Annotated in this window: 42 protein-coding genes (1 of these 42 only partly in view); 21 read left to right on the top strand and 21 right to left on the bottom strand. The window is 60.7% G+C overall.

The window, feature by feature from the left end; genetic code table 11:
• Positions 1-262: 262 nt before the first annotated feature.
• Both FAA97_RS12420 and FAA97_RS12415 read left to right on the top strand, forming a co-directional pair.
• Positions 263-1,318, top strand: a complete 1,056-nt coding sequence (locus tag FAA97_RS12420) for a YjgN family protein (RefSeq protein WP_136598833.1) — start codon at positions 263-265, stop codon at positions 1,316-1,318.
• Positions 1,308-2,372, top strand: a complete 1,065-nt coding sequence (locus FAA97_RS12415; RefSeq protein WP_136598832.1) for a M48 family metallopeptidase — start codon at positions 1,308-1,310, stop codon at positions 2,370-2,372. Before FAA97_RS12420 ends, FAA97_RS12415 begins: the two co-directional genes overlap by 11 nt.
• Before the next feature lie 95 nt (positions 2,373-2,467).
• Here FAA97_RS12415 and FAA97_RS12410 read toward each other — a convergent pair whose 3' ends face one another.
• Positions 2,468-2,875: a hypothetical protein gene (locus tag FAA97_RS12410; protein WP_136598831.1), complete on the bottom strand. Its 408-nt coding sequence runs from the start codon at positions 2,873-2,875 to the stop codon at positions 2,468-2,470.
• A 166-nt stretch (positions 2,876-3,041) separates the two neighbouring features.
• Positions 3,042-4,040 carry a Fe(3+) ABC transporter substrate-binding protein gene (locus FAA97_RS12405; RefSeq protein WP_246041443.1) on the bottom strand — a complete coding sequence of 333 codons (999 nt, stop codon included), beginning with the start codon at positions 4,038-4,040 and terminating at the stop codon, positions 3,042-3,044.
• A 218-nt stretch (positions 4,041-4,258) separates the two neighbouring features.
• On the opposite strand from FAA97_RS12405, the gene rirA reads away from it, so the two are divergent.
• Positions 4,259-4,738 (top strand): iron-responsive transcriptional regulator RirA, encoded by a 480-nt coding sequence (rirA, locus tag FAA97_RS12400; RefSeq protein ID WP_136598829.1) that lies wholly within the window; start codon positions 4,259-4,261, stop codon positions 4,736-4,738.
• Positions 4,739-4,875: 137 nt separating this feature from the next.
• Positions 4,876-5,421: a gluconokinase gene (locus FAA97_RS12395; protein ID WP_281281336.1), complete on the top strand. Its 546-nt coding sequence runs from the start codon at positions 4,876-4,878 to the stop codon at positions 5,419-5,421.
• Between the two features lie 3 nt (positions 5,422-5,424).
• Here the strand turns inward: FAA97_RS12395 and FAA97_RS12390 are convergent, their stop codons facing one another.
• Positions 5,425-6,264, bottom strand: a complete 840-nt coding sequence (locus FAA97_RS12390) for an SDR family oxidoreductase (protein ID WP_136598878.1) — start codon at positions 6,262-6,264, stop codon at positions 5,425-5,427.
• Positions 6,265-6,435: 171 nt separating this feature from the next.
• On the opposite strand from FAA97_RS12390, the gene FAA97_RS12385 reads away from it, so the two are divergent.
• Entirely contained in the window at positions 6,436-6,801 is a 366-nt protein-coding gene (locus tag FAA97_RS12385; RefSeq protein ID WP_136598828.1) for a winged helix-turn-helix transcriptional regulator, read from the top strand.
• Positions 6,802-6,876: 75 nt separating this feature from the next.
• Here FAA97_RS12385 and aguB read toward each other — a convergent pair whose 3' ends face one another.
• The 4 genes from aguB to FAA97_RS12365 form a co-directional block, all read right to left on the bottom strand.
• Positions 6,877-7,746: an N-carbamoylputrescine amidase gene (aguB, locus tag FAA97_RS12380; RefSeq protein ID WP_136598827.1), complete on the bottom strand. Its 870-nt coding sequence runs from the start codon at positions 7,744-7,746 to the stop codon at positions 6,877-6,879.
• Between the two features lie 11 nt (positions 7,747-7,757).
• Complete coding sequence (locus FAA97_RS12375; RefSeq protein ID WP_136598826.1) at positions 7,758-9,056, bottom strand: NAD(P)/FAD-dependent oxidoreductase; 1,299 nt, start codon at positions 9,054-9,056, stop codon at positions 7,758-7,760.
• Between the two features lie 10 nt (positions 9,057-9,066).
• Entirely contained in the window at positions 9,067-10,425 is a 1,359-nt protein-coding gene (locus tag FAA97_RS12370; RefSeq protein WP_136598825.1) for a glutamine synthetase family protein, read from the bottom strand.
• 302 nt (positions 10,426-10,727) lie between these two features.
• A complete protein-coding gene (locus FAA97_RS12365; RefSeq protein WP_136598824.1) occupies positions 10,728-11,981 on the bottom strand; it encodes an NAD(P)/FAD-dependent oxidoreductase in 1,254 nt (417 codons plus the stop codon).
• A 168-nt stretch (positions 11,982-12,149) separates the two neighbouring features.
• On the opposite strand from FAA97_RS12365, the gene FAA97_RS12360 reads away from it, so the two are divergent.
• Positions 12,150-12,512, top strand: a complete 363-nt coding sequence (locus FAA97_RS12360; protein WP_136598823.1) for a YbaN family protein — start codon at positions 12,150-12,152, stop codon at positions 12,510-12,512.
• Here FAA97_RS12360 and FAA97_RS12355 read toward each other — a convergent pair.
• Positions 12,487-15,309, bottom strand: a complete 2,823-nt coding sequence (locus FAA97_RS12355) for an EAL domain-containing protein (RefSeq protein ID WP_136598822.1) — start codon at positions 15,307-15,309, stop codon at positions 12,487-12,489. The genes FAA97_RS12360 and FAA97_RS12355 overlap by 26 nt on opposite strands.
• 40 nt (positions 15,310-15,349) lie before the next feature.
• Positions 15,350-16,342 carry a FecR domain-containing protein gene (locus FAA97_RS12350; RefSeq protein WP_136598821.1) on the bottom strand — a complete coding sequence of 331 codons (993 nt, stop codon included), beginning with the start codon at positions 16,340-16,342 and terminating at the stop codon, positions 15,350-15,352.
• A 349-nt stretch (positions 16,343-16,691) separates the two neighbouring features.
• Here FAA97_RS12350 and FAA97_RS12345 point away from each other — a divergent pair, with 349 nt between their 5' ends.
• Positions 16,692-18,872, top strand: a complete 2,181-nt coding sequence (locus FAA97_RS12345; protein WP_136598820.1) for a putative bifunctional diguanylate cyclase/phosphodiesterase — start codon at positions 16,692-16,694, stop codon at positions 18,870-18,872.
• A gap of 147 nt (positions 18,873-19,019) precedes the next feature.
• On the top strand, positions 19,020-20,804 hold the full coding sequence (locus FAA97_RS12340) for an SLC13 family permease (RefSeq protein WP_136598819.1): 1,785 nt from the start codon (positions 19,020-19,022) through the stop codon (positions 20,802-20,804).
• Between the two features lie 27 nt (positions 20,805-20,831).
• Here the strand turns inward: FAA97_RS12340 and FAA97_RS12335 are convergent, their stop codons facing one another.
• From FAA97_RS12335 to FAA97_RS12320, 4 genes are read right to left on the bottom strand one after another with little or no spacing between them, the layout of a single operon-like run.
• Complete coding sequence (locus FAA97_RS12335; RefSeq protein ID WP_136598818.1) at positions 20,832-21,971, bottom strand: hybrid sensor histidine kinase/response regulator; 1,140 nt, start codon at positions 21,969-21,971, stop codon at positions 20,832-20,834.
• Entirely contained in the window at positions 21,968-22,540 is a 573-nt protein-coding gene (locus FAA97_RS12330) for a chemotaxis protein CheB (RefSeq protein WP_136598817.1), read from the bottom strand. Before FAA97_RS12330 ends, FAA97_RS12335 begins: the two co-directional genes overlap by 4 nt.
• Positions 22,537-23,370 (bottom strand): CheR family methyltransferase, encoded by an 834-nt coding sequence (locus FAA97_RS12325; RefSeq protein WP_136598816.1) that lies wholly within the window; start codon positions 23,368-23,370, stop codon positions 22,537-22,539. Before FAA97_RS12325 ends, FAA97_RS12330 begins: the two co-directional genes overlap by 4 nt.
• Positions 23,367-26,813, bottom strand: coding sequence for a response regulator (locus FAA97_RS12320; protein ID WP_136598815.1), 3,447 nt, complete (start codon positions 26,811-26,813; stop codon positions 23,367-23,369). The genes FAA97_RS12325 and FAA97_RS12320 overlap by 4 nt, the downstream gene beginning before the upstream one ends.
• 365 nt (positions 26,814-27,178) lie before the next feature.
• On the opposite strand from FAA97_RS12320, the gene FAA97_RS12315 reads away from it, so the two are divergent.
• Positions 27,179-28,690 carry a dihydrolipoyl dehydrogenase family protein gene (locus FAA97_RS12315; protein ID WP_136598814.1) on the top strand — a complete coding sequence of 504 codons (1,512 nt, stop codon included), beginning with the start codon at positions 27,179-27,181 and terminating at the stop codon, positions 28,688-28,690.
• The gene (locus tag FAA97_RS12310; RefSeq protein ID WP_136598813.1) at positions 28,687-29,304 is read left to right on the top strand and encodes a CDP-alcohol phosphatidyltransferase family protein; all 618 of its coding nucleotides are present in this window, start codon (positions 28,687-28,689) and stop codon (positions 29,302-29,304) included. The genes FAA97_RS12315 and FAA97_RS12310 overlap by 4 nt, the downstream gene beginning before the upstream one ends.
• Positions 29,305-29,321: 17 nt before the next feature.
• Here the strand turns inward: FAA97_RS12310 and FAA97_RS12305 are convergent, their stop codons facing one another.
• The gene (locus tag FAA97_RS12305) at positions 29,322-29,930 is read right to left on the bottom strand and encodes an RNA polymerase sigma factor (protein ID WP_136598812.1); all 609 of its coding nucleotides are present in this window, start codon (positions 29,928-29,930) and stop codon (positions 29,322-29,324) included.
• A gap of 154 nt (positions 29,931-30,084) precedes the next feature.
• On the opposite strand from FAA97_RS12305, the gene FAA97_RS12300 reads away from it, so the two are divergent.
• The 6 genes from FAA97_RS12300 to FAA97_RS12275 all read left to right on the top strand — a co-directional run bounded on the left by FAA97_RS12300 (position 30,085) and on the right by FAA97_RS12275 (position 35,956).
• On the top strand, positions 30,085-30,870 hold the full coding sequence (locus FAA97_RS12300; protein WP_136598811.1) for a TVP38/TMEM64 family protein: 786 nt from the start codon (positions 30,085-30,087) through the stop codon (positions 30,868-30,870).
• A 31-nt stretch (positions 30,871-30,901) separates the two neighbouring features.
• On the top strand, positions 30,902-31,147 hold the full coding sequence (locus FAA97_RS12295; protein ID WP_281281335.1) for a zf-HC2 domain-containing protein: 246 nt from the start codon (positions 30,902-30,904) through the stop codon (positions 31,145-31,147).
• Positions 31,148-31,234: 87 nt separating this feature from the next.
• Positions 31,235-32,464 (top strand): ABC transporter substrate-binding protein, encoded by a 1,230-nt coding sequence (locus FAA97_RS12290; RefSeq protein WP_136598809.1) that lies wholly within the window; start codon positions 31,235-31,237, stop codon positions 32,462-32,464.
• Between the two features lie 42 nt (positions 32,465-32,506).
• Positions 32,507-34,192, top strand: coding sequence for an ABC transporter permease (locus FAA97_RS12285; protein WP_206110014.1), 1,686 nt, complete (start codon positions 32,507-32,509; stop codon positions 34,190-34,192).
• A 2-nt stretch (positions 34,193-34,194) separates the two neighbouring features.
• The gene (locus FAA97_RS12280; protein ID WP_136598876.1) at positions 34,195-34,857 is read left to right on the top strand and encodes an ATP-binding cassette domain-containing protein; all 663 of its coding nucleotides are present in this window, start codon (positions 34,195-34,197) and stop codon (positions 34,855-34,857) included.
• Positions 34,850-35,956 carry an FAD-dependent oxidoreductase gene (locus tag FAA97_RS12275; RefSeq protein ID WP_136598808.1) on the top strand — a complete coding sequence of 369 codons (1,107 nt, stop codon included), beginning with the start codon at positions 34,850-34,852 and terminating at the stop codon, positions 35,954-35,956. Before FAA97_RS12280 ends, FAA97_RS12275 begins: the two co-directional genes overlap by 8 nt.
• A 2-nt stretch (positions 35,957-35,958) precedes the next feature.
• On the opposite strand, the gene zigA is transcribed toward FAA97_RS12275, so the two are convergent.
• The 7 genes from zigA to FAA97_RS12240 form a co-directional block, all read right to left on the bottom strand.
• On the bottom strand, positions 35,959-37,161 hold the full coding sequence (gene zigA, locus FAA97_RS12270; protein ID WP_136598807.1) for a zinc metallochaperone GTPase ZigA: 1,203 nt from the start codon (positions 37,159-37,161) through the stop codon (positions 35,959-35,961).
• 83 nt (positions 37,162-37,244) lie between these two features.
• Entirely contained in the window at positions 37,245-38,480 is a 1,236-nt protein-coding gene (aztD, locus tag FAA97_RS12265; RefSeq protein ID WP_136598806.1) for a zinc metallochaperone AztD, read from the bottom strand.
• Positions 38,481-38,719: 239 nt separating this feature from the next.
• Complete coding sequence (locus tag FAA97_RS12260; RefSeq protein WP_136598805.1) at positions 38,720-39,334, bottom strand: ABC transporter ATP-binding protein; 615 nt, start codon at positions 39,332-39,334, stop codon at positions 38,720-38,722.
• Entirely contained in the window at positions 39,327-40,136 is an 810-nt protein-coding gene (locus FAA97_RS12255; protein ID WP_136598804.1) for an ATP-binding cassette domain-containing protein, read from the bottom strand. Before FAA97_RS12255 ends, FAA97_RS12260 begins: the two co-directional genes overlap by 8 nt.
• Positions 40,136-40,999 (bottom strand): ABC transporter permease, encoded by an 864-nt coding sequence (locus FAA97_RS12250; protein WP_136598803.1) that lies wholly within the window; start codon positions 40,997-40,999, stop codon positions 40,136-40,138. The genes FAA97_RS12255 and FAA97_RS12250 overlap by 1 nt, the downstream gene beginning before the upstream one ends.
• Positions 40,996-42,000: an ABC transporter permease gene (locus tag FAA97_RS12245; protein WP_246041425.1), complete on the bottom strand. Its 1,005-nt coding sequence runs from the start codon at positions 41,998-42,000 to the stop codon at positions 40,996-40,998. The genes FAA97_RS12250 and FAA97_RS12245 overlap by 4 nt, the downstream gene beginning before the upstream one ends.
• Positions 41,993-43,570 (bottom strand): ABC transporter substrate-binding protein, encoded by a 1,578-nt coding sequence (locus FAA97_RS12240; protein WP_136598802.1) that lies wholly within the window; start codon positions 43,568-43,570, stop codon positions 41,993-41,995. Before FAA97_RS12240 ends, FAA97_RS12245 begins: the two co-directional genes overlap by 8 nt.
• 111 nt (positions 43,571-43,681) lie before the next feature.
• Here FAA97_RS12240 and nikR point away from each other — a divergent pair, with 111 nt between their 5' ends.
• From nikR to secD, 5 genes are all read left to right on the top strand, one after another.
• Positions 43,682-44,095, top strand: a complete 414-nt coding sequence (nikR, locus tag FAA97_RS12235; RefSeq protein WP_136598801.1) for a nickel-responsive transcriptional regulator NikR — start codon at positions 43,682-43,684, stop codon at positions 44,093-44,095.
• A gap of 137 nt (positions 44,096-44,232) precedes the next feature.
• Positions 44,233-44,736 (top strand): YciE/YciF ferroxidase family protein, encoded by a 504-nt coding sequence (locus FAA97_RS12230; RefSeq protein WP_136598800.1) that lies wholly within the window; start codon positions 44,233-44,235, stop codon positions 44,734-44,736.
• An 88-nt stretch (positions 44,737-44,824) separates the two neighbouring features.
• Positions 44,825-46,969, top strand: coding sequence for a catalase (gene katE / locus FAA97_RS12225; protein WP_136598799.1), 2,145 nt, complete (start codon positions 44,825-44,827; stop codon positions 46,967-46,969).
• Positions 46,970-47,146: 177 nt separating this feature from the next.
• Positions 47,147-47,551, top strand: coding sequence for a hypothetical protein (locus FAA97_RS12220; protein ID WP_136598798.1), 405 nt, complete (start codon positions 47,147-47,149; stop codon positions 47,549-47,551).
• 84 nt (positions 47,552-47,635) lie between these two features.
• Positions 47,636-49,444, top strand: the 5' portion of a protein-coding gene (gene secD, locus FAA97_RS12215) for a protein translocase subunit SecD (RefSeq protein WP_136598797.1). 708 nt of this gene lie beyond the right edge of the window; only the first 1,809 of its 2,517 coding nucleotides appear in the window; it begins with the start codon at positions 47,636-47,638; its stop codon lies beyond the right edge, outside the window.

Here is a 49,444-nt window from a genome sequence, read left to right as displayed (position 1 = left end):
AGGCGTCGGGCGGGCATCAAGGATGGCGCCGAATTCGTCGTGTCGACGATGAAGTGATGGAAATCAGGCAATCGAAAGCGATGACCTGGGGCGGCGGCGTTGCTGCCGCCGCAGTCTTTGACCTTAATAATTTATAAATTTGCGATGGATGGCGTGTCAGACGTCACTTGAGATTGTTCCATCTGCATGATGATAGGATGCGGACGTCGTGATCGGGGGAGCGATGACGTCGCGTATAGTGATCAGATGAGAGGTTCTTTTCATGCAGCCAGCTGCAACAACGTCAACCGCGATCCTCAATCGCGGTGAATTCCGAGGCAATGCCAAGGAGTATTTCGGCATCTGGATCGTCAACATACTCCTGACGATCGTGACAGTCGGTATCTATTCTGCCTGGGCAAAGGTTCGTCGCAACCGCTACTTCTACGGCAACACCTTTTTCGACGGCCATTCGTTTGACTATCATGCCAAGGGTCTGCAGATCCTGATCGGTCGCGGTATCGTCATCGGCTATCTCGCCTTCTACAACATTGCGCTGCAGTTCTATCCGATTGCCGGCATCATTCTGGCTTTGCTGATGTTTGCCGCCCTGCCTTGGATCGTGATGCGCAGCCTGCGCTTCAATGCCCGCGTCACCAGCTATCGCAACATTCGCTTCGATTTCGTCGGCAAGGTCGGCGGCGCGTTCTTTGCCATTATCGTTGGCAGCCTTGTTGCCACCCTGTCGCTCGGACTGCTTGCACCCTTCGCCAGCCGCTGGCTTTATCGCTACATCCTCAACAACATCCGCTACGGCGACCGTGCGCTGGAAAGCGATCCGAAGGTCGGCGCACTCTACCGCGTCTGGATCCCGGCGTTTGTTCTTGTGCTGATCGGCGTTGCCATTGCAGGTTTGGTCGGGCTTGCGAGCTTCTCCTCCGTCATGGACGGAAGTATGGATCAGGTTCAGATCGTCATGGCGATCTACGGCGTGATGATCCCGTTCTTCGTCTTCTTCGCGATCGGTGGCATCTTCTACCGCGTCGGCGTACGCAACGTCGTCCTGAATGCAACCGTGTTCGACGGTCGTCATCGTCTGTTCTCCGACATGGGCCGTCTCCGCTATTTCTGGATCATCCTGTCGAACTTCCTTGTCTCGATGATTACCTTCGGTCTGATGCGGCCCTGGGCTGCCGTTCGCGAGCAGCGCTACGTGGTGGAGCATACGGGAATTCTGGTCGATGGAGAGTTCTCCGATGTGGTAGCGTCGATCGAGAAATCCGGCTCGGCCATCACGGCAGAGTATCTTGATCTCGAAGGATTTGATTTTGGCTTCTGACGAAAAGCATATCGCGCTTGGACGCTGGCACCCTCCGGGTGCAAGCAAAAGCGTACCGGCCCTGCTTCTGGCTGAGGGCAAAACGCTCTACGTCAAGCTCGAAGGAGAGGTCGCGGATCCGGTAACGGTCGGCGATCTCGCGCGTTTGGAAATCTCCGACCGCATTGGGCGTGTGCCAAGGCGCATCACCTTTCCGGATGGTTCGATGTTCGAAACGGCGGACAATGAAGCCCTTGACGGCTGGATCGGGCGCCATCGCCGCACCGGCGTCGTCCATAAGCTTGAAGCCTTTCACCCCAGATTGATCGCCTTCGTGATTGCGACCTTTCTGCTGGCAGGCGGGATCTACCGCTATGCCCTGCCGGCCCTCGTCGAGGTTGCCGTCCTGGTCACCCCGCCTGCTGCCACCGAAATGATGGCGGCCGGGGCGCTGAACACGCTCGACAAGGCGGTGTTCAAGGACACGAAACTGCCTGAGGCGCGTCAGAAGGAAATTCTCGCCGCCTTCCATCAGGTGGCGGATTTCTCCTCCCGCGGGCGAGCCGGCTACACGCTGAACTTCCGCGGCGGCGGCGTCATCGGCCCCAATGCCTTTGCGCTTCCGGACGGCAATCTGGTGATCACAGATGAGCTGATCGAGATGGCCGGTACCGACATGGATATGATCATCGGCGTGCTTGCGCACGAGATCGGCCATGTCGAGGAGGAGCATTCGCTCAGGCAGGTCTACCGCGCCGCCGGCATGGCCGGCCTCATCATGCTGATTGCAGGCGATATCGGAACGGCTGCCGAAGACGTGCTCACCGGCGGTGCTGCCCTGATGACCATGTCGCATTCGCGCAGCGCCGAGAATGAGGCGGACCGCATCTCCGTCGAGCTCATGGCCAAGGCCGGTCGCGATCCGCGTGCCGTCGGGCGCTTCTTTGAAAAACTGGAGCAGGAGCTCGGGCTCGACGGTGATGAAGCATCGCTGCTTTCAACCCATCCGCCAACGGCTGAGCGTCGCGAAGCCATTGAAGCGAGAGCCCGCGAACTTGGCTTCCCGCCGAAGTGATGGCGAGGTCTATTCGCCACAGGGCTGAGGAATAGCGAAGAGGCGATGCCCATCCAGGTCATCGCCTCCTTAGCATCAACCATTCTGTTGCGCTGTCACGTCCCGGTCTTTGCGCCTGTCCAGCGATAGCCGTTGTCAGCGTTCTCCGTATCTTCGCCCAGGCTGCCGTCGTGCCAGCTGCCTTCGAAGGCCCAGAAATCGCCGGTGAACTGCAGCACAAGCGCGCCGCTGCCATATGCATCGTTCCAGGTGCAGCGCAGGATTGGCGCGGTGAAGGCGCAATCGCTCAACGTGCCCTGCATTTCGCTTCCCATGTCTTCAAACAGATAGCTGCCGCTGATGGCGCCATCCGGTTTCACCGTGAAAGAGGTGGTGCCATGCGTGTTGCTGCCTCCCGACCAGATGAACCCCTGATACGTGCCGGTCAGGCCGGGATTGGCCAGGGCTTGCAAGGGCAGGAACAGACCGGTTGACACGATAAGTCCGAGGAAAAGGAGCCGCACGTTTAATCTCCGTCGTTGACGCGCCCGCACGCTATCATCGGCTTGCCCGCGGTCAACGGCAGTGAGGCCCCGGTGATGCCGGGGTTTGGCATCGGTCACAGACCGGCGGAAAACAAAAAGGGGCAGCCGAAGCTGCCCCTTGTCGCGTGCTTTTGAGAGGACCGTTTTACTGTGTCGGACCGTCATTGAGGCCGACCTTGTCGACCAGTTCCGACGCCGTCTTCCGATTGGCAGCAATATCGGCAAGCGCCAGGGTGTCTGCCTTGATCGTGCCAAAGCCGGCGACGGTTTCGGAAACCTTGGCATTCGGGCCGACGGGATATTCATAGACCTGCTCGGCATAGATCGTCTGCGCTTCATCCGAGGCCAGGAATTCCATCAGCTTGACGGCATTGTCCTTGTTCGGAGCGTTCTTGGCGAGCGCCATGCCCGAGATATTCACATGCGTGCCACGATCGCCGGAATTCGGGAACAGCACCTTGACGGCGCCGGCCCATTCCTTCTCTTCCGGCTCCTTCTCGTTGGTCATCATCAGACCGAGATAGTAGGTGTTGGCGAGACCCAGATCGCATTCGCCGGAGAAGATGGCCTTTGCCTGGGCGCGGTCGTTGCCGTCGGGCTTCTTCACCAGGTTCTGCTTGAGACCGGCAAGCCAGGTTTCCGTGTATTCGGCGCCGTGATGGGCAACCATCGAGGCGAAGAGGCCGATATTGTAGGAGTGCTGGGCGTCGCGCATGCAGATGCGGCCCTTCCACTTGGGGTCGGCGAGTTCTTCATAGGTGATCGCATCTTCCGACACGCGTTCCTTGGAGGCGTAGATAACGCGACCGCGCGTGGTGAGGCCGAACCAGTTGCCTTCGGGATCGCGAAACTGCGCCGGGATCTGGCCGTTGATGTCGGCATCATCAAGCGCCTGCGTCACGCCACCGTCCTTGGCTTCCATGAGGCGGGCGATGTCGATGGTCAGGATGACGTCGGCCGGCGAGTTGGCGCCCTCTGCGGAGATGCGCTCGACCAGCCCCTTGTCGAGGAATAGCACATTGGTCTTGATGCCGGTGTCCTTGGTGAAGGCGTCCATCAGCGGCTGGATGAGCTCCGGCTGGCGGTAGGAATAGATGTTCACTTCGCCGTCGGCGAGCGCCGCGCCGGAGGACAAGGCAAGCATCGAAACCGCCGACAAAGCGCAGAACGTGAGATGATGGTTTTTCATGGCAAGGGCCTCCCCGTTAGAATGTGTTGACGTGCTTATTCGGTAATTGCGATAACTTGTCAACCTTACTCATGTTTGATCACGGATAAGTCAGATGTGAACTTGAGTATTTTGGAATTGTTCAAAACTGCAAAAGCCGCTATATAAGCGTCAAGAAAACAGAGGAATCGTGCATGCGTTTGACAAAACAGACAAATTACGCCGTGCGCATGCTGATGTACTGCGCTGCCAATCAGGACCAGTTGAGCCGTATTCCGGAAATCGCCAAGGCCTATGGCGTCTCCGAACTCTTCCTGTTCAAGATTTTGCAGCCGCTCAACAAGGCCGGTCTGGTCGAAACCGTGCGTGGCCGCAACGGCGGTGTGCGCCTCGGCCGGGCAGCGGACAAGATCACACTGTTCGACGTCGTGCGTGTGACCGAAGACAGCTTCGCCATGGCGGAATGCTTCGAGGACGACGGCGAGGTCGATTGCCCGCTGATCGACAGCTGTGGTCTCAATGCGGCGCTGCGCAAGGCATTGAACGCCTTCTTCGAGGTGCTGTCGCAATACACGATCGACGATCTGGTCAAGGCGCGCCCGCAGATCAACTTCCTGCTGGGGATCGGCGATCTGGAGCCGCGCCCGATGCGGGCTCAGGCGCCCGCTGCCTGACCAGCCGCAGTTTTGCAGTTTTTGAGACCCGCCGCGAGGCGGGTTTTCTTTTGGCCGCAAGCGCCGATGTGCAATTGCATTCCTGAAGTGGCTGGCTATGGTCCGAAACCCTGATTGCCGACAAGGAGGATCGTGCCCTGGTAAGTGTTCAAAATGCAGCGCCTCTGGCGATTATCGTGATGGGCGTCAGCGGTTGCGGCAAATCCTCCGTGGGGGCTGCCCTCGCTGCATCGCTCGGTCTGCCCTTCATTGAAGGTGACGTGCTGCATCCTCAGTCGAATGTCGACAAGATGGCAAAGGGCACGCCGCTCACCGATGAGGATCGTTGGCCGTGGCTGACGCTGATCGGCGAGACCATGGCCGAGGCGCTGGCCAGGGGCGACGGCATTGTCGTGTCCTGTTCGGCGCTGAAGAAAATCTACCGCGACCATATGCGCGCTGCGACGGGTGGACGCCTCGTCTTCGTCTATCTCGACGGCAGTCGTGACTTGCTGAATGCCCGCATGGGTGCCCGCACGGGCCATTTCATGCCGCTCGGCCTGCTCGACAGCCAGCTCGCGACATTGGAAGTGCCGACCGGCGAACCCGGCGTGATCACGGTCTCGATCGACCAGGATATTGATGCCATTGCGGCCGAGGCCCTTGCGGGTCTCGGCCGGATGCTCTCTCGGGGCGAGGGCTAAGTCTCAGGCCTTCAGCGCTGCCGCATAATCCGAGGCATAGGTCGCGACCGAACGCTGCGCCTTGCCTGTCAGCGTTTGAACGTCCGGCGTGACGGCAGCCGTCCAGCCTTCGCGGACCGGATGGAAGATCGAGGCAAGGAAACCGGCATAATCAGCGGGAACACCGACGCCGGTCAGGATGCCGATGAAGGCTTCATCGCTGATGGCGTTGTAGGTCACCGGCTTGCCGATGACGCCGGAGAGGATGGTGGCGGCCTCCGCATAGCCCAGCGCTTCAGGGCCCGTCAGGTTGAAAGCCTTGCCGTCGAACTGGGTCGAGGTCAGGGCTGCGGCAGCGCTTTCGGCAATGTCGCGCGCGTCGATGAAGCTCGACTTGCCGTCACCTGCCGGAAGCGCGATCTGGCCATGGTCGAGGCCGGCCTTCCAGAATGTGTGGAAGTTGTCGGAAAACCAGTTCGGCCGCAGGATAACGTAGGGAATGCCGGACTTTTCGATCTGGATCTCGATCTGGCGATAGGGAATGCTGTCATCGGCATCGACGCCGAACACGCTCTGGAAGACGATCTTGACCTTGCGCGCAATTGCGGCCTCGACCACGGGCAGGAGCAGGTCCTTTACCGCCACACTGCCGCCGGGCAGCATGATGTAAGCGCGGTCAACGCCGTCGAAGAGATTGGCAAGGCCCGACGGATCGGCGAAATCGAAGGCAACGCCTTCTGCGCCGTCAACGGATTTGCCGGAGCGGGTTGCCGCCTTGACCGTCTCGCCCTTGGCGATCAGCGTCTTGACGAGATGGCTGCCCACATTGCCGGTGGCGCCCAATACGAGGATCTTGTTCGACATCTTGCCGTCCTTCAATTCGATGAGGTCAAGTTTCATTTGGAAACCTGATTACGAAATGATATATACGCGCTCATGGAAATCTGAAAAGAAGGCACTTTCAAGTCACATGGTTTCGCCGAGGAAACCGGCTTGTGCCCCAAGAAAACCGGCTTGTGCCAAGGAGCTGATGCAATGCAGTTTGCCTATGACGTCTATCAGGAGAATTGCCCGACCCGGCTGGTGCTCGACCGTCTGGGCGACAAATGGGCGCTGCTGATCCTCGACCGGCTCGACGGTGAGCCGGTGCGTTTCAACCATCTGCGACGCGATATCACCGGGATTTCCCAGAAGGTGCTGTCGCAGACGCTGAAGAAGCTGGAACGTGACGGGCTGATTTCCCGCACGGTCTTCCCCACAGTGCCAGTCACAGTGGAATATGCGCTGACGCCGCTCGGGCGCACGCTGACCGAAACGGTGAACCTGCTGACCCATTGGGCGGAAGTGCACATGGACACCGTGATTGCCGCCCAGCAGGCCTATGATGCGCGCAGCGTTTAGGGCATTTCCAGCCGAAGCTGGATCGCTTCGGCGTCGGACAATGCGTTAAAATAAGATCGCTGGGACGGAGCGCTGTCAGCCCTCATAGCCCATCAGCGGACCATAAAGTTCCGGGCGCCGGTCGCGAAACAGGCCCCAGCTTGCCCGCTGGCGCGCAATGCCGTCGAGGTCGAAGGCGGCGGTCAGTACGGTTTCCGTTTCGCGGTCTGCCGTCTCGACCATTGCGCCGGTCTGGTCGCAGATAAAGGACGAGCCGTAGAAGGTGAGCGACGTGCCCTTGCGACCCTCTTCGGTGCCGATCCGGTTGGAGGCAATCACCGGCATCAGGTTGGCGGCTGCATGGCCCTGCATGACGCGCTGCCAATGGGCGGCGCTGTCGATTGTCGGATCCTGCGGCTCCGAGCCGATGGCGGTCGGATAAAAGAGCAGTTCCGCCCCCTGCAGCGCCATGGCGCGGGCGGCCTCAGGGAACCACTGGTCCCAGCAGATGCCGACGCCGATGGTGGCGAACTTGGTTTCCCAGACTTCGAAACCGGTATCGCCGGGCGAGAAGTAGTATTTCTCGGTATAGCCCGGACCGTCAGGAATATGGCTCTTGCGATAGATGCCGAGCACTTCGCCGCCGGCATCGATGATGGCGATGCTGTTGAAGAAGCTCTGCCCCGCCTTTTCGAAGAAGCTGACCGGGATCACCACGTCGAGCTCTTCGGCCAGTTTGGCAAAATGGTCGATCAGGGCGCTGTCATGCGCGAGCTTGGCGAGATCGAAGAATTCGGCGATCTGGTCCTGGCAGAAATAGGGCGTTTCGAACAGCTCCTGGATCAACACGATCTGCGCGCCCTTGGACGCAGCCTCGCGGACCAGCTTTTCGGCGCGCGCAATATTGCCGGCCAAATCCCAGCTGCAGGCCATCTGGGTTGCGGCGACGGTGACGGTGCGGGTCATCTCTTCTTTCCTCAAACGCCAAGCTTGTCGCGCAACCCGTAATACCAGGCGCCGAGTGCCGTCAGCGGCACGCGGAACATCCGGCCGCCGGGGAAGGGGTAGGCCTGCAGCGATGACCACACGTCGAACCGGCTCATCTGGCCATGCACGGCCTCGCCGAGGATTTTGCCGAGCAGATGCGTCGTGGTCACGCCATGACCGCTGTCCCCATGCGAGAAGTAGACCGTGTCCGACAGCTTGCCCATATGCGGGATGCGCGTCAGCGTCAGCGCGAAATTGCCGCTCCAGGCGAAGTCGATCTTCACGTCCTTCAACTGCGGGAAGGTCTTCAGCATGTTCGGCCGGATGACGCCGGTGAGATCTGCCGGATCCTGCCCGCCATAGCCGATGCCGCCGCCATAAAGCAGGCGGTTGTCGGCGGTGCGCCTGTAATAGTCGAGCACGTAATTGGCATCCTCGACGCAGTAATTGGCTGGCAGCAACTCCTCGATCAGCTTGGCATCCAGCACCTCGGTCGCCATGACCTGGCTGGAGACCGGCATCATCTTCTCGGTCACCTTCGGCGCGATGCCCGCCATATAGGCGTTGCCGCAGACGAGCATATGCTTGGCTTTGACGATGCCGCCTTCGGTGCAGACGAAAGGCTGCGGGCCGGTGTCGAGATGCATGACCTTCGAATTCTCGAAGATTTTCGCGCCGAGGCTTTCGGCAGCCGCTGCTTCGCCCAGCACCAGATCGAGCGGATGGATATGGCCGCCATGCCGGTCGATCATGCCGCCGACATAGCGGTCTGTCTTGGCATATTTGGAAACCTCTGCCTTCGAGACCATTTCCAGCCCGTCATGGCCATGACGCTTCCAGTGCGCCCGGACTTCCGCCATCTCCTTGACCTGCTTGTCGGTAAAGGCAGCGAAGAAGCCGCCGTCGACGAGATCGCATTCGATCCCGTATTTCGCGACGCGCTCGCGGATTATCCGCCCGCCTTCCAGCGACATTTCCCCGAGTCGGTCGGCCTTCTCCTGGCCGTAGCGTTTTGCGATCGTCTCGAGGTCGCGGCTATAGCCGTTGACGATTTGTCCGCCATTGCGGCCCGAGGCGCCAAAGCCGATACGGTCAGCCTCCAGCACGATCACCGAATAGCCGTTCTCCGCCAGTTGCAGGGCTGCCGAAATGCCGGTGAAGCCCGCGCCGATGACACAGACATCGGCCGTGTGTTCGCCATCGAGCTTCGGCCGGATACGCTTGTCACGGGCAGACGCCGCATAATAGGAGGCCGCATGGCCGGGATTGGGTCCGATCGACTTTTCCATGCTCATTACCTCACACGGTCCGGATATAGGCGTCGTATTCGACGTCGGTCACACGCAGCGAAAACTCGGAGAGTTCCTGATATTTGCAGGCGCTGTAGAGGCTGCGATATTTCGGCCCCAGCGCCGCATAGGCGAAGCTCGACTTGGCGAACCGCTGCAGCGCGTAGTCCCAGTTCGTCGGCAGCGGCTCATGATTGACCGCATGGTCGTCACCGGTGATCGCGCCGCCGGGTGAGAGCTTCTCCTTCATGCCGGCCAGCGCTGCCGACAGGATCATCGCCAGCACCAGATAGGGGTTGGTATCGGCGCCGGCCACGCGATGCTCGATGCGTGTCGCCGGCCTCGACGCCGTGATCACGCGCACCGCGGCCGAACGGTTGTCGATGCCCCAAGAGGCATAGGTCGGCGCGTGTTCAGACGGCCGCAGACGACGATAGGAATTCTGGTGCGGCGCAAAGATCGCCATGCTCTCGCCCATGTTTTCGAGCAGGCCGCCAACGGAGTGGTAGAGCGCTTCCGACGGGCCGTCCGCGCCGACATAGATGTTTTCGCCGCGCTCGTTGAGCACGGAAAAATGCACATGCATGCCGCTGCCGGCCTGCATGCCGTAGGGCTTGGCCATGAAGGTGGCGTCGAGATCATTGGCGCGGGCCACGCCCTTGACGATGCGCTTCAGAAGGACGGCATAGTCCGCCGCAGCCAGCGCGTCCGGCACATGGTTGAGGTTGATTTCGTACTGGCCGGGTCCGTTTTCCCGCAAGGTCGTGTCCGCTGGCACCTTTTGAGCGCGCGCTGCGCTCGAAATGCCGTGAAAGACCTCTTCGAAATCGTGCAGCTCGGAGATTGAAAGCACCTGCGTCTGGCCGGTATGCCACCGTCCGTCGCGGGTGTTGGGCGGCCGCACCGGATCGAGCGCCGAGCGCACGGGGTCGATCAGATAGAATTCGAGTTCGGTGGCGACGACAGGCGTCAGCTTCGCGGCCTTGAACCGGGCCAGCACATTGCCGAGCACCTGGCGCGGGTCGGCATAGAAACTGTCGCCCTCCGGCGTCTGCATCTGCAGAAGCACCTGCGCCGTCGGCCGTCCGAGCCATGTCACGCGCGACAGCGTGCCCGGCACCGGAAAGCAGATGCCATCAGGGTCGCCGGTGCCTTCGGCAAGGCCGGCCGCGTTCACGTCGCGGCCCCAGACGTCGAGCGCATAGACCGAGCGCGGCATGGCCATGCCCTTGGTCAACACGTCGATCGCCCGCTCGCGCGGGATCCACTTGCCGCGCGGCACGCCGTTCACGTCGATGACGAAGGCTTCAAGAACTTCAATATCGGGATTTGCCGCAAAGAATTCGCGGGCCTCTTCGGCCATGTTCATGGTTCACCGTATGGCAGATGTCGATTGGGGTAAAACGCGCGCGCAGGGGCGCAAGCGGCCGCGCCGCTAACGATAGACGTTTTTCGCGTTGTGGATCAAACACCGGCGCATGCCACTGTCCGTCTTGTCGTGAACCCCTTCCGCCGGCCGCATTCTTCCGATGCGTGTTTGTCCGACGCCTGCCGGAACGACCGGTCGGCGCGCCGCCCGATTGTTCAACTGTGCGTCAGGCCTAGCATGTTCAGGCAAGGCTGGCTAGGGCCGGGCACCGCGGCTGTGCTCAGCCGTAAGCCTTCCGGACATCAACCCGCGAAACGGTTCGGCCTCCAGGCCTTCGCGTCGATGAAGGTCTTCTCGCCATCCATCATCTCGGCGATCAGGCGGCCGGTGACAGGCCCGAGCGTCAGGCCGTGATGCGCATGACCGAAGGCGAACCACAGGCCGTCATGGCGCGGCGCCTTGCCGATAACCGGCATCATGTCGGGCGTGCAGGGGCGGGCGCCCATCCAGGGCTCGGCATCCAGCCGCTCAGCAAGCGGGAAGATGTCGCGCGCCACCGCCTCGGCGCGGGCGAGCTGCACCGGCGACTTCGGCGCATCGCGCCTGGCGAATTCTGCACCGGTCGTCAGACGGATGCCCTTGGCCATCGGTGCCAGGAAGTAGCCGCGCTCGGCATCCATCGTCCAGTTGTTGAGAACGGCATTGCCGGCGGGTGCGTAATGCATGTGGTAGCCACGCTTGACGCCCAGCACATAGCGATAGCCGAGCCTTTGCGTCACGTCTTCCGACCACGGCCCGAGTGCCAGTACGACATCCTCGCCCTCGACCATGCCGTCGTCGCTGCGCACATGCCAGCCCTTGCCCGAGGGGAGCTGCTCAAGGCTTGTCGCATCACCTTTGACGAAGCGGCCGCCAAGGCTTTCGAAATAGGCAAGATAGGCCTTGGTCAGGCCATGCGGGTCGGTGACGGACCAGGGGTCGTTCCACTTCAGTGCGCCAACGAAATCGCCGCGCAGATGCGGCTCCTCGGCAGCCAGCTCCGCGCGGTCGAGGGACCGGTAGCTGACGCCGTATTCGCGGGCAAGACGCGCCGCTTCGGCAAGTTCGGCGTCCTGCTTGGCCTTGGTACGGAAGACCTGCATCCAGCCATCCTTGCGGATCAAGGCATCGGCACCGGCTGCCTGAATAAGATCCTGATGCTCGTTGATCGAGTTCTCGATCAGCGGCGCATAGGCGCGCGCGATCACCTGATGGCGGCTGGTATTGGAGTGCCACCAGTAGCGCGACAGGAAAGGAACGAGCTTCATCATAGCGCTGGCATGGTAATGCGCGTCGATGCGGTTGTTGAAACCGTAGCGGACCAGCAGGCCAAGGTCCTGAGGGAAGGCATAGGGCACGACGCCTTCGCGCTGGATCAGGCCGGCATTGCCGAAGGACGTCTCTTCGCCCGCGCCGCGCCGGTCCACCAGCACCACCGAGCGACCGCGCCGCGCAAGATGAATGGCCGTGGACACGCCGATGATGCCGGCGCCGAGAACGAGGGTGACCTTGGACATGAAAGTTCAGTGTTCCTGAAAAGGCGGGATTGCGGCGCAAGGATGCATGTCCGTCTTTTGCGGCGCAAACGAAAAATTGCCACATTCAACGAAATCTCATGGGGCTTGCCGCAGACGCACAATGAACTATCTTGAGCGTCAATCTCCATTTTATCAGACAGGCACTTGATGCGTATCCTGACCCTCGGCGCTGCATGGTTCTTTGTCGCGCTTGGCATCATCGGGGTCTTCCTGCCGGTTCTGCCAACGACGCCCTTTCTGATCCTGGCAGCAACCTTGTTTGCCCGGTCGTCTCCGCGCTTCGAGCGCTGGCTGCTGGAGCACCCGCGTTACGGGCAGCCACTGATCGACTGGCGCCGGGAAGGGGCAATCTCGCGCAACGCCAAGATCGCGTCCGTGTCCCTGATGTCGCTCAGCTTCGTGATCGTTCTGGTCTTCGGTCCCGCAAGCCTCTGGCTCAAGCTATCGATCGGAGCGATCCTTCTGGCTTGCGCCGTTTTCGTCGCTACCCGGCCTTTGCCTGGCCGATGAGCGTGTGCCTGCCAAGAGAGGTCAGGTCGGGACTCGACAGTGTCGAAATATCCTCTGCATCCATAGGCTTGCCGAAGTGATAGCCCTGGGCGCAATCACAACCAAGCGTGATCAGTAGCCTGCACTGCTCTTCCGTCTCGACGCCTTCGGCGATGACCTGCAACTTCAGCGAATGCGCCAGCGCGATGATGGTGCGGACAATCGAGCCGGCCCCTGCCTCATCGGCCATGTCGCGAACGAATGATTGGTCGATCTTCAACTTGTCCAGCGGAAGGCACGTGAGATAGCCGAGGGAGGAGTAACCCGTCCCGAAGTCATCGAGTGCAATCGAAATGCCGAGGCCGCGAAGGCTTTCCAGTGTCTTGAACAGCGTATCCGACCGGTCGAGAAACAGCGTTTCGGTGATTTCGAGATGCAGGCGTTGAGGGGGAAGGCCGGATGCTGCAAGCGCCTCCCGCACATCGTTCAGGATAGTCCCGCGTTGAAACTGCACGGGCGAAACATTCACCGCAACGGTGAGGTGCTCAGGCCAGCCAAGCGCCGTGTGGCATGCCTCGTGCAGCATGAAGCGGCCAAGCTCGGTGATGAAGCCGTTTGCCTCTGCAATCGGAATGAATTCGCCCGGCGAGACCGCACCGATCGACGGATGCTCCCAACGGGCCAATGCCTCGACGCCCAGCATTGCTCTCGTTTCCAGGGAGACCTGCGGCTGATATCTCAGGAAGAACTGCCCTGCCGCAAGCGCTGCCGGCATTTCGGCTTCCAGCATTCTGGACCGCATGCGCCGCAGTGCCGAAGCAGGATCATAAGCTCTCCATCCGCGGCCACCCACCTGTTTGGCTTCGCCAAGCGCTTGCTCGGCCGCTTCCAGCCACCGCGCCGGGTCACCGGCCGCCGCGGTGCCAAGCGCCGCACCAATATGCGCTTCCAGTGCAACGCTCATCCCGTCGATATCGAAGGGTGTATCGAAGCTTGCCAGGACCTTCTCAGCCATCCCCGAGAGTGAGGGGCACTCCACCGCCGGCATTGCCAGACACAGGACATTGCCGTCGATACGGGCAACGAGCCCCGTCTGGCCTGCCATTGATGTCAGTCGTTGCGCCACGACCTGCAGGACGCGATCGCCCTTTTCGCGACCCAGCATGTCATTGATGACGTTGAAACGATGCAAGTCCAGGGCAAACAGAACAAAGTCGCTGTTTGCCGACGTCAGGGCATCGCACAATCCCCGGCGAGACAAGGCGCCCGTAAGATCATCGGTGCGTGCCAGCGCCTCGAGTTTTCGCTCATAGAGGCGGCGGGCGGTCACATCCCGCAAGACGATGCAGATGACATGCGAGCCGATTGAGGAATAACCGTCACTGCTCATCCTTTCAAAGGGCGAGACAGTCAACACCGCTTCGAGATAGCGGGCTTGCGATCCCTCTTCGAGAGCAAGCGTTACAGTCTGACTGTGACTGCTGTCCGGCGCGGCGGCATAAGCTCCAAGAACATCGTCGACGCCTTTCACGAGAGCGGCCGGCGCAAACTCGCGGAGCAAAGTGCCCTCCGCAACCGGCGTTGGAAGGTTGAGCGTCGCTGCAAGCGTCTTGCTTGCGTCCAGAAGGCCGGTTTTCGAATCCAGGATGATGATGGGGTCGATGCTGTCGCGGATCACGCGCTTGAACACCCGCCGGGTGTCCCGGCTCTGGGCAGTCGCCAGGTCCGCGATCCACTCTTTCAGCCGCAATTTGTCGGCCAGCAGCATCACAAGACCAAACGCATGCACAAGCCAGACGGACGCCGTTTTCAGGTCGATGGCGAAGCGTTCATACATGAGATAGGCGGCGCCTTCGCAGAGCGCGATCACCGCAAGGGTGCAAACCAGTGCAACCGCCAGCGGCCAGCGGCGGCCGACAAAGGCATAGGCTGTGACAAGCAGAGCGCTGGCGAGGGCGAGAAGAAGTGCGGGTACAGTCAGCAGCGCCCGCTGCTGTACAAGGGTTTCGGCTGCCAGGATATGCAGCATCGGGCCGCTGATCGCGCCGTGGACGGGCACGGAGAATATATCTTTCAATTCGACCGCATAGGCTCCGACGACCACCGACCGTCCTTTGAAAACTTCCGCGGGCACGGCACCCGACAGGACATCGGTCAGCGAGAATGTCGGCACCATCTCCGGCATGATCGAAAAATCGATTGCCAGCTTCTCCTCGTCCACGCCATCGAGGCCTGCAAGAATGGCGGAGGCTGACACTGTTGGTGTGCCGTCAATCATTGCCACGAGGGGAACGGAACGGACGAGGCCGTCAGCATCGAGTTCGACATCGACCAGCGCAGTCCACGCGTTCTGCGCAAATTCAGCCCGTGGTGTGGTGGCGACCAGACTGTCAGTCTCGCCGGCGCTGCTGCGCTGCCGGAAAACCGGAAGGATCACGCCCCCACCGGCGGCTTCGAGCGACTGTTGCAGGCGACGGTCTGCCTCCGGAGTGGAGGCCGAACTGAAATCGATGTCGAGGAAAATGTCGCCAGCACCGGCGGAGACGAGTTTGTCGATCAGGCTTGCATGCAGTTGCCGCGGCCATGGCCATGTCCCGATATCCGCAAGGCTTTTCTGATCGATCGCCACGAAGATGAAGTTGCCACTGGCCGTCCGTGCCGCGGCTTTGGCGCGTGCCTCCGAAATCTGGTTGTCGAGATGTGCGACAATAGAAAGGCTGGGAGCAAGGCAGGCGAGTGCCAGAACCGCGAGCAAAAGAATCGCTCTCAGAGATCTGGCATCCACAAGCCGATGACCGGCAACCCACTCAGATTTCATTGCTCATCTCTTGCGCGCAACAGGGAAGGGGGAGGCGAGCTCACTTCTCTCGCCCACGGCCCTTGCCCTTGTCGCCACCATTGCTGCTTCCGCCGCCGCTTGCGGAGCTACCCTTGCCGTTGCTGCCTCCACCGCTGCTTGCGGAGCTACCCTTGCCGTTGCTGCCTCCGCCGCTGCTTGCGGAGTTGCCATTGCCGTTGCTGCTTCCGCCGCTGCTTGCAGAGTTGCCCTTGCCGTTGCTGCTTCCGCCGCTGCTTGCGGAGTTGCCCTTGCCGTTGCTGCTTCCGCCACTGCTTGCGGAATTGCCCTTGCCATTGCTGCTTCCGCTGCTGTTTGCGGAATTGCCCGCACCCTTTGAGCTTGCTGACGTGTTTCTATTGCCGGCAGCATCGGGGAGGTTCTTGTTCAGATCCTTCAAGGTCTGCCCGACCGCTGGAACGCGTTGTGCCGGAGGGTCGACACGGGAAATACTGGGCGTATCGGTCTTGCCTGCCACCTGCATGCCGCCCGTGCCCACGCGAGCAGATTGTCCCGGTTTCAGGTTGCTGCGCTCGCCACTGGAGACGCTGGTAACTTCCACAAGCCCCTCATTCACGTTGACCCGTGCGTCGCGGCGACTGACGGAGACTGTGAAGCGTGTGCCCTTCACGACAGCGGCAAGAAAAGGCGTCTGGACGCTTGTATGCGGACGCAGTCGTTTCTCGATCTGCAGTTCCAGTTCGCCGCTCTGCTGAAGCACGTCCGTCTTGCGAAAGAAAAAGCCGCGGGTCGTCACGGATGCCAGCGTGTTCGGTTTGAAGGTGACGCTCTCTTTGCCGCGGACGAGTTGGGCTCGGCCCACCGGACCGGTTGAGATCCAGGCGCCATTTGGAACCGCATCCCCTTTGCGCAATGGACTCCATGTCTGGTTGTCCATCGTGACCATCACCTGCTTGCCAGCGTTTGCAACGGACCATTCTCCCTGGGCGGCAGCGAGTGCCGATTGCAAGATCAGGAACAACAAGGTCAGGGCGATTTTCAGAACGCTTTGCATGGGGGACTCCTTAGCTGGCCCATTCACGCATTGCTTTATTAATAAAGGTTGGAATCCCCGTTGCCTTTCGACGATCTGGCAAACCGCAAGTGGGAAAAGTGGAATCTACCCTAAGATTTTATTGAGAATTCGTTGTGAAAAGTCAGTGCTTCGCTTCAGAGCCGCGGATCGTGCAGGTTGTTGGGCGTTGAATATTCAATCCTTCACGGCCTCGCCGAGGGTTATTTGAACGGAATTTGTGAGATTCTGCCGCTTGCGGATGGTTTTCGTAGGTCGTGAGCCTTTTTGACGTTTATTCGACCATTAAGATTTTGCGCATATACCGGACAACGGAACGCGCGAGATCGTGATGACGGGACTGTTGCAGCGAAAATTCTTTGTCCGATGGGGGCTGCCCTTGTTCATGGGGGCGTCTGCCACGCTTTTGCTTTTTGCAGCCCTGATCCTGGCCGCCCACAAGGCCGATGAAACCGCCCGAAGCAGGCAGGTCGACCTCTTGAGGTTGATTGTCGACACGATGACCAGCTCTGTCGCGCATGATCAGGAAAGCGCAACCGTGTGGGATGACGCGGTTCAGAATGTCGTGGCGAACGACCAGGAGTGGATGGACGCCAATCTCGGGGCGTGGATGCACAGCTATTTTGGCCATGACGCCGCAGTCATTCTGTCACCGCAGGACCAATTGATCTACGCCCATATTGCTGACCCCGGAAACCCGGCCGTTACGCTCAACATCGTTGAGACAGCAAGACCGCTCGCCGAGCGGTTGAGGCTCCGCTTGGCGCAGGGCGAGCAACCGCAAGGGACTGAAACCCTGTCGATCGGCGAAAGCGACATCAGGGAGATAGCGGGCCGTGCGGCCATTGTCAGTGTGAAGCCCATCGTCTCGGATAGCGGGGAAGTAGGGCCGCCGGCCGGTGAAGAATATCTGCACGTCGCGATACGCTATCTGGATGGCGGCTTTGTTGAGCGGATCGCCGCAGAATACCAGTTCGCCGACCTCGCCTTCGTGCGGGACGGTATCACAAGTTCCAGATATCTGGCCTTCCCGGTGCGCACCCGCGCCGGCGACACCATCGGCTTTTTCCGCTGGCAACCGTTTTCGCCAGGCGCCAGTGTCATCGCTTCCGTCAGCCCGTTTATTGTGGCGGTCGGCGTCGGCATAGTCCTGCTCACAAGCATTCTCGGATCGCGGCTCTGGCAAAGGACCAGGCATCTCGCTGCCAGCCAGTTGGAATTGCGTCATCTCGCCATGCACGATCCGCTTACGGGGCTTGCGAACCGCACGACATTCCAACAGGAGCTGGAAGAGAGGCTATCCCTCTCGAAACCGGGTGTGGTTCACGCCGTCCTCTTCATCGATCTCGATCACTTCAAGGCGGTCAACGACACGCATGGCCACCCCATCGGGGACAAACTGATCAAACAGGTCGCCACCCGACTGATTGCCGTTGCGCCAAACGGGCTTGTCTGCCGCCTGGGCGGCGACGAGTTCACCTTGCTGCTGACGCTCGAAGATCCTCATGAGGCGGAACAGGTGGCAGAGCAGGTGGTTTCAACCCTGCACGAGCCTTTCCTGATCGATGGCCTGCATCTGCAGGTCGGCGCAAGCGTGGGCGTGGCCTTCTCTTCCGACGGCATGGAGGCCGCGGACCTGACACGCCACGCCGATATCGCGCTTTATCATGCCAAGGCAGCCGGGAGGAATGCATTCGCCATCTTCGGCGCGCATATGGAGGAGTTGCTCAGACGACGGCGCAAGCTTGAAGAGGCGCTGCGCCAGGCGCTGATGGATGGCACCGGCATCGAGGTCTGCTATCAGCCGGTCTATGCAACATCGGATGGCGCCGTTCGGTCTCTCGAGGCCCTCTGTCGATGGCGGCATCCGGAACTGGGCTCGATACCGCCTGATGTTTTCATCCCGATTGCCGAAGAGGCCGGCCTTATCCAGGCCCTGGGCCAGTTTGTCATGAATGACGCTTGCAGCCTGTTGGCGGAGATCTCCGACAGCGATGTCACAATCGCCGTGAATGCCTCTGTCATCGAACTCATGGCGCCGGGTTATCCGCTGCGTGTGCTCGACATCCTCGCGCGACACGGCATCGAGCCTCGCCGGCTGGAGATCGAAATCACCGAAACCGTGGCAACCGATAGCGGTGGACGCGCCGCAGCGGCGATTGCACTGCTGCGCAGCGTTGGCGTGCGCTTTGCCGTCGATGACTTCGGCAAGGGCAATTCATCCTTTGGCCATTTGCTCAATCTGGAAGTCGATCGCATCAAGATCGACAAGATCTTCATCGAGGGACTTGCCAGTCCCGATGGCCGCCCGTTGATCGAGGCCATCGTCAACATGGCAAGACACAAGGGTCTGAAGACAACAGCTGAAGGCGTGGAAACGATCGAGCAGCTGGAGGTCCTGACCATGCTCGGTTGTGACAATCTCCAAGGCTTCCAGTTGTCTGAGCCGCTTCGGCGCGACAATGTCGCACGCCTCTTCGGATCAGCTGAAAAGCGGAGCTCGACGGTGTGATTGCCGGTCGCGCGGAAAGCTTGAACGCTGGCAGTGCGCCCCCCGGTCGAGCCAGATCTGCAGCCCGTCCGAAATATTTCTTGGCCGATGGAGCCGGAAGAACCTCCGCGCGTTAAGCCACGTCGATATCAGGGGGATAAACTGGAAATGACCACCGCTTTTCTCGCAGACTATCAGGCCCAGATCGCGCTGGTGCTGGTTGTCCTGCTCTTTGCTCTGTTCATCTGGGAAAAATATCCGGCGGAGGTTACGGCGGCTGCGGGCGCTGCCGTCTTCATCGTGCTTGGCTTCGTTCCGACAGACAAGGCGATGGCAGTCTTCTCCAACTCCGCGCCCTTGACGATTGGTGCCATGTTCGTTCTGACCGGAGCACTGGTCAGAACCGGCGTGCTGGAGCGGGTCGCCGGCATCGTTCTGGAGCGCTCCAAGACCTACCCCAAGCTCGCGCTTGGCGCCTTTTTCTTCACCGCACTGGTGGGCTCGGCCTTTATGAACAACACGCCCGTCGTGCTGGTTCTGATCCCGATTGTCATCCGGCTTGCAGCAGCGCTCGATATTGCCTCAACGCGGCTTTTGATTCCGGTGTCCTACGCCGCCATCCTCGGCGGTACCCTGACCTTGATCGGCACCTCCACCAGCCTGCTGGTCGATGGGGTTGCCCGTGGTCAAGGGCTTGAACCTTTCTCGCTGTTCGAGATCACGCCTGTCGGCATTGCTGCGGCGGCGACGGGTGTTGTCACCATGCTGCTGCTCGGCAAGTTCCTGCTTCCGGACCGCCGCGAAGAGGGCGGCGAACTGGAAGGCAACAATGAAGCGGAATATCTGTCGGAACTGACGGTGCTTGCCGACGGCGCCTTTACCGACAAGCCCATCGCTGACATCGCCGAATTCAGGCAGCCGGGGCTGCGCATCGTCGGCCTGCGGTCGAATGGCGAAGTCGTGCGCAAGGATGTCGAGGCCCAGACATTGAAGAAGGGCGATAGCCTGATTGTCATGGCCAAATCCCCAGAACTTCTGACCTTCAACAATCTCGATACCGTCAGGGTCGGGCAGCGCAGGGGCAACTCTGGCGAAGGCGAACGCTCGGTTGTCGAAGCCGTCGTGGCACCTGGCCGCTTCAGTCAGGGAGTGCGCCTTTCGAGCCTCACGCTTGGCCGAAGATTCGGCGTCCGCATCCTCGGCGCGCATCGGCACAAGCATGTGCCGGGTCCGGATCTCGGCAATGTGCGCCTGCGTCCGGCAGACAAGCTGCTTCTGGAGGGAACGCCTGAAGCGCTTGACGAACTCTCGCGCGAAAGCGAGCTCGTATCCGTAACGCGCTCGACAGCCCGCGCATTTCGCCCGACCAAGGCACCGCTTGCGCTTCTGGCGCTTGGGCTGGTGGTGGTTCTGGCCGCGTTCAATGTCATGGATATCGGCATCCTCGCGATGATCGCGGTTCCCGCCATTCTCATTCTCCGGTGTATTGACGCGGATGAGGCCTGGGGATCGATCGAAGGCGGTATTCTGATCCTCATCTTCGCCATGCTGGTGGTGGGGCAGGGCTTGCAGGAGACCGGTGCCGTCACGCTCGTGGTGGATGCGGCCATGCCGCTGATGTCCACCGTTTCGCCCTTTGTCGTGCTGCTTCTCGTCTATACGCTGGCGTCAACGCTGACGGAATGCGTCACCAACAATGCGGTCGCGGTCATTCTCACGCCCATCGTCATCGGGCTCGCCCAGCAGCTTGGCATCGAACCGCGCGCCCTCGTTGTTGCCGTGATGTTTGGCGCAAGCGCCAGCTTCGCAACACCCATCGGTTACCAGACCAACACGCTGGTCTATGGGGCTGGCAATTACCGCTTCAGCGATTTCGTCAAGATCGGGTTGCCGATGAACATCATCGTGGGCTTCGTATCGTGCTACGCGATCTATCTCTATTACGGGCTTTGAAACGGCAAGCCAGCGCGTGTCACTCGCTCACGCGCTGGCAATCTCTCTCGGCAGTTCCAGGGTGAAGACACTGCCCTTGCCCGGGCCGTCGCTCCACACGGTGACATCGCCGCCGTGCAATTCCATCAGCTGTTTCACCAGCGCAAGACCGATGCCCAAGCCGCCATGCGCGTGCCCCCGGTGCTCCTCGACCTGCTCGAACATGTGGAAGATCGCGGTCGACGCTTCCGGCGTAAGGCCTAGTCCATTGTCGGCTACCGTGATCCGATAACCTCTTTCAACAGCCTCCAGCGATACCTCGATCTGCCCACCTTCCGGAGTGTATTTCGCAGCATTGTTGACGAGGTTCGAAACGCATTGCGTCAGGCGGACCTTGTCAGCCAGGATCGTGCATGCCTGTTCCGGTGCCTTGAAAGTCAGCGTATGCCGCTTTTCCTCAACGGTCGGTCGCGTCATCTCCAGTGCGGTCGATATCGCATCCTTCAGCTCGAATTCCGATTTGCTGAGATTGATCTTGCCTTGCGTGATGCGCGAAACGTCCAGCAAATCGTCAACCAGCCGGATGATGTGGTCCATCTGCTCATGCATGAGGCCGTGGATCTGTTCGGTCTTGGCCTCGTCCGGTTTTCTCGAAAGAAGCTTCAGCCCGCCATTCAGCGCTGCCAGGGGGTTGCGCAATTCGTGGACAAGGATCCCGATGAACTCGTTCTTGCGCTGATCCGCGAGCTGCAGGGCGCGCGTCTGCTCCTCCAGCAAATCGCGTTGTTCGGCGAGCATCTTGCGCTGACGGTAAAGCTCGGCGAACACTTCCGCCTTGCTCCGAAGCACATCCGGCTCGATCGGCTTCTGGATGAAATCGACGGCGCCCGCTTCATAACCCTGAAAGCGCCGCTCGGCGGTATGGGTTCCGGCGGTGACGAAGATGATGGGAACCCGTCTCGTGCGCTCGTTTCCGCGCATCAGTTCGGCCAGTTCAAAGCCGTTGAGGCCGGGCATCTGGACGTCGATCAGGGCCAGCGCCACGTCATGATGAAGAAGCAATTCGAGCGCTTCGTCACCGGAGCGGGCTTTTAAAAGCACGCGGTCGTCGCGCTGCAACAGAGCCTCCAGGGAGAGGAGGTTTTCCGGCAGATCGTCGACGAGAAGGAATTTAACAGCGGGGTTCATTGGGATTTATTCTGCAAAAAGGTTGAAATGTCGGGCAATGTCATAATCTGTGCTTGCGGGCAGGCGCGAATGGCGGCTTCGGGCATGGCCTGCGCATAGGCGCCGCTCGGCTCCTGAACGATTGCCTTGCCACCGGCGCGCGCAACGGCGGCAAGCCCTTGCGCCCCGTCATTGTTGGCACCTGTGAGAACGATCGCAGTCAGCTTGTCACCCCATGCATCTGCCGCACTTTCAAAAGCCACGTCGATGGACGGGCGCGAAAACAGCACCTCTTCTTCATTCGACAGGGAAATCTGCCCGCGCCCCTCGAGCAACAAATGGTAATCCGGTGGCGCGAAGTAAATAACGCCGGCCTCGACCGGCTCCTTGTCTTCCGCCTCGATGGACCGGAGCTGGCATTTTCGTCCGAAGATCTCGGCAAGCACACTGCGCTTTTTCGGCGGCAGATGCACGATAACGAAGATCGGAAACGGATAGCTTGATGGCAGCGATGGCAGGATCACCGTCAGGGCTTCAAGGGCGCCCGCCGATGCGCCAATGATCACGGCCCCTTTCGCCTGGTCGCTCATGAGCCGATCCTTTGATAGATCTTCTCTTCGCGAACGAACTCCCGGAAGCTCTCTGCATGGGCGGAGAACCGCAGCGTTTCCTTCGAGCCAAGCCCGAGGAACCCGTTGCGCGGCAATGCATCCCGAAACAGGCCAACCGCGCGGTCTTGCAGCTCCCTGTCGAAATAGATCATCACATTGCGGCAGGAGACGAGCTGCATCTCTCCGAAAACCTGGTCGGTCACCAGGCTATGGTCCGAAAACACCACGTTGCGGCGCAGGCTCTTGTCGAAAATGCAGCGGTTGTAGCCTGTCGAGTAGTAGTCGGACAGAGAGCCCTTGCCACCGGATTCGCGATGGTTCTCGGTAAACAGCTTGATCCGCTCGATGTCGTAGATCCCGGCTTCTGCATGGGCCAGAGCATCGGGATTGATATCGGTGGCGTAGAAGATGGTGCGCTCTTCAAGACCCTCTTCACGAAACAGGATGACAAAGGAATAGAGCTCTTCACCCGAGCTGCATCCGGCGATCCACACTTTCAGCGAGGGATAGGTGCGCAGATGCGGAATGACCTTTTCGCGCATGGCCGCGAAATAGGTGGGATCGCGAAACATCTCGCTGACCTGCACCGTCAGATAGCGCAGCATGTCGGCAAGCATGTCCGGATGGTGCAGAACCCGTTCCTGCATGGCCGAAATCGTCGCGAAGCCCAACTGCTCGCGCGCCTGGCGGAGCCGTCGACGGATCGACGACATCGCATAGCTGCGGAAATCGTAATGGTAGCGATGATAGAGCGCTTCCAGCAAAAGCCGGATCTCGATGTCCTCGACCTTTTCGAATGTCTCGGTCATTGCGGCATCCACACGCGCACGAGCGACAGCAGTTTTTCAACGTCGAGCGGCTTTGCCATATAGTCGTTGGCGCCCGCCTCGATGCAGCGTTTCTGGTCGTCCGGCATGGCCTTTGCCGTCAGCGTGATGATCGGCAGCTTATGCCAGGCCGCATTCTTGCGGATATGCCGTGTTGCCGTCAGTCCGTCCATCACTGGCATCATGACGTCCATCAGAACGAGATCGATGCGTCCGTCCGGCTTGTCGAGCGACTGCTCCAGCTTGTCGATCGCCTCCTCGCCATTCCTGGCGATTTCAACCAGGACACCGCGCGGTTCGAGGATGTTGGTCAGCGCATAGACATTGCGCACGTCGTCCTCGACGATCAGGATGCGGCGTCCCTCCAGCAGTTCGTCGCGATTGCGCGCCTTGCGGATCATCTGCTGCTGCTCGTCAGGCAGTTCGGACACCACCTGGTGGAGGAAGAGGGTGACCTCGTCCAGCAGCCGTTCCGGCGATTTGGCGCCCTTGATGATGATCGATTTCGAATAGCGGCGCAGCCTCTGTTCTTCCTCGGCGGAAAGAACGCGACCGGTGTAGACGATGACAGGCGGGAAGGAGTGCATGCCTTCCTGGCTAAGTGTCTCCAGAAGCGCGAAGCCGGAGGCATCGGGTAGGGAGAGATCCAGCACCATGCAGTCGAAGGTCTGTTCTGCAAGGAGAGCGATGCACTCCGCAGCCGTGCCGGCACCGATCGTCTCGACGTCGTGCGAGGAGAGAAGCTTCGACAATGCCTCTCGTTGCACGGTGTTGTCTTCGACGATCAAGACGCGTCGAAGCGTCTGTTCGGCCTTGGCACCAAGCGACTCGATCACTGATACCAGGTGATCGCGCTGAACGGGCTTCAGCGCATAGCCGACCGCACCGAGAGAAAGCGCGCGATCCGAGTAATCCTCGGCGGAGAGAATGTGGATCGGGATGTGGCGGGTGCGCACATCGCGCTTCAGGCGGTCGAGTACCGATAGGCCGGACTGGTCCGGCAGACCGACATCGAGAAGGATGGCATTGGGCAGGAACTGATGGGCAAGTTCGAGGGCTTCCTGCGCCGTGCCGGCCACGAGAGCCTGAAATTTCAGTTCTCGCGCAAGATCCCTGAGGATCAGCGCAAAGGACTGATCATCCTCGACGATCAGAAGCTTGCGCTCAGTGTCTGCAGTATGGGCCCTGTCATCCTCGACGATGGAAATGGCTTTCGGCTTTGCCGGAGCGGTCTCCGCAGAGGACGTCGAAACCGGGGCCGCGGTCGGTTGAGCCTGGCGAGCCAGCTCCAGCTCAGGCGCAGCTGGCGCTGCGCTGTCGAACTCGGCAGGGATGACGACGGTGAAGGTGCTGCCGTCGCCCACCTTGCTTTCCAGCAGGAAGTGACCGCCGAGCAGGCGGATCAGTTCGCGCGAGATCGACAATCCAAGCCCGGTTCCGCCAAATTTGCGGCTGATGGTGCTGTCCGCCTGGTGGAAGGCCTCGAAGATCCGCTTCTGCTGCTCCTCGGCGATGCCGATCCCGGTATCCTTGATCGCAAAGGCGAGCTGTTCATTGCTATGCCGCCGGACGTCCAGCGAGACACTGCCTTTCTCCGTGAATTTCAGAGCGTTGGCCAAAAGGTTCTTCAGGATTTGCTCAAGTCGCTGTGGATCGGTCTGGATCACAGCCGGCACGTCTGCGGCAACCGTCATATTCAGCTGGAGACCCTTGGTGGTCGCCAGCGGTTCGAACATGTGTCGCAGCCCGCTGACCGTGCGCTCGACGGAAACGGCCTCTGGATTGATTTCCACATGACCCGCCTCGATCTTCGAGAGATCGAGGATATCGTTGATCAGGTTCAGAAGGTCGTTGCCCGAGGATTGGATCGTCTGGGCAAACTGTACCTGCTGCGCCGTCAGATTGCCTTCCGAATTGTCGGCAAGCAGCTTGGCCAGGATCAGCGATGAGTTGAGCGGCGTGCGCAATTCGTGCGACATGTTGGCCAGGAAGTCAGACTTGTAGCGGCTGGCAAGCTCGACTTCCCTTGCCTTCGTCTCGATCGCATCCTTTGATCGTTCCAGGTCGTCGCGCTGCTGCGCGAGTTCTTCGGCCTGTTCTTCGAGCTGCGAATTCGTCTGCTCAAGTTCGGCCTGCTGCTGTTCAAGCCGTGCCTGCTGTTCGCGCAGCGCCCGACCTTGTTCTTCGAGCTCCTCGTTCGAGACCCGCAATTCTTCGCCCTGCACCTGCAGCTCTTCCGACTGGCGCTGCGTTTCCTCCAGCAGCGCCTGCAGCCGTGTCCGGAACTCGGCGGAGCGGATGGCGACGGCGATGATCTCGGAGACCTTTTCGAGCATTGTCAGCGTGTCATCGCTGACGGGCGACAGGAAACCGAGCTCGAAGACCGCGCGTACATCACCTTCGACAATGGCCGGCGCCAGCGCCAGATAGCGTGGCTTTTGCTGCCCGAGGCTTGAACCGAAGGTGACATAGCCATCCGGCACTTCGCCCACGGCAATCGGTCGGTGATCTCTCAAGACATGGCCGAACAGGCTGTCGTTCTGGCCAAAGCTTGCGGGAAGTGTCACGTCGGAAGGGACCCCGTGCACAGCGGTGCGGTGATAGCGGCCGGCATTTTCGACATAAAAAGCCCCGGCCACCGCACCGAGATGGTTGGTGAGGTAGGCAAGAATGCTCTCGCCAAGCTCGGAAAGCTGTTGTTCACCGGCAACCGAGGCAGCAAGGCCAAGCTGGGCCTCCTGCATCCACTGTTCCCGCTTCTGCGCCATCGCAGCCTTGCGCATCAGGGCCGAGATGATCAGCGTCAGGATGATGCCGACCGCCCCGCTCGCCAGACCGCTTGCCCAGGCAATGGCATAGGATGCGTCGCGATCGTCAAGTCGCAGGCTGCGCTCCTCGCCAGCTTCGAGCCGGAGCTGGGAAACGGCGTTGCGGATACCATCCATGTCGCTGCGACCGCGATCCGTCGTCATCAAGGCCAAGGCTGCCGCTTGACCCTGCTCGCGATAGAGCTGAAGCGTCTGTTGCATGCTTTCAAACTTGGATCGGACAAAGCTGCGCAGCTCATCAGGGCCGCCACGTTCGCGCATCTGAGCCGTGGTCACCGTGTCAAGTGCTTCCAAGCGGCTCGGAAGTTGAGAGAGGGCGCGATTGTAAGGCTTCAGATATTCGGGATCACCGGTCAGGATATAGCCCCTGAGACCTGTTTCGGCGTCCTGTACGTCGATCAACACCAGGTCGAGCGCAACGATAAGGCTGTGCGTCTGCGTCACGCGCGCGCCGTTCTCCCTGATGTTGCTGATCGTGTAGATCGACAGGGCGGTGCTGGCGACGAAGAATACGATTGCAGACAACAGGCCGATGAATGCGCTGCGTTCCAGACCGAGCATCGTTTGGCCTGTCAAAGCGGATGTTTTTCTATGCATCTGAAAAGCTCTTAAAAATTGGGCACTCGGATTTCGGGCCAAGGACGGGGAAACGCTGGCAGTCTACTAGAGCCTCACATCGCAACAAGATGTGAATGCCCGGCGTCCATTTCCTGAATGCGTGTTTTGAGCAGGGGTGTAAATGCTTGGTAGCAAGGATTTCGACCAAAGAGCAAGCTTGGTGGCCGGTGCGGCATGCCAATGGGCGTGGGGGGCGCAGATGCCTGCCTGACACGACCAATGCGCGCCGCTGCCGAGAATACCATCACGGTTCTACAGCCGGGCGAAAAAAACATGTGCCGCATGTGTAACATTTCTGGTCCCCGATGGTCTTCGGCTTGGTAATGCAGAGTTCAGGTGGAGAGATGGATCGCAAAGACGGAAAAGAAAGCCCCGCGGGCGATGCCTGGATCAGACCGAAAAGGTTTGACCGGAACCTCGTCGTGATCGGTGCCGGTTCAGCCGGTCTTGTCTCGGCCTACATTGCCGCTGCGGCGAAGGCGAAGGTGACCCTGGTCGAGGCCAACAAGATGGGTGGCGACTGCCTGAACTTCGGCTGCGTGCCGTCAAAAGCGCTGATCAAGAGTGCCAAGATTGCCCATCAGATACGCCATGCCGATCGCTATGGCCTCGAAGCGCCTGAGCCCAAGGTGTCATTCTCGGCCGTGATGGAGCGCATCCACGCGGTGATTGCCAGGATCGAGCCGCATGACAGCGTCGAACGATATGCAGGGCTCGGCGTCGAGGTCTTGAGAGGCTACGCAAGGCTGGTCGATCCCTGGACTGTGGAGATTACGCTGAAGGACGGTGGCGTCCAGCGGTTGACCACGCGGGCCATCGTCATTGCGACCGGTGCAAAGCCCTTCGTGCCCGAGATCCCGGGCCTGGCGGAAATCGGCTATCTCACCTCCGATACGATGTGGGAGCGGCTGCGGGACCGGGCCAAAGTCCCGCGCCGCATGGTCGTTCTGGGCGGCGGCCCCATTGGCTGCGAACTTGCCCAGAGTTTTGCCCGGCTCGGCTCGGAGGTCACGCAGATCGAGATGGCCTCGCGCCTGCTGCTGCGCGAAGACGAGGATGCAGCAACACTGGTTGAAGCCTCGTTGAAATCGGATGGCGTGACTGTTCTGACGAACCACAAGGCGGTGGCCTGCGGCAGGGGCGAAGGCGAAAGCTGGATCGATGTCGATCACGCAGGCACGATCAGACGGATAGCCTTTGACGAGATTGTCGTTGCGGTTGGTCGCACGCCGCGCCTTAAGGGCTTTGGACTGGAGGAGGTCGGCATCAAGGTCGATCGCGTGGTTGAAACTAACGAATATCTGCAGACGCTGCACCCGAACATCCTTGCCGCCGGCGATGTGGCAGGTCCGTACCAGCTCACCCATGTGGCAGGCCATCAGGCCTGGTTTGCCGCGATCAACGCGCTTTTCGGCGACTTGAAGCGTTTCAAGACTGACTACTCTGTCATTCCCTGGGCGACTTTCACCGATCCGGAAGTGGCGCGTGTCGGTCTGTCGGAGGCCGAGGCGCGCGAGAAGAAGATCCCGTATGAAGTGACGCGTTTTGCTCTCGATGATCTCGACAGGGCAATTGCCGACGGGGCTGACCGCGGCTTTGTAAAGGTCTTGACGCAACCCGGCAGAGACAAGATCCTCGGCGTCACCATCGTTGGCGAACAGGCCGGCGATCTGATTGCCGAATTCGTGCTTGCCATGAAACACGGCCATGGGCTCGGCAAGATTCTCGGCACGATCCACATCTATCCAACGCTTGCCGAGGCCAACAAGATGGTCGCTGGCCAATGGCGGCGCAATCACCTCAATGGCTTTCTTCTATCCTTGCTGGAGCGCTTCCAGACATGGAGGCGCGGATGATCGATGCGCGGATCTTGCCGCTGCAAAAGGCAGCGCTCCAGCCGGTTGCCGCGTTTCTGGCGGACCGTCACGTCAAGGCGGATCATTTGAGCCTTCTCGGTTTCTTGATGGGCCTCTGCGCCTTTGCCGCGCTGGCATTCGGGGCCTGGTCGACGGCCCTTCTGCTGATCCTTGCGAACCGGGTGTTGGACGGGCTCGATGGCGCGGTTGCCCGCCTCCAGGGGCCAACTGAGCGCGGCGCCTATCTCGATATCGCGCTCGACATGGTGTTCTACGCCCTGATCCCGCTCGGCTTTGCCGTTGCGGAGCCCGCCGTGAATGCCTTGCCGGCAGCGGTGCTGATCGTCTCCTTTGTCGGCACCGGCTCCTCCTTCCTCGCCTTTTCCGCCGTTGCCGCCAAACTCGGCCGCAAGGCGCCGGAATTCCCGACCAAAGGCATCTACTACGCCGGTGGTCTGGCCGAGGGGTTCGAGACGATTGTCGTTTTCCTCGCCATGTGTCTCTTTCCCGGCCAGTTCGCCATCATCGCCTATGCCTTTGCCGCCCTCTGCGCGCTGACCACGGTGATCCGCTGGCGCCAGGGCTGGCTCGCATTTTCCGAGGAGCCGACATGAGTGCTTTGGGTCCGGAGTCAGTCCATCGCGTTCAGCCGGTCGAGCGCATTGCGAAGAGTTACCCGTGCCCGGTGCAGGAGGACGCGCATATTGCCTTCGCTGATGTCGAGCAGGGTGCAGACTTCGGCAGGCTTCAGGCCCTGCTGGCCGCGCAGGATCAGCACTGCCCGTTGCGCCGGCGGCAGCGTATCGATGACCGCTTCAACGTGTTGGAGCACACTGCGTCCCTCGATCTGGCGCTCGGGGGTAAGGTTTTCCCAAAGGTCCGGCAGGCGGCGCCAATGGCCACGTCCGTCAAAGGCATCGGAGAGCCCATCTCCGCTGCCGTAATCATCGAAGAAGACGGTCCGGCCTTCGCGGCGCGCGCGGCTGCGCGCTTTGTTGAGGAGAATGGTGTAGATCCAGCTCGCAAGAGATCCGCGTCCCTCGAACAGATCGATGCGGTTGAGTACGGCCATCCAGGTATCCTGCACGACGTCCTCGGCGATGGCGCGGCTTTGCACGATGCCGCGACAGAAGCGGATCATCGCGCCATTGTGCTGACGATAGAGACGGTCGAAGGCCGCAGCATCCCCCTTGATCAGACGCAAGGCGATCTCTCGATCCCCACTGTCAACGTGCTCCACGCCGCCTCCTACACATGCCCCGGACCCATAAACGGAACATTCGGCTTCGATGTCCAGCCGCAATCGGCGCCATCAAGCCATAGTGACTTCCGGTGTTTTGTCGGTGAAAGCAGCCCGCTTTTCGCGACCGGCGACCGATTGATCGGAACCTTGCATGGACAATAAGCCTTTGCCCCACTCCAGCGATGTCGCGGAGACCTCCAGCAATGCCGTTTCATCCGGGAAAGGCACCTCCTGGCGCTACGCGCCGCTTCTCTTCGTCGTCGCGGGTCTTGCCCTCGGTTATGCCCTCGGGCTGCAGGACTATCTCAGTCTCGGCTTCCTGGCCGAAAAGCGAGAGGTATTACAGGCCTATGTCGAGGCCAATTTGTTCTGGTCGGCGCTGCTTTTTCTCGTCGTGTACATAGCAGCTGTCGCCTTCTCCTTTCCGGCCGCATCCGTATTGACCATCTTCGGCGGCTTCCTGTTCGGCTGGCTGATGGGCGGTGCACTGGTCGCGGTTGGGGCCACCATCGGCGCCTCGATCGTCTTTCTCGCTACACGCTCCGCCTTTGGCGGTTTCCTGCGGCACCGTGTCGACGGCGTGTTGAAGAAGCTTGCCGATGGCTTTCGCAACAATGCCTTCGGTTATCTGTTCGTCATCCGCCTCGCGCCGGTCTTTCCCTTTTTCGTCGTCAATATCGCCGCAGCTCTCTTTGACATCAGCCTGGGCAGGTTTGTGACAGCAACGTTTTTCGGCATCCTGCCTGGCACCTTCGCCTATGCCTATCTCGGTCAGGGAGTGGATAGCGTGCTTGTCGCCGCGCAGGAAAACGGACGGGAGGCGCAGATCTCCGATCTCGTGACACGCGACATCACGCTTGCCTTTCTGGCGCTGGCGCTCGTCGCGCTGATCCCGACCATCGTCAAGCAGGTGCGTCGCCGTGGAGCGTCGCGATGAGTGGTTCCAGCAAAACACGGAGGGGTTCGTGATGTTTCGATGCGATGAAGTCGCAAGGAGCGCAAGCCGCCTCCTTGATGGCGAACTCGGTTTCTGGACCCGGCTCAAGATCAGGGTTCATCTGGTGATGTGCCGGGGGTGCCGGACCTTTGTCGAGCAGATGCGCGTGACGCGCGACATCAGCGCTCATGCTGGCCGCACGCAGGACGAGGAGCCGGGTGGCGAGATTCTGGCCATTCTGGCCAAGCGGCGGCTGCGGTCCGGCGAGGAAAGCTGAGATCCGCCGGGTCTCTGCAACGTATTGAAAACAAGGACCGCACGGCATGGAAACCGGCCGGGCAATAGCGAGAGAGAAGGGCACATTATGCGTTTCAAGTCACCGATATTCGCAGCCGGTCTGATGGCAGCGATCAGCAGCCTTCCAGCCGTTGCGTCCGCCCAGGAGCCCGCCGATTGGGCTTCCATAGAAAAGGCAGCCTCGGGCCAGACGGTCTATTTTAATGCCTGGGGCGGATCGGAAAACATCAATGCCTATCTCGAATGGGTCGGCACGGAGATGAAGAGCCGCTACGGGGTGACCGTTGTGCAGGTGAAGCTTGAGGATACTGCAAGCGCCGTTTCCAAAGTCATCGCCGAAAAGGCCGCGGGCAAGAACGAGGGCGGATCTGTCGATCTCATCTGGATCAATGGCGAAAACTTTGTCTCGATGAAGAAGCAGGGCCTGCTTCATTCCCCCGGATGGGCCACCTCGCTGCCCAACTGGGCTCACGTCGACTTTGAAAACCAGCCGACCATCCTCACCGATTTTATAGAACCGACCGAGGGTCTCGAAAGCCCCTGGGGTGGTGCGAAGATGGTCTTCTTCCACGACAGCGCGCGCACGGAGGCCTCGGCCATGCCGGACAACGCGGCCGGGCTTGTCGATTGGGCCAAGAAGAACCCAGGCCGCTTCTCCTATCCGGCTCCGCCGGATTTCATCGGCTCCTCCTTCCTCAAGCAGGTGCTGAGCGAGGTGATTGCAGACCCTTCAAAACTGGCCAAACCGGTCAGCGAGGAGACATTCGAGGCCGATGTCGAGCCGCTCTTTGCCTATCTCGATCAACTCCATCCGGTCGCATGGCGCGGCGGCAAGGCCTTCCCGCAGAACTATCCCGACATGAAGCAGAAGCTTGCGGATGGCGAGCTGGACATCATTTTTGCCTTCAATCCGGCTGAAGCCTCCTCCGGCATCAAGGCCGGCGAACTGCCAGAGACGGTCCGTTCCTTCACCTTCTCCGGCGGCACGCTGGGCAATACCCATTTCGTTGCCATTCCCTATAACGCCAATGCGAAGGAAGGCGCTCTGCTCACCGCAAACTTCCTGATTTCGCCGGAAGCACAGCTGCGCAAGCAGGATCCGGCCTATTGGGGTGACCCGACCGTGCTCTCGATGGCCAAGCTGCCGGAGGCAGAGCGCGCATCCTTTGCAGCCCTTGATCTCGGTGTTGCAACGCTTTCGCCCGATAAGCTTGGTCCGGTCATCGCAGAACCTCATGCAAGCTGGATGGAGCGCATCGAGGTCGAATGGCGCCGTCGCTATGCCAGCGGCAACTGAGCCGTGACATCGCAATCGGTCAAGCGTCCCGTCGCGGATCGTCTGACGGTGCTCCTGCCCCGGAGCGCAGTCGCGTTGACGCTTGGCCTCTTGCTGTTGCCGACGGGCTTTGGCCTGCTTGGTACCGTGCTGCCGGCCTTCGGCTATCTACCGGCGCTCGGCGGCGATGAACTCGGTCTCCAGCCCTTCCGCGATCTTCTGCATACGCCAGGTCTCGGAATGGCATCGGTCCTCAGTTTCACAACCGGACTTGCGGCCACGCTGATTTCGCTCGGCATCACGCTGATCTTTGTCGCGAGCTATGCGGGCACGCCCACGCTGTCTCGCCTGCAGCACCTTTTATCACCGTTGCTTGCCGTGCCTCATGCCGCCGCAGCCTTCGCCTTTGCCTTCCTGATTGCGCCCTCCGGCTTTCTCATCCGGCTCGCCGCACCATTGCTCGGCATTGACCGTCCGCCGGACCTCCTCATTCCCCATGATCCCATGGGGCTGACAATGGTCGCAGGCCTCGTCATCAAGGAAACGCCCTTCCTCTTCCTCGTGACGCTTGCAGCACTGCCGCAGGTCGATCTCGCCGCGGCCCGAAGGCTGGCGGCCTCCTTCGGTTACGGTCGCATTGCAGGCTTCGTCTATCTGGTCTGGCCAGCGCTCTACCGGCAAATCCGCTTTGCCGTCTATGCGGTCATCGCTTATTCCTCCTCGGTCGTCGATGTGGCGCTGATCCTCGGTCCAAACCTGCCGGGCACGCTTGCGACCCGGCTTCTGCAATGGATGAATGATCCGGATCTTTCTGCCCGTTTTCTCGCCTCGGCCGGCGCTCTGCTGCAACTTGCCGTCACCATCGCAGCCCTTGTCAGCTGGCTTTTGCTGGAGCGGATCGCCGCAGTTCTCCTGCACCTCATCAGAGACGGGGGAGGTCGGTTCGTCCGGGATCGTTCGCTCCGTCAGGCCTCGGCATTGGTGGTCGGACTGATCGGAAGCGCCGTCTTTGCAGGGCTTGCCCTTCTGGCCGTCTGGTCGCTCGCGGGCCTGTGGCAGTTTCCGGTCCTCTTGCCGCAAAGTTTTACGCTGAAGAGCTGGATGAGCGCCCTGCCGCGGCTCGGTGCCCCGCTGGCCACGACATTGGTCGCCGGGATTGCCTCGACATCGATTGCCATCCTGCTCACCATCGGCTGCCTGGAACGGGAAGTTCAGACTGGCCGCAAGGTCGACGACAAGGCCCTGGCGATGCTCTATCTGCCGCTGATCGTGCCGCAGATCACCTTTGTCTTCGGTCTGCAACTTCTCTTCATCGGCAGCGGCTTCGAGCATCGCCTCATCGCGCTCGTCTTTGTCCATCTTGTCTTCGTGCTGCCTTACGTCTTCCTCTCGCTGGCCGATCCCTGGCGGGCGCTCGATCGGCGTTACGAGGTGATCGCAACGGCCCTTGGCCGCTCCCGGCTCTCTGTTCTCTTGTCGATCCGCCTGCCCATGCTGCTGCGTCCGATCCTGACCGCCCTTGCCGTTGGCTTTGCCGTCTCTGTCGGGCAGTATCTGCCGACGCTACTGATCGGGGAAGGGCGGCTTGCGACCATCACAACGGAGGCCGTGGCACTTTCCTCCGGCAACAATCGCCGCGTCATCGGAGTCTATGCCCTGTTGCAAACCGCTATTCCCTTTGTCGCTTTTGCGCTCGCAGCCCTCCTGCCGGCATTCGTTCACCGCAATCGTCAGGACATGAGGGTGTGAATATGCTCGAGCGGCAGATACGGGCCGGACTGCACCTCGCGGATGTTCAGATCCGTCTTGGCGAGACTTGCCTCATCGGGTTGTCGGCAGGGGTGCCTCCCGGTGCCGTCTTTACGGTGATGGGACCTTCGGGATCGGGAAAGTCGACATTGCTTTCCTATATCGGCGGCTTCCTGGATCCGGTCTTTAAGGCCAAGGGCAGCGTGACCGTGGATGGGATCGATCTTCTTTCCCTGGTGCCGGAAAGGCGTCGTGCCGGTATTCTGTTTCAGGATCCTTTGCTGTTCCCGCACATGTCGGTCGGTGCAAATATCGCCTTCGCCATACCATCGGAGGTTCGTGATCGGCGGCGACGTCGGCAGATCGCGGCGGAAATCCTCGTCGACATGGATCTGTCAGGCTTTGAGGCTCGCGATCCGGCAACCCTGTCGGGCGGGCAGAAGGCACGGGTGGCGCTGGCCCGCGTCCTGGTCTCCGAGCCGCGACTGCTGCTGCTCGACGAGCCCTTCTCCAAGCTCGACATGGCCTTGCGGAGCCAGATGCGCAGTCTTGTCTTCGAGCACGCCCAACGCGCCGGCCTGCCGGTCATTCTCGTCACCCATGATGAGGCCGATGCGGAAGCCGCAGGCGGTCCTGTGCATCGGATCGGAGCGATGGATGGCTGACGGCGCGTCACGCTCCTGCCCAATCCTGCTGCTTGGTGGCGGACACGCCCATGTCGAAGTTGTCCGTCATCTTGGTCAGCTTGGCCTGGGTGCGGAGGTCACCCTGGTTTCGCCGCAGCGCCACGCGCCCTACTCAGGCATGCTGCCGGGCCATGTCGCCGGGGACTACAGCTTTGATGACTTCCACATCGATCTGTCAGCGCTCTGCGCGCGCTCCGGTGTCACCTTCCTCGAAACATCGGCGACAGGCATCGATCCAGGCCGCCAGTCGGTCTCACTCGCCACCGGCGAAGACCTCGCCTACGACCTGCTTTCCATCGATATCGGTTCCACGCCCTCCCTGCCTCCAGGCATTTCCTCCGGCATTTCGGTCAAGCCGATCGCGACGTTCACGGAGCGCCTGGCGCAGCTTGATGCCGAGGCTGGACAAGGCAGTCTCCGCCGCCTCGCCATTGTCGGGCAGGGGGTGGCCGGTGTGGAGATTGCGTTTGCTCTTAGGCGTCGCTTCGAGGAGCGGAATATCCAGATCGCCCTGGTCGGCCGGTCAAAAGAGCCTGTGCCGGAGCGCAGCCGGCGCACCCGCCAGCTGTTGTTACGTGAGATGCAGGACCAGGGTATAATCCATCATCCCGATTTCGATGTGGTGGCCTATCAGGATGCAGCGCTCGTGGCCCGCGATGGGCGCCGGGTGGCAGCGGACGAAGTCGTCTGGACCACCTCAAGTGGGGCTCCCGCTTTTCTGCGCCAGACCGGCCTAAGTCTCGATGCCGACGGTTTCATTCGGGTGGACGAGACGCTGAGATCCGTCTCGCATCCTCAGGTCTTCGCCGCAGGCGATGTGGCGTCATTGCCCGACCGGCGCCCGAAAGCAGGCGTCTTTGCCGTGCGTCAGGGGCCGATCCTGGCTGAGAATATCCATCGTCGTCTGACCGGGAGGGCGCTGACGCCCTACTGTCCGCAAAAGGCCTGGCTGGTCCTGATTTCGCTCTCGAACGGACGCGCCATAGCCGACAAATGGGGCTTTGCTCTTTCAGGTCGCTGGGTGGCGCGATGGAAACATCGCATCGACACCAGCTTCATGACCAAATATCAGCGCTGAGATCAGGCAGCGCGCGTTTCCCAGCGAGGGAAGGGGTCCGGCAGGTCCCGCCAGGCATCGGGACGGAAATCCGGGCTATCGATCAGACAGGCATCAAGCTCGCCGCGTATCTTGTCCTCATCCATCGGATCGGCCCCGATGAACACGATTTCCTGCCGCCGATCACCCCAGATCGGGTCGAGATAGGGCTTCATCATCTCCAGAAAGCTTGGATCCTGCGGCCATTGCTGCCTGGAGACGGAGGTCCACCAGCGGCCCATTCTCTGGGTACGAACAAGCGCGCCAGCCTGGCTCAACTCACCGACATGATCCGGCCGGGTGGCCAGCCAGAAGAAACCCTTGGCCCGAACGACACCAGGCCAGGAGAGGTTGATGAAATCCTGGAATTTGACCGGGTCCATCGGTTTTCTGGCACGGTAGACAAAGGAACGGATGCCGTATTCCTCGGTCTCCGGAACATGGTCCTTGAAGCCGTGCAGTTCCTTGAACCACAATGGATTGGTCTCCGCCTTGGCAAAATCGAAGCGACCGGTGCCGAGCACGTGTCTGAGGTCGACCTTGCCGAAATCGGCCTCGATGAGCTTGGCCGTCGGGTTGAGGCCGACAATGATCTTGCGGGCTGCATCGCGTTCTTCGGCTGTTGCCGTTGCGATCTTGTTGAGCACGATGACGTCGGCAAACTCGATTTGCTCGACGAGCAGATCAACCAGTGTCCGTGCATCGCCTTCGCCAGCCGTTTCCCCGCGATCGGCCAGAAAATCTGCAGAACTGTAGTCTTTCAGAAGATTGGCGGCATCGACAACGGTGACCATCGTATCAAGCTTGGCCACGTCGGACAGGCTCCGTCCATGCTCGTCCCGGAAATCGAAGGTCGCCGCGACGGGCAGAGGTTCGGCGATTCCGGTCGACTCGATCAAGAGGTAGTCGAAACGGTCCTGTTCGGCGAGCGCGCGGACTTCGCTCAGCAGATCGTCGCGCAGCGTGCAGCAGATGCAGCCATTGGTCATCTCCACCAGCTGTTCCTGCGTGCGCGAAAGATTGGCGCCGCCCTCGCGGACGAGGGCGGCATCGATATTGACCTCGCTCATGTCGTTGACGATCAGCGCCACCCGCAAGCCCTCGCGATTGGCGAGGATATGGTTGAGAAGCGTTGTCTTGCCGGCGCCGAGAAAGCCGGAGAGGACGGTGACCGGAAGCTTGTTCATCTGCGTGATCCTGCACAAAGAGACGGCGGGGGAGGGCGACGAGAGGAGAGGGGTGCCGGCCCTGGGGTGGGCCGGCTATTGCCTCAATGCGAGGCGCCGGAGCCACCGACGGCAACGATGGAGAAGGGCTGTCCTTCGACCGGGATCGTGCGGATTTCCTTGAGGCTTTCGGCATCCACGACGCGAATGAGGGCGTGGCGCGGATCGGTAATTGCAAGCTGGCCATCGGCCACGGCCAGACGCGGGCGCGGATCTCTCCAATGGCCGTCCTTGCTGTAGGGTTCGGTCACTGTCGCCTTACGCAGGATCTCGCCCTTGATGACATCGAGCAGATGCAGGTCACCGTCCTCTGTCAGAATATAGGCATTGCGCGGTTCGGCGGGATCGAGAAGGAAATCGACACGACGGGTTGGCAATTCGATCAGCTTGAAGGGCGTGGCGTTGTCTGGATCGATCAGGACCACTTTGTCTTCGCCGTAGTTGCCGAGGAAGAATTGCATGGTCTTGCCGCCGACAAGCGTGCTTGTGTAGCCTTCCGGAAGGTCGTCTGGGTAGGCGAGCATTTCGAGCTTCGGGCCGTCGATGCCGCCGGGTCTGGCGATGAGAACGCCTTCCTTGCAGCCGAAGGCAACAAGCCGCGCCGAGGTGGCTTCGCCATGGAGATCGGTGCAGGTCGCCATCTCGCCAACCTGTGTGCCCTGATCGTCGACGACACGCAGACCCACCCGCGGCGGCAGTTGATCCGGCTTCTCTTGAGCTTCCAGCGTGGGAACGGAAACGAGAACATGGCGACCCATGGTCACGGCGACGCCATGATGCGGCTTGGTGGTGTCTACCGTCTTCACCTCAGCTTTGCCCTCCAGCAGGGCAGCTTCGTCGATGATCTCGGCCTTGCCGCCTCTATCGTAGAAAAGCACGGCATGGTCATCATGCGGCACGACGTGGAAAGGGCGCTTGCCTTCAAAGGTCACCGGCAGCAATCCGACATCGGCAACTTCGAGATCGCGATGATCTCCATGGTCCGAGAACAGGATGCCGGTTTTCAGAACATGCACGATGTCGTGGTCGGATTGGGTGGCGAACACGGTCTGGCCGGATGCGCTTGCGGTCAGTGCCGCATGCCCCTTCACGTCAAAACGGCCAAGCTCCTTGCCGCTGTCAAAATCGATGGCGCGCACAACCGGATCTGTGTGATCTGCCACGAACAGGCGCCAGGTTTCCTTTGTCTCATGATCGTCTGCGAACGCGCCTTGCGCGGCAAACACGAGGCCGATGGCGACAGCGGACATCAGGCGGTTTCGGAGGAGGGGCACTCTCATGGCTTGGCTTCCTTCATGCTCAATCTTGGGTGCCGTGCAGTGTCGCGTTGAGAACCTGATGACGCTGCACGGCAGGAGTAAACGGGCTTCCGAGACGTTTGTTATAACGTTACGAAATTTCTAAACGTAATAACATTACAAGATTGGTTGCTGTCAATCCCTCGAATGGCATTTGCGGTGCTTGTCCGGGTCGGAAGCGGATCGTCGCTTGATGATGCCGAAGTCGCGACAGCGGCTGCTCAGCCCTCAACAGGCCGCAGTTGTCCCTTCGCCAGCACAAGCTGCCGTGAGCTCACCCGCTTCAGCAAGGCTGCATCGTGGCTGATGGCCAGGATACCGAGACCCTGCCTGCTGCGCTCCGTCAGGAACGACCAGATCTCGACCTGCGTGATCGGGTCGAGCATGGCGGACACTTCGTCCGCGACAAGGAAACGGGTCTCCGGCCCGAGTGCGCGCACCAGGACAACCCGTTGTAGCTCTCCACCCGAGATTTCGTGCGGGTAGCGATCAAACCAGCTTCGCGACACCCCGATGGCATCGAGTGTCAGATCATCCGGCTGCCAGGCTTCCGCAATGATGCGGCCGAGCCGCCAGCGCGGATTGACGGCAAAGATCGAGGACTGGTGGATGTATTGGATCCCGCGATGGCCTGCAGAAGGCGCCGTCCCATCAAGCAGAACCTCACCCTTTTGCGGCTTCAGATAGCCGGCGACGATGCGTCCGAGCGTGGATTTGCCAGTGCCGGAAGGACCGGAAAGTCCGAGGATCTCGCCCTGTCCAAGCGCAAGCGACACGCCGTCGAGGATCGGTCTCGCCTTGGCGAAGCCAAAGTCCAGGCGTCTGAGTTCAAGCATGCATGGCCTCTCGCTCAAGCGGAGTGGCTGTGAAGTGATTGTCCGGCATGGCGAGCCAGAGCGCCCTCGCATAGGGCATGCTCAGCCTTCTGCCCTCACCGGAAAACGCATTGGCCGGCTCGATCCCGAGCAGCCGGCCGCCCGCCAGGATCGCGACGCGGTCCGCATGCGAAACGGCGGTAACGAGATCATGGGTAATCATCAGGACGGCCTTGCCGTGATCGGCGAGGCGTCGAAGATGGCAAAGCACGGTATTTGCGGCGTCGGGATCAAGGCCACTCGTGGGCTCGTCCGCGACAATCAGATCCGGCTCGCTGATGGTGGCGATCGCCAGAAGAAGGCGGCGCGCCATGCCGCCCGAGACCTGATGCGGATAAAGCCGCATGACCTCGGCACCGAGGCCGAAGCTCTCGAGGGTGTCGACAAGTTCAGTGGCGGTCTTCGCCTTGCCACCGCGTTTGGCCGCCCATTGCAATTGTTTGCCGCAACGCGCAAGCGGGTCGAGATGGCTGAGCGATTGCGGAACCAGCGCCATACGAGGGCTGCATCGCTTCCCGCCCTGAGCCGCGGCAACAGGTTGTCCGTCGAGGGAGACATCTCCCCGCACCACCGCATTTTCGGGCAGAATGCCGAACAGGGCATGTGCGAGAAGGCTCTTCCCGGCACCCGAGGCGCCAACCAAAGCGAGGACCTCGCCACGATCCACCGTCAGGTCTATGCCGTCGAGCGCGGGGACTTCGCAACGGTGAACCAGGCCGTCATAGCGGAGAAATCCGATGGAGACGTTTTCAAGTGCCAGCATCACGTCTGCTCCTGCCTGGGGTCGGTCAGCAGCCGCAGCCCATTGCCGATCGCATCGAAACTCAGCACCACGAGCAATAGCGCCAGCCCCGGAAACAGGCCGAGCCACCATTTGCCAGCGGCGAGGTAGCGCATGGAATCGGACAGCAGCACGCCGATGGCCGGTTTGGAGGGTTCTAGCCCGAAGCCGATGAAGGTCAGGCCCGCCTCATGCAGAATGGCATGGGGAAAGAGAAGCACGAGGCCGACAAGCAGTTGCGGCACCAGATGCGGCAGAAAGTGGTGCCGCCCGATATAGAACCAGGACTTGTCGAAGTGCCGCGACGCGTGAACGAACTCGGCCTGGCGCAGTTGCAGCAGTTCGGCCCTCAGAATGCGGGTGAGCCGCGGCCAGTGGGTGACGGCAACGGCTATGATCACCGCCGTCGTGCCGCCGCCAAGGCCGAAGGAGATCAGGATCAGCAGCACGAAATGCGGCAGCCCCATCGCGGCATCGATCAGAAAGGACACAGCTTCATCGGCAAGCCGTCCGCCCGTGGTCGCGGCAAGCGCAAGCAGCATGGCGATGACGACGGAACCGCAGGCCGCAATCAGGCCGACCCAGAAGCTGAGAGCCAGGCCATGCAGGGTCCGGGCGAACATGTCGCGTCCGAGTTGATCTGTTCCTGCAGGGTGAGCAAGCGAGGGGCCGAGCAGCCGTGTCGAAAAATCGGCATCGATCCCGTATTGCCCGTAGACATGCGTGGAGATCAGAACTGCCGTAAGGCCAAGCGCCGCGATGGTCGCAATCGCAAGCGTGCGTATCCTGTGTCCATCCGGGGCGCGATCGGGGGCGGATGGCGGGAGATCGAGGATGGCACTCATGCGATGCGCACTCCCGATGCCATGCGCGGGTCAACGAGCCGGTAGAGGAGATCGGCAATCGAATTGCCGAGAAAGACGACGAAGGTCAGCGCCAGCGTGATGGCAAGCAGCAGGGGCACGTCGCCCCTAATGCCGGCTTCCACCGTCGCCTTGCCAAGCCCCGGATAGGAAAACACCTGCTCGGCGAGAACCGAGCCACCGAACAGCTCGCCAAGCGAGGCAAAGAGTACGGTGACCGCCGGAAGCGCTGCATTGCGTGCGCCATGGCGCAAGGCAATGTCCATGCGCGAAGCGCCTTGCGCCCTGGCATAGAGCGCATAATCGGATTGCATGATTTCGATCATCTTGGCACGCGTGTGGAGCGCGATCTGCGCAATCCCGAGCACACTGAGCGCGGAGAGCGGCAGGGCAAGGTGTCTGGCGCGATCCAGCAAGGTCACGTCTTCAGGCAAGACGCCAATCGGCGCGGCGCAGCAGACGGGCGCCCAATTGAGGCCGACCGCAAAAACGACGAGCAGCATGATCGCCAGCCAGAAGGTGGGCGTCGAGGCGAGCACATAGGCGTAGAGCCTGATCGCCCTGTCCGCCCAGGAACCGGCAAAAGCACCGGCAACCACCCCAAGCGTGAAGCCGAGGATGCCGGAGAAAAGCCAGGCGAGCGTCATCAGGGGCAGAGAGGCGTAGAAGCGAGCAACGAGGACATCCGCGACTGGCGCGTTGTACGTCATCGAATATCCGAGATCGCCGGCGAGGAGGTTTTGCCCCCAGCGCCAGAATTGCGTGATGGCGGGCTGGTCGAACCCCCATTTCTCGGCAATCAGTGCCCGCTGTTCCGGTCCCACACGGGCGATGTCGGCCCCGAGATAGGCATTGATCGGATCAACCGGAGAATTCTTCGTCAGCGCAAAGGCCACGATCGCAACGGTCAGGAGGACGAGCACGAGCCTGATCGCCTTTGCGGCGACCAAGCCCACCCAGCCCTGTCGGCTCGACTTATTCACACGTCCACGTCCAGCTCTGCATCATGGCGGTAATTGGCCAACCATGGCCATGCGGCTCGATCTGGGTTGCGCCGATATCGAGGCATTCACTGACATAGTAGATATGATCGAGATTGACGAGCCAGGCCCAGGCTGCATCGCCCCTGACGCCGAAACCTGTCGAGCCGTCCCAATCGGCCTTTTGCCAGTCGGCGAAGGAGGCTTCCAGGCTTTGCGCATTTTGTGCTGCGGCAAGATGCTGGTCGACGGTCGGGTTTGCATAGAAGCCGGCATTGTAGAATTCCACGCCAGCAAGACCCGACTGATAAAGGTTGTAGACCTCAACCGGCGAATGGCTGCCCCAGCCGAACACCACAGGTTCGGAATGCATGATACGGCCGATCTCGTCCCAGCTCTTGCCGGTGGCCGTGGCTTTGATGCCAAGCGCCTTCAGCTGTTCTGACACCGTTTCGGCAAGCGCCCGACGGGTGGAATCCGCCGCAGGATAATTGATCAGGAAGGCGGCCTTCACACCTTCTTTCGCGCGGATACCATCGGTCCCGAGCGTCCAGCCGGCAGCGTCCAGTACCTTTCCAGCTTCGGCCGGATCAAAGGCAAGACCGGCTTCCGGATTGGACCAGGGCAAGCCGTCTGCCGGACCCGACGCGGGCTTGCCATGGCCGAGAAGCGCTACCTCGACCAGCTGTTTGCGGTCGATGCCGAGATTGACGGCGCGCCGAATGGCAGGATCGGCGGTGACATCATTGCCGATCACTTTACCCTCGCCGCTCACCTTGCCTTCTGCTTTCGGAATCGGAAAAACGATGCCGCGGTTGTCGACCGAAGGGACGACAATCTGCTTGAACCCTTCCGGCGTCGCATCTGCCGCCGTTGCCGGTACGGAAACCATATCCACCTGTCCGGCCTGGGCGGCGGCAAGGCTCGTATCCTCCTCGGTAAAGAGGAAGGTGATCCGCTCGAACGGACCCGTCTTTCCGTAATAGTTGGGGTTCTTCTCGACGATCAGCTGCTGGCCTTCGCTCCAGGAGACGAGCTTGTACGGGCCGGATCCCACAGGATTGCGGGCATACCCCTCGCCGTAGCTGTCGGAGGGTACGATCCCCAGTGCATAGAAATTTTCGGTGAAGGTGATCCAGGGCTTCTTCAGCCGGATCTCGACGGTTTGAGCATCGATGACGCTTGCCGTATCAAGCGCCGTCATGTCGACGGCACCGCCGGCCTTTGCAGCCTGGTTGAAGGTGAAGGCGACATCATCGGCTGTGAGTGGCGATCCGTCAGAGAACTTGGCGTCCGGCCTGATCGCAATGGTCCATGTCAGCCGGTCATCGGAGAGCGACCATTCGGTTGCCAGATCAGGTGCTGTCTTGAGGTCGGCGTCGCGGGTGAGCAGCGTCGACTGGAAGAGGGGGTGGCCATAACGTCCCCAGCCCAACAGCGGATCATAGCCGCCTTCCGGCTCCCCGCCGATCGCCAGCACCAGCTGCGACTTGGCATGGCTCAACGCCGTGCCGGACAAAAGCGCCGTGACGGCGAGAGCGAACACGGCGATCCGATCAATTGCCTTGGTCATGAAACTTAACCTATATCGAAAGAAAGGGTCTTGAATGACCCTCGAAATGACCAGACCATAAACCTGGAAAAGTATGATGTCTACGCAAAAACATCATACAGGGAGTGCAAGATGCAGCGTGTGACGATCACCCTTGACGATGACCTGATGCAGGAGCTCGATACGCTCATTGCGGCGCGTGGAGATCAGAACCGGTCGGAGGCAATCCGCGATCTCGTGAGAACGGGATTGAAGGAAGCCACCCGGAATTCAAAGGGCGATGAGCCCTGCGTCGGTGTGCTGAGCTACGTCTACGATCATGCCGCGCGCGATCTCGCGCGCCGGCTGACCAACACCTTCCACCATCACCACGACCTGACGATCGCAAGCCTACATGTGCATCTCGACGCGGAAAACTGCCTTGAGGTCGGCATCCTCAAGGGGTCGATGAATGAGGTGCAGCACTTTGCCGATCACATCACGGCAGAACGCGCCGTCAAACATGGAAGCGTGCAGCTCATTCCCGTGCAGGACGGCCAGGGGTAGTCAAGACGACCATGTCCGCGAAGTTGGATCGAGGGATGGGGGTCTGAGGGGCAATTCAACATTGCAGTCCCTCCGGAACCATTGAGGCACTGAAAGGTTGTGGGAATGGAAATTCACACGATCTGGAGGAGAGCCCGATGGCAACCGAAAAGACATTGTCAGACCTGTTCCTTGATACACTCAAGGACATCTATTTTGCAGAAAAGCAGATTCTGAAGGCCCTGCCGAAGATGGCCCGCGCGGTGCAGTCGGAAGAAGGGAAAGCCGGCTTCCTCCAGCATCGCGAGGAAACCCAGGGCCAGATCGAGCGCCTCGAACAGGTGTTTGACATCCTTGGCAAGTCCGCTCGCGGCAAGACCTGTGAAGCGATCCAGGGCATCATCGCCGAAGGCGAAGAGATCATGGAAGAGTACAAGGGCACGGCGGCACTCGACGCCGGTCTGATTTCGTCGGCCCAAGCCGTCGAGCATTATGAAATCGCCCGTTACGGCACGCTGAAGGCCTGGGCCAAGCAGCTTGGCCTCAAGGAGGCGATCCCGCTGCTGGACGCCAATCTCCAGGAAGAGATTGCTACCGATCAGAAACTGACCGCTCTCGGCGAGGCATCCGCCAACAGCAAGAGCATGAAGAAGGCAAGCTGATCTGCCTGTGATCACCGCAAGACCGCCCTTCGTGGCGGTCTTTTGCTTTTCCAGTCTCCATTCAGACCACATCCCTCAGGAGTTTCCGATGGCCAAGACATCAACCCGCGGCCCCGCGCGGCCGAAAACGACTACCGTGAAGATCCACGACCAGACGATGCAGCGCGGCGAAGGTGGCGAGCTGCATCAGATCGCTGACGACGACGCACCGCTCTTGACGACGGCACAAGGTGGCCCGGTGTCCGACGATCAGAATTCTCTGCGCGTCGGGCCGCGCGGTCCGCTCGTTGTGGATGACTTCCATTTCCGCGAGAAGATGTTTCACTTCGACCACGAGCGCATCCCCGAACGCGTGGTCCATGCCCGCGGCTATGGCGCACATGGTTATTTCGAAACCTATGAATCCCTGGCCGACTATACCAAGGCCGATCTCTTCCAGCGGGCAGGTGAAAAGACGGAAGCCTTCGTGCGCTTTTCGACGGTTGCCGGCAACAAGGGCTCGGCCGACCTTGCGCGTGACGTTCGCGGTTTCGCCGTCAAACTCTATACAAAGGAAGGCAACTGGGATCTCGTCGGCAACAATATCCCTGTTTTCTTCATCCAGGATGCCATCAAGTTTCCCGATCTGATCCATGCCGCAAAGCAGGAGCCGGATCGGGCCTTCCCGCAGGCGCAGACCGCTCATGACACCTTCTGGGATTTCATCAGCCTGACGCCTGAAAGCATGAACATGGTCATGTGGATCATGTCGGACCGCACCATCCCGCGCTCCTTCCGCTTCATGGAAGGTTTTGGCGTTCACACATTCCGTTTCGTCAATGCAAAGGATGAGTCCACCTTCGTCAAATTCCACTGGAAGCCGAAGCTGGGTCTGCAATCTGTGGCCTGGAATGAGGCCGTCAAGATCAACGGCGCCGACCCGGATTTCCATCGCCGCGATCTCTGGCAATCCATCCAGTCCGGCAATTTCCCGGAATGGGAGCTGCAGGTTCAGCTGTTCGATCAGGAATTCGCCGACAGCTTCGATTTCGATGTGCTTGACCCGACAAAGATCATTCCAGAGGAAATCCTGGCACCGGTTGCGATCGGCCGGCTGGTACTTGACCGAATGCCCGACAATTTCTTCGCCGAGACCGAGCAGGTGGCCTTCATGACGCAGAATGTGCCGCCGGGTATCGACTTCAGCAATGACCCGCTGCTGCAAGGCCGCAACTTCTCCTATCTCGATACGCAGCTGAAGCGTCTGGGTGGCCCGAACTTCACCCACTTGCCGATCAACGCGCCAAGATGTCCCTTTGCGACCTTCCAGCAGGACGGCCACATGGCGATGCGCAATCCCGTCGGCCGGGCCAACTACCAGCCGAACTCCTTTGGTGAAGGACCTCGGGAATCGCCAACGCGGGGCTTCCGCCACTACCCGGCAGAGGAGGAGGGCACCAAGGCGCGTCTGCGGCCGGAAAGTTTTGCCGATCATTACAGCCAGGCGCGGCAGTTCTATCTCAGCCAGACGCCGCCCGAGCAGCGGCATATAGCGGCTGCCCTGACCTTCGAGCTCAGCAAGGTCGAAACGCCTGTTATTCGCGAGCGGATGGTCGCCCATCTCCTCAACATTGATGAGACACTGGCCAAGACCGTCGCGGAGAAGCTCGGCTTCCAGTCCATGCCGAAGCCCGCCGATGCGGCCATGCCAACGCGGCAGGATCTGGAGCCCGCCCCCTCGCTCAGCATCGTTGAGCAGGGCCCGCAACGGTTTGAAGGGCGCAAGCTTGGCATCCTGGTCACCGATGGTGTCGACGCAAAGCACCTCAAGGCCCTGATTGCGGCGATTAAGAAAGACAAGGCGGTTTTCGAGCTGATCGCGCCGAAGGTCGGGGGCGTCAAGGCATCGGATGGAAGCTGGATTGAGGTCCATCACATGATCGATGGCGGGCCATCCGTTCTCTTCGATGCGGTCGCGCTGCTGACCTCTGCGGACGCGATGGACGATCTGGTCAAGGAGGCCACCGCGCGCGATTTTGTTGCCGATGCCTTCCAGCACTGCAAGTTCATCGGTTACGACCAGTCCGCCATGCCGCTCCTGGAAAAGGCTGGGATTGCAGAAGCGCTTGATGAGGGCGTGATTGCCTTGTCCGGGAAGGATGGCATGGATGCGTTCCTATCTTCATTGGGCAAGCTCAGGGTCTGGGGACGAGAGCCCTCGATCAAACAGGGCAAGACATCAGCGGCAAAATAAGCTCTTCGCCCCCGGTTGACCGGGGCTCCATTGGCTAAGCGGCAGCGATCGCCAGCGCTGCCGCTTACACTTCGGCTCCATGAAATGGCTTTGAAACACTGCAATTCGCGGCTTTGCGCGATTGCCGGGTAGAAAAAAGCTTGCCGATGTGCCACATCCTCCCCCGGAAGGATGCTCATGGACGAAAGAGATTTGAGGCAAGATATACCGCGACAGCGCCGGCACGTCCTGGCCGCCATCGCAAGCCTCTTTGCGTCCTTGCTTCTGATTTTGGGCGCGGATGCGTCTGGCCGTTACAATCCGGGTTTGTCGAACCTCGGCGCCATGTCGCGTTCGGACAGCGGGCAACTGGCGGTCAGGGCAGTCGGTGACACGCGTTTCCTCACAGCCTCCGAGCAATCCTCGCGCCCCAAGCTCAGCCATTCGGGGTCCGGGGATGGTTGCATCTCCTCCGAAATCGAGACCTTGCGGATATGTCGCCACGGCGATCTCCTGCAGAGCTTTGGCAAGGACCGCAGCTCCGAGCCTCTGCCGCTCCCTTATTGGTCGCGCGCACCCCCGATGATCCAGCACATCGCCTGACAGTTTCGCCGCCATCGCTCCGATGGCTCGACCCGTCTGCGCCGCCGCTCGCCGGAGCTGCGGTCGCAACTTGCTGGATCAATAATGAAAAACTCACTCTCGAAGGTGATGGGCTATATGCTCGTCATCGTTCTCGGTCTGCTCATCGCGTTGCCGAATGTGCTGCCCGACACAACACTGTCACGTCTGCCATCCTGGGTGCCGCATCAACGCGTGGCGCTTGGTCTCGATCTGCGTGGTGGCTCTCATCTTGTCCTTGAGGTGGATCGCGCAGCACTGGTGGACGAATGGCTTCAAAGCCTCACCCAGGAGGCGCGCTCGACGCTTGTCGAGGGGCGGATCCAGAGCCGCAGCATCCGTCGCGACGGGGACGCCGTTGTCATCACGCTCGCCGATCCGACACAGGTGCCTGCCGCCACGCAAGCGCTGGCCGTTCTCAACAATCCGACCGTCACTCTGGCCGGAGCAGGTACGCCGGAACTGACCATCACGACAACCGGCGCAAATACATTGCGTATGGCTCCGACCGATCAGGGCATTACTGCGCGGATGAGCCATGCCGTCGAACAGAGCCTCGAAGTCATTCGCCAGCGCGTCGACCAGGTCGGTGTCGCCGAGCCGACCATCCAGCGTGTCGGTGCCGATCGTGTTCTGGTCCAGTTGCCGGGCGAGCAGGATCCATCGCGGCTGCGCGCATTGCTCGGCACGACCGCGAAGATGAGCTTTCATCTCCTTGGCGAGACCGGCGCCGCGGGCGTCAAGACAATGGAAGACGACGATGGCCGACCCTACCCGGTACAGACGACGGTGCTGCTTGCCGGTGACCGGCTGATCGATGCGCGTGTGCAGTTCGATCAGCAAGGTGGCGAGCCGGTGGTTTCCTTCCGCTTCGACGGCGTGGGTTCGGACCGCTTTGCCCGTATCACGCGTGAAAATGTCGGCAGTCCGTTTGCCATCGTGCTTGACGACAAGGTGCTGAGCGCGCCCGTCATCCGCGAGCCGATCACCGGCGGGGCAGGACAGATATCCGGCGGCTTCTCGGTCGAGGACGCCAACACGCTTGCCGCACTTCTGAGGGCGGGCGCCTTGCCGGCCAAGCTGACCGTCATCGAAGAGCGCACCGTCGGTGCCGATCTTGGTGGGGATGCGATCGAAATGGGTATCGTCTCGGGACTTGCCGGCTTCGGTCTTGTCGTGGCCTTCATCGTCGCGCTCTATGGCGCCTGGGGCCTGCTTGCCGTCCTGGCGCTGACATTGAACGTCATTCTGACGTTTGCCGGCCTGACGATTGTCGGCGCAACGCTCACCTTGCCCGGCATCGCCGGCATCGTGCTCGGCATCGGCCTTGCGGTCGACGCGAATGTCCTCATCAACGAGCGCATTCGCGAGGAGGTCGGCAAGGGGCGAGGGGCCTTTGCGGCTATCGACCACGGCTTTGCCAAGGCCTATTCGACGATCATCGACAGCAACGTCACGGCCCTCATTGCAACCGTGCTGCTCTTCTGGTTCGGCTCCGGCCCGGTGCGCGGCTTCGCCGTGACCATGGGCCTCGGCATCGCGATCTCCATGTTCACGGCGGTCTCGGTCGTGCGTGTCGCGATGGTCGCGATTGCCCGTCGCTACAAGCTGAAGACGATCGCAATCAAGCCTTTGCTGCCTTTCCGGTTGATCAAGGACGGCACCAAGATCGACTTCATGAAGGCAAGGCTCTTCGGCATCGGCGTTTCTGCCTTCCTGTCGATCTCGTCGATCATTCTGTTCATCACACCCGGCCTCAACTACGGCGTCGATTTCAAGGGCGGTATCCAGCTCGAACTGTCGACGGGCGGACCTGCCGATCTTGCTGGTCTCCGCTCCGGCATTGAGGGCCTCAATCTCGGCGAAGTTGCCTTG

Origin of the sequence: Peteryoungia ipomoeae (assembly GCF_004912165.1) — a bacterium.
Taxonomy (GTDB): domain Bacteria; phylum Pseudomonadota; class Alphaproteobacteria; order Rhizobiales; family Rhizobiaceae; genus Allorhizobium; species Allorhizobium ipomoeae.
Note: the sequence above shows the minus strand (reverse complement) of the source record. Positions and strands in the feature narration are given on the sequence as shown.

Bases quoted from the DNA above. Each gene is read 5' to 3' on its own strand.
- FAA97_RS12420 (WP_136598833.1), top strand. From the start codon at position 263: ATGCAGCCAGCTGCAACAACGTCAACCGCGATCCTCAATCGCGGTGAA.
- FAA97_RS12405 (WP_246041443.1), bottom strand. From the start codon at position 4,040: ATGCTTGCCTTGTCCTCCGGCGCGGCGCTCGCCGACGGCGAAGTGAAC.
- rirA (WP_136598829.1), top strand. From the start codon at position 4,259: ATGCGTTTGACAAAACAGACAAATTACGCCGTGCGCATGCTGATGTAC.
- FAA97_RS12390 (WP_136598878.1), bottom strand. From the start codon at position 6,264: ATGTCGAACAAGATCCTCGTATTGGGCGCCACCGGCAATGTGGGCAGC.
- FAA97_RS12385 (WP_136598828.1), top strand. From the start codon at position 6,436: ATGCAGTTTGCCTATGACGTCTATCAGGAGAATTGCCCGACCCGGCTG.
- aguB (WP_136598827.1), bottom strand. From the start codon at position 7,746: ATGACCCGCACCGTCACCGTCGCCGCAACCCAGATGGCCTGCAGCTGG.
- FAA97_RS12375 (WP_136598826.1), bottom strand. From the start codon at position 9,056: ATGGAAAAGTCGATCGGACCCAATCCCGGCCATGCGGCCTCCTATTAT.
- FAA97_RS12370 (WP_136598825.1), bottom strand. From the start codon at position 10,425: ATGAACATGGCCGAAGAGGCCCGCGAATTCTTTGCGGCAAATCCCGAT.
- FAA97_RS12365 (WP_136598824.1), bottom strand. From the start codon at position 11,981: ATGTCCAAGGTCACCCTCGTTCTCGGCGCCGGCATCATCGGCGTGTCC.
- FAA97_RS12360 (WP_136598823.1), top strand. From the start codon at position 12,150: ATGCGTATCCTGACCCTCGGCGCTGCATGGTTCTTTGTCGCGCTTGGC.
- FAA97_RS12355 (WP_136598822.1), bottom strand. From the start codon at position 15,309: ATGAAATCTGAGTGGGTTGCCGGTCATCGGCTTGTGGATGCCAGATCT.
- FAA97_RS12350 (WP_136598821.1), bottom strand. From the start codon at position 16,342: ATGCAAAGCGTTCTGAAAATCGCCCTGACCTTGTTGTTCCTGATCTTG.
- FAA97_RS12345 (WP_136598820.1), top strand. From the start codon at position 16,692: ATGACGGGACTGTTGCAGCGAAAATTCTTTGTCCGATGGGGGCTGCCC.
- FAA97_RS12340 (WP_136598819.1), top strand. From the start codon at position 19,020: ATGACCACCGCTTTTCTCGCAGACTATCAGGCCCAGATCGCGCTGGTG.
- FAA97_RS12335 (WP_136598818.1), bottom strand. From the start codon at position 21,971: ATGAACCCCGCTGTTAAATTCCTTCTCGTCGACGATCTGCCGGAAAAC.
- FAA97_RS12330 (WP_136598817.1), bottom strand. From the start codon at position 22,540: ATGAGCGACCAGGCGAAAGGGGCCGTGATCATTGGCGCATCGGCGGGC.
- FAA97_RS12325 (WP_136598816.1), bottom strand. From the start codon at position 23,370: ATGACCGAGACATTCGAAAAGGTCGAGGACATCGAGATCCGGCTTTTG.
- FAA97_RS12320 (WP_136598815.1), bottom strand. From the start codon at position 26,813: ATGCATAGAAAAACATCCGCTTTGACAGGCCAAACGATGCTCGGTCTG.
- FAA97_RS12315 (WP_136598814.1), top strand. From the start codon at position 27,179: ATGGATCGCAAAGACGGAAAAGAAAGCCCCGCGGGCGATGCCTGGATC.
- FAA97_RS12310 (WP_136598813.1), top strand. From the start codon at position 28,687: ATGATCGATGCGCGGATCTTGCCGCTGCAAAAGGCAGCGCTCCAGCCG.
- FAA97_RS12300 (WP_136598811.1), top strand. From the start codon at position 30,085: ATGGACAATAAGCCTTTGCCCCACTCCAGCGATGTCGCGGAGACCTCC.
- FAA97_RS12295 (WP_281281335.1), top strand. From the start codon at position 30,902: ATGTTTCGATGCGATGAAGTCGCAAGGAGCGCAAGCCGCCTCCTTGAT.
- FAA97_RS12290 (WP_136598809.1), top strand. From the start codon at position 31,235: ATGCGTTTCAAGTCACCGATATTCGCAGCCGGTCTGATGGCAGCGATC.
- FAA97_RS12280 (WP_136598876.1), top strand. From the start codon at position 34,195: ATGCTCGAGCGGCAGATACGGGCCGGACTGCACCTCGCGGATGTTCAG.
- FAA97_RS12275 (WP_136598808.1), top strand. From the start codon at position 34,850: ATGGCTGACGGCGCGTCACGCTCCTGCCCAATCCTGCTGCTTGGTGGC.
- zigA (WP_136598807.1), bottom strand. From the start codon at position 37,161: ATGAACAAGCTTCCGGTCACCGTCCTCTCCGGCTTTCTCGGCGCCGGC.
- aztD (WP_136598806.1), bottom strand. From the start codon at position 38,480: ATGAGAGTGCCCCTCCTCCGAAACCGCCTGATGTCCGCTGTCGCCATC.
- FAA97_RS12260 (WP_136598805.1), bottom strand. From the start codon at position 39,334: ATGCTTGAACTCAGACGCCTGGACTTTGGCTTCGCCAAGGCGAGACCG.
- FAA97_RS12255 (WP_136598804.1), bottom strand. From the start codon at position 40,136: ATGCTGGCACTTGAAAACGTCTCCATCGGATTTCTCCGCTATGACGGC.
- FAA97_RS12250 (WP_136598803.1), bottom strand. From the start codon at position 40,999: ATGAGTGCCATCCTCGATCTCCCGCCATCCGCCCCCGATCGCGCCCCG.
- FAA97_RS12240 (WP_136598802.1), bottom strand. From the start codon at position 43,570: ATGACCAAGGCAATTGATCGGATCGCCGTGTTCGCTCTCGCCGTCACG.
- nikR (WP_136598801.1), top strand. From the start codon at position 43,682: ATGCAGCGTGTGACGATCACCCTTGACGATGACCTGATGCAGGAGCTC.
- FAA97_RS12230 (WP_136598800.1), top strand. From the start codon at position 44,233: ATGGCAACCGAAAAGACATTGTCAGACCTGTTCCTTGATACACTCAAG.
- katE (WP_136598799.1), top strand. From the start codon at position 44,825: ATGGCCAAGACATCAACCCGCGGCCCCGCGCGGCCGAAAACGACTACC.
- FAA97_RS12220 (WP_136598798.1), top strand. From the start codon at position 47,147: ATGGACGAAAGAGATTTGAGGCAAGATATACCGCGACAGCGCCGGCAC.